This window comes from Bradyrhizobium lupini (genome assembly GCF_040939785.1).
Lineage (GTDB): Bacteria > Pseudomonadota > Alphaproteobacteria > Rhizobiales > Xanthobacteraceae > Bradyrhizobium > Bradyrhizobium canariense_D.
Genome location: NZ_CP162553.1, coordinates 1,353,480 through 1,411,150, shown reverse-complemented (window position 1 = coordinate 1,411,150; position 57,671 = coordinate 1,353,480). Strand labels below are relative to the sequence as shown.

At 64.9% G+C, this 57,671-nt stretch carries 45 protein-coding genes and 2 pseudogenes (2 of these 47 cut by a window edge); 28 read left to right on the top strand and 19 right to left on the bottom strand.

The window, feature by feature from the left end:
* Together AB3L03_RS06985 and AB3L03_RS06980 are read left to right on the top strand one after the other, a co-directional pair.
* Positions 1-2,155: the 3' portion of an efflux RND transporter permease subunit gene (locus tag AB3L03_RS06985; RefSeq protein WP_368508374.1), read on the top strand. Its footprint begins 1,025 nt before the window's first position; only the last 2,155 of its 3,180 coding nucleotides appear in the window; its start codon lies beyond the left edge, outside the window; its stop codon occupies positions 2,153-2,155.
* Entirely contained in the window at positions 2,142-3,344 is a 1,203-nt protein-coding gene (locus AB3L03_RS06980; RefSeq protein ID WP_204510634.1) for an efflux RND transporter periplasmic adaptor subunit, read from the top strand. The genes AB3L03_RS06985 and AB3L03_RS06980 overlap by 14 nt, the downstream gene beginning before the upstream one ends.
* A gap of 106 nt (positions 3,345-3,450) precedes the next feature.
* On the opposite strand, the gene AB3L03_RS06975 is transcribed toward AB3L03_RS06980, so the two are convergent.
* Both AB3L03_RS06975 and AB3L03_RS06970 read right to left on the bottom strand, forming a co-directional pair.
* Positions 3,451-4,968 (bottom strand): acetyl-CoA acetyltransferase, encoded by a 1,518-nt coding sequence (locus AB3L03_RS06975; RefSeq protein WP_368508373.1) that lies wholly within the window; start codon positions 4,966-4,968, stop codon positions 3,451-3,453.
* Between the two features lie 115 nt (positions 4,969-5,083).
* Positions 5,084-6,217, bottom strand: coding sequence for a nitronate monooxygenase (locus AB3L03_RS06970; RefSeq protein WP_204510636.1), 1,134 nt, complete (start codon positions 6,215-6,217; stop codon positions 5,084-5,086).
* Positions 6,218-6,523: 306 nt separating this feature from the next.
* Here AB3L03_RS06970 and yghU point away from each other — a divergent pair, with 306 nt between their 5' ends.
* The gene (gene yghU, locus AB3L03_RS06965; protein WP_204510637.1) at positions 6,524-7,405 is read left to right on the top strand and encodes a glutathione-dependent disulfide-bond oxidoreductase; all 882 of its coding nucleotides are present in this window, start codon (positions 6,524-6,526) and stop codon (positions 7,403-7,405) included.
* 49 nt (positions 7,406-7,454) lie between these two features.
* Here yghU and AB3L03_RS06960 read toward each other — a convergent pair whose 3' ends face one another.
* From AB3L03_RS06960 to AB3L03_RS06950, 3 genes are all read right to left on the bottom strand, one after another.
* Positions 7,455-8,732 carry an acyl-CoA dehydrogenase family protein gene (locus AB3L03_RS06960; RefSeq protein WP_027516797.1) on the bottom strand — a complete coding sequence of 426 codons (1,278 nt, stop codon included), beginning with the start codon at positions 8,730-8,732 and terminating at the stop codon, positions 7,455-7,457.
* Positions 8,733-9,005: 273 nt separating this feature from the next.
* On the bottom strand, positions 9,006-9,386 hold the full coding sequence (locus AB3L03_RS06955) for a VOC family protein (protein WP_204510638.1): 381 nt from the start codon (positions 9,384-9,386) through the stop codon (positions 9,006-9,008).
* Between the two features lie 111 nt (positions 9,387-9,497).
* Positions 9,498-10,277, bottom strand: coding sequence for an SDR family NAD(P)-dependent oxidoreductase (locus tag AB3L03_RS06950; RefSeq protein ID WP_204510639.1), 780 nt, complete (start codon positions 10,275-10,277; stop codon positions 9,498-9,500).
* Between the two features lie 165 nt (positions 10,278-10,442).
* On the opposite strand from AB3L03_RS06950, the gene AB3L03_RS06945 reads away from it, so the two are divergent.
* Genes AB3L03_RS06945 through AB3L03_RS06935 form a run of 3 tightly spaced genes read left to right on the top strand, consistent with a single transcriptional unit; the run spans position 10,443 to position 12,594 of the window.
* The gene (locus AB3L03_RS06945) at positions 10,443-11,231 is read left to right on the top strand and encodes an enoyl-CoA hydratase/isomerase (RefSeq protein WP_368508372.1); all 789 of its coding nucleotides are present in this window, start codon (positions 10,443-10,445) and stop codon (positions 11,229-11,231) included.
* Positions 11,228-12,214: a phosphotransferase family protein gene (locus tag AB3L03_RS06940; protein WP_204510640.1), complete on the top strand. Its 987-nt coding sequence runs from the start codon at positions 11,228-11,230 to the stop codon at positions 12,212-12,214. Before AB3L03_RS06945 ends, AB3L03_RS06940 begins: the two co-directional genes overlap by 4 nt.
* 2 nt (positions 12,215-12,216) lie before the next feature.
* The gene (locus AB3L03_RS06935; RefSeq protein ID WP_204510641.1) at positions 12,217-12,594 is read left to right on the top strand and encodes a DUF6285 domain-containing protein; all 378 of its coding nucleotides are present in this window, start codon (positions 12,217-12,219) and stop codon (positions 12,592-12,594) included.
* A 146-nt stretch (positions 12,595-12,740) separates the two neighbouring features.
* Here the strand turns inward: AB3L03_RS06935 and AB3L03_RS06930 are convergent, their stop codons facing one another.
* Positions 12,741-13,520 (bottom strand): enoyl-CoA hydratase-related protein, encoded by a 780-nt coding sequence (locus tag AB3L03_RS06930; protein ID WP_204510642.1) that lies wholly within the window; start codon positions 13,518-13,520, stop codon positions 12,741-12,743.
* A 210-nt stretch (positions 13,521-13,730) separates the two neighbouring features.
* Here AB3L03_RS06930 and AB3L03_RS06925 point away from each other — a divergent pair, with 210 nt between their 5' ends.
* Positions 13,731-15,005, top strand: a complete 1,275-nt coding sequence (locus AB3L03_RS06925; protein ID WP_204510643.1) for an acyl-CoA dehydrogenase family protein — start codon at positions 13,731-13,733, stop codon at positions 15,003-15,005.
* Positions 15,006-15,171: 166 nt separating this feature from the next.
* Here the strand turns inward: AB3L03_RS06925 and AB3L03_RS06920 are convergent, their stop codons facing one another.
* Together AB3L03_RS06920 and AB3L03_RS06915 are read right to left on the bottom strand one after the other, a co-directional pair.
* On the bottom strand, positions 15,172-16,749 hold the full coding sequence (locus tag AB3L03_RS06920; protein ID WP_204510644.1) for a fatty acid--CoA ligase: 1,578 nt from the start codon (positions 16,747-16,749) through the stop codon (positions 15,172-15,174).
* A gap of 134 nt (positions 16,750-16,883) precedes the next feature.
* Positions 16,884-17,756: an SDR family oxidoreductase gene (locus AB3L03_RS06915; protein ID WP_018456968.1), complete on the bottom strand. Its 873-nt coding sequence runs from the start codon at positions 17,754-17,756 to the stop codon at positions 16,884-16,886.
* Positions 17,757-17,872: 116 nt separating this feature from the next.
* Between AB3L03_RS06915 and AB3L03_RS06910 the strand changes: the two genes are divergently transcribed.
* The 5 genes from AB3L03_RS06910 (at position 17,873) to ppc (ending at position 24,963) form a co-directional block, all read left to right on the top strand.
* Positions 17,873-18,682 (top strand): crotonase/enoyl-CoA hydratase family protein, encoded by an 810-nt coding sequence (locus AB3L03_RS06910; protein WP_204510645.1) that lies wholly within the window; start codon positions 17,873-17,875, stop codon positions 18,680-18,682.
* Between the two features lie 127 nt (positions 18,683-18,809).
* A complete protein-coding gene (locus AB3L03_RS06905; protein WP_204510646.1) occupies positions 18,810-20,354 on the top strand; it encodes an acyl-CoA synthetase in 1,545 nt (514 codons plus the stop codon).
* 171 nt (positions 20,355-20,525) lie between these two features.
* Positions 20,526-20,930 carry a YccF domain-containing protein gene (locus AB3L03_RS06900; RefSeq protein WP_018456965.1) on the top strand — a complete coding sequence of 135 codons (405 nt, stop codon included), beginning with the start codon at positions 20,526-20,528 and terminating at the stop codon, positions 20,928-20,930.
* Between the two features lie 292 nt (positions 20,931-21,222).
* On the top strand, positions 21,223-21,447 hold the full coding sequence (locus AB3L03_RS06895) for a hypothetical protein (protein WP_204510647.1): 225 nt from the start codon (positions 21,223-21,225) through the stop codon (positions 21,445-21,447).
* A 726-nt stretch (positions 21,448-22,173) separates the two neighbouring features.
* Positions 22,174-24,963, top strand: coding sequence for a phosphoenolpyruvate carboxylase (gene ppc / locus AB3L03_RS06890; RefSeq protein ID WP_368508371.1), 2,790 nt, complete (start codon positions 22,174-22,176; stop codon positions 24,961-24,963).
* A gap of 52 nt (positions 24,964-25,015) precedes the next feature.
* On the opposite strand, the gene AB3L03_RS06885 is transcribed toward ppc, so the two are convergent.
* From AB3L03_RS06885 to AB3L03_RS06870, 4 genes are all read right to left on the bottom strand, one after another.
* A complete protein-coding gene (locus tag AB3L03_RS06885; protein ID WP_026233273.1) occupies positions 25,016-26,128 on the bottom strand; it encodes an SMP-30/gluconolactonase/LRE family protein in 1,113 nt (370 codons plus the stop codon).
* A gap of 128 nt (positions 26,129-26,256) precedes the next feature.
* Positions 26,257-27,171, bottom strand: coding sequence for an SDR family oxidoreductase (locus AB3L03_RS06880; RefSeq protein WP_007593675.1), 915 nt, complete (start codon positions 27,169-27,171; stop codon positions 26,257-26,259).
* 5 nt (positions 27,172-27,176) lie between these two features.
* The gene (locus tag AB3L03_RS06875) at positions 27,177-28,316 is read right to left on the bottom strand and encodes a thiolase (protein ID WP_247394128.1); all 1,140 of its coding nucleotides are present in this window, start codon (positions 28,314-28,316) and stop codon (positions 27,177-27,179) included.
* A gap of 3 nt (positions 28,317-28,319) precedes the next feature.
* Positions 28,320-28,733: a Zn-ribbon domain-containing OB-fold protein gene (locus tag AB3L03_RS06870; RefSeq protein ID WP_247394590.1), complete on the bottom strand. Its 414-nt coding sequence runs from the start codon at positions 28,731-28,733 to the stop codon at positions 28,320-28,322.
* Positions 28,734-28,906: 173 nt separating this feature from the next.
* On the opposite strand from AB3L03_RS06870, the pseudogene AB3L03_RS06865 reads away from it, so the two are divergent.
* The 4 genes and pseudogenes from AB3L03_RS06865 to alkB all read left to right on the top strand — a co-directional run bounded on the left by AB3L03_RS06865 (position 28,907) and on the right by alkB (position 32,502).
* A pseudogene (locus AB3L03_RS06865) lies at positions 28,907-30,255 on the top strand (amidase).
* A complete protein-coding gene (locus AB3L03_RS06860) occupies positions 30,248-30,934 on the top strand; it encodes a DUF2848 domain-containing protein (RefSeq protein ID WP_085352194.1) in 687 nt (228 codons plus the stop codon). The pseudogene AB3L03_RS06865 and the gene AB3L03_RS06860 overlap by 8 nt, the downstream one beginning before the upstream one ends.
* Before the next feature lie 158 nt (positions 30,935-31,092).
* Positions 31,093-31,839, top strand: a complete 747-nt coding sequence (locus AB3L03_RS06855) for a 2OG-Fe(II) oxygenase (protein WP_085352195.1) — start codon at positions 31,093-31,095, stop codon at positions 31,837-31,839.
* Between the two features lie 9 nt (positions 31,840-31,848).
* Complete coding sequence (gene alkB, locus AB3L03_RS06850) at positions 31,849-32,502, top strand: DNA oxidative demethylase AlkB (protein WP_204513909.1); 654 nt, start codon at positions 31,849-31,851, stop codon at positions 32,500-32,502.
* 168 nt (positions 32,503-32,670) lie between these two features.
* Here the strand turns inward: alkB and AB3L03_RS06845 are convergent, their stop codons facing one another.
* The 6 genes from AB3L03_RS06845 to hpaH form a co-directional block, all read right to left on the bottom strand.
* Positions 32,671-34,299, bottom strand: a complete 1,629-nt coding sequence (locus AB3L03_RS06845; protein WP_368508370.1) for a thiamine pyrophosphate-dependent enzyme — start codon at positions 34,297-34,299, stop codon at positions 32,671-32,673.
* Between the two features lie 25 nt (positions 34,300-34,324).
* Positions 34,325-35,194, bottom strand: coding sequence for a fumarylacetoacetate hydrolase family protein (locus tag AB3L03_RS06840; RefSeq protein WP_018456953.1), 870 nt, complete (start codon positions 35,192-35,194; stop codon positions 34,325-34,327).
* Positions 35,195-35,197: 3 nt separating this feature from the next.
* The gene (gene hpaD / locus AB3L03_RS06835; RefSeq protein WP_018456952.1) at positions 35,198-36,181 is read right to left on the bottom strand and encodes a 3,4-dihydroxyphenylacetate 2,3-dioxygenase; all 984 of its coding nucleotides are present in this window, start codon (positions 36,179-36,181) and stop codon (positions 35,198-35,200) included.
* Positions 36,182-36,247: 66 nt separating this feature from the next.
* Complete coding sequence (hpaE, locus tag AB3L03_RS06830) at positions 36,248-37,786, bottom strand: 5-carboxymethyl-2-hydroxymuconate semialdehyde dehydrogenase (protein WP_368508369.1); 1,539 nt, start codon at positions 37,784-37,786, stop codon at positions 36,248-36,250.
* Complete coding sequence (locus AB3L03_RS06825; RefSeq protein WP_018456950.1) at positions 37,779-38,177, bottom strand: 5-carboxymethyl-2-hydroxymuconate Delta-isomerase; 399 nt, start codon at positions 38,175-38,177, stop codon at positions 37,779-37,781. The genes hpaE and AB3L03_RS06825 overlap by 8 nt, the downstream gene beginning before the upstream one ends.
* Before the next feature lie 30 nt (positions 38,178-38,207).
* Positions 38,208-39,014: a 2-oxo-hept-4-ene-1,7-dioate hydratase gene (gene hpaH, locus AB3L03_RS06820; RefSeq protein WP_018456949.1), complete on the bottom strand. Its 807-nt coding sequence runs from the start codon at positions 39,012-39,014 to the stop codon at positions 38,208-38,210.
* A 110-nt stretch (positions 39,015-39,124) separates the two neighbouring features.
* On the opposite strand from hpaH, the gene hpaR reads away from it, so the two are divergent.
* The 12 genes and pseudogenes from hpaR to AB3L03_RS06760 all read left to right on the top strand — a co-directional run bounded on the left by hpaR (position 39,125) and on the right by AB3L03_RS06760 (position 56,257).
* Complete coding sequence (hpaR, locus tag AB3L03_RS06815; protein WP_018456948.1) at positions 39,125-39,643, top strand: homoprotocatechuate degradation operon regulator HpaR; 519 nt, start codon at positions 39,125-39,127, stop codon at positions 39,641-39,643.
* Positions 39,644-39,882: 239 nt separating this feature from the next.
* Positions 39,883-40,659, top strand: a complete 777-nt coding sequence (locus AB3L03_RS06810) for an HpcH/HpaI aldolase/citrate lyase family protein (protein WP_018456947.1) — start codon at positions 39,883-39,885, stop codon at positions 40,657-40,659.
* 93 nt (positions 40,660-40,752) lie between these two features.
* A pseudogene (locus AB3L03_RS06805) lies at positions 40,753-42,277 on the top strand (UxaA family hydrolase).
* Positions 42,278-42,481: 204 nt separating this feature from the next.
* On the top strand, positions 42,482-45,751 hold the full coding sequence (locus AB3L03_RS06800; RefSeq protein ID WP_247488103.1) for a DUF2126 domain-containing protein: 3,270 nt from the start codon (positions 42,482-42,484) through the stop codon (positions 45,749-45,751).
* 27 nt (positions 45,752-45,778) lie between these two features.
* Positions 45,779-48,316, top strand: coding sequence for a circularly permuted type 2 ATP-grasp protein (locus AB3L03_RS06795; protein WP_368508368.1), 2,538 nt, complete (start codon positions 45,779-45,781; stop codon positions 48,314-48,316).
* On the top strand, positions 48,313-49,191 hold the full coding sequence (locus tag AB3L03_RS06790) for a transglutaminase family protein (RefSeq protein WP_247488099.1): 879 nt from the start codon (positions 48,313-48,315) through the stop codon (positions 49,189-49,191). Before AB3L03_RS06795 ends, AB3L03_RS06790 begins: the two co-directional genes overlap by 4 nt.
* Positions 49,192-49,401: 210 nt before the next feature.
* Positions 49,402-50,229: a metal-dependent phosphohydrolase gene (locus tag AB3L03_RS06785; protein WP_026233269.1), complete on the top strand. Its 828-nt coding sequence runs from the start codon at positions 49,402-49,404 to the stop codon at positions 50,227-50,229.
* 12 nt (positions 50,230-50,241) lie between these two features.
* Complete coding sequence (locus tag AB3L03_RS06780; RefSeq protein WP_204510658.1) at positions 50,242-51,132, top strand: alpha/beta fold hydrolase; 891 nt, start codon at positions 50,242-50,244, stop codon at positions 51,130-51,132.
* Positions 51,133-51,267: 135 nt separating this feature from the next.
* Complete coding sequence (gene folE, locus AB3L03_RS06775; RefSeq protein ID WP_018456940.1) at positions 51,268-51,894, top strand: GTP cyclohydrolase I FolE; 627 nt, start codon at positions 51,268-51,270, stop codon at positions 51,892-51,894.
* 27 nt (positions 51,895-51,921) lie between these two features.
* Entirely contained in the window at positions 51,922-53,445 is a 1,524-nt protein-coding gene (locus AB3L03_RS06770; RefSeq protein WP_204510659.1) for an FAD-dependent oxidoreductase, read from the top strand.
* Between the two features lie 179 nt (positions 53,446-53,624).
* Positions 53,625-54,833 (top strand): ABC transporter substrate-binding protein, encoded by a 1,209-nt coding sequence (locus AB3L03_RS06765; protein ID WP_018456938.1) that lies wholly within the window; start codon positions 53,625-53,627, stop codon positions 54,831-54,833.
* A gap of 194 nt (positions 54,834-55,027) precedes the next feature.
* Positions 55,028-56,257 (top strand): acyl-CoA dehydrogenase family protein, encoded by a 1,230-nt coding sequence (locus tag AB3L03_RS06760; RefSeq protein ID WP_018456937.1) that lies wholly within the window; start codon positions 55,028-55,030, stop codon positions 56,255-56,257.
* An 87-nt stretch (positions 56,258-56,344) separates the two neighbouring features.
* Here AB3L03_RS06760 and AB3L03_RS06755 read toward each other — a convergent pair whose 3' ends face one another.
* Positions 56,345-57,671, bottom strand: the 3' portion of a protein-coding gene (locus tag AB3L03_RS06755; protein WP_247363440.1) for an epoxide hydrolase family protein. It continues 11 nt past the right edge of the window; the window shows 1,327 of its 1,338 coding nt (coding positions 12-1,338); its start codon lies off the right edge, out of view; the stop codon is at positions 56,345-56,347.

The window sequence follows — 57,671 nt, the reverse complement described above, 5'->3', positions numbered from 1 at the left end:
GGCGCTGCTCACCAGCGTCATGATCCTGCTGTTCCTCGGCAGCTGGCGCTCGACTGTGATCATTGCGGTCTCGATCCCGCTCTCGGTGCTCGGCGCCATCATTATGCTGTCGGCGATCGGGGAGACGCTGAACATCATGACGCTCGGCGGCCTGGCGCTCGCGGTCGGCATCCTCGTCGACGATGCCACGGTCACGATCGAGAACATCAACTACCATCTGGAGCAGGGCAAGCCGGTCGAGCAGTCGATCCTCGACGGCGCCAACCAGATCGTGACGCCGGCCTTCGTCTCGCTGCTCTGCATCTGCATCGTGTTCGTGCCAATGTTCTTCCTCACCGGCGTGGCGCGCTTCCTGTTCGTGCCGATGGCGGAAGCGGTAATGTTCGCGATGATCTGGTCGTTCCTGCTGTCGCGCACGCTGGTGCCGACCATGGCGAACTATTTATTGCAGGCGCATGTCCATCACGAGAACGGTCCGCCGAAGTCGCGCAATCCACTGGTCTGGTTCCAGCGCGGTTTCGAGGCTCGCTTCGAGCGCATTCGCGGCGGCTACCACAATTTCCTCGGGCTCGCGCTCGCGCACCGTCCGGTGTTCGTGATCGGCTTCCTCTGCGTGGTCGGCGCGTCCTTCGCGCTGGTCCCGTTCCTCGGACGCAACTTCTTCCCCGCGGTCGATGCCGGCAACATCCTGATGCACGTCCGCACCCAGGTCGGCACCCGCGTCGAGGAGACAGCGAACCAGCTCGCCGACGTGCAGAAGGCGATCCGCAAGCTGATCCCGGGTGAGATCGAAACGCTGACCGACAACATCGGCATGCCGATCTCCGGCATCAACATGACCTACGTCAACACCGGCGTGATCGGCCCGCAGGATGGCGACATCCAGATCAAGCTGAAGGAAGGCCACAAGCCGACCGAAGAGCATGTGCGCGTGCTGCGTGAGCAATTGCCGCGGCTGTTCCCCGGCGTCAGCTTTGCCTTCCTGCCGGCCGACATCGTCAGCCAGATCCTGAACTTCGGCGCGCCGGCGCCGATCGACCTGCAGATCCGCGGCGCCAATATCAGCGCCAACTTCGTTTATGCCAACAATCTGCTGGCCAAGGTTCGCAGGATTCCCGGCGTCGCCGATGCGCGCATCCAGCAGTCACCGAACAATCCGACCTTCAATATCGATGTCGACCGCACCCGCGCGCAGTATGTCGGGCTGACCGAGCGTGACGTCACCAACAGTCTCGTGGTCAACCTTGCCGGCTCCTCGCAGGTGGCGCCGACCTACTACCTCAATCCGGACAACGGCGTATCCTATTCGATCGTGATGCAGACGCCGCAATACCAGATGGATTCGCTCAGCGCGCTTCAGACGTTGCCGATCACGGCGGCCGGCAATTCGCAGTCGCCGATCCTCGGCGGCATCGCCGATATCAAGCGATCGACTTCGAGCGCGGTGGTCTCGCAATACGACATCCAGTCGATGGTGCAGATCTTCGCCACGACCTCGGGCCGCGATCTCGGTGCGGTCGCGACCGACATCCGCCAGGTGATCGCCGACACCGCCAAGGAGGTGCCGAAAGGCTCTTCCGTGGTGCTGCTCGGCCAGGTGCAGACCATGAACAGCGCCTTCACCGGCTTGTTGTTCGGCCTGCTCGGCGCGGTCGTCCTGATCTATTTCCTGATCGTCGTGAACTTCCAGTCCTGGTCCGATCCCTTCGTGATCATCACGGCGTTGCCCGCAGCACTCGCCGGCATCGTCTGGATGCTGTTCGCCACCGAGACGACGCTGTCGGTGCCGGCGCTGACCGGCGCGATCATGTGCATGGGCGTTGCCACCGCCAACAGCGTGCTCGTGATCTCGTTCGCCCGCGAGCGCTACGAAGAGCTCGGCGATCCCATCGCCGCGGCGCTCGAAGCCGGCTTCGTCCGGTTCCGCCCGGTGCTGATGACCGCGCTCGCCATGATCATCGGCATGGCGCCCATGGCGCTGGGGCTCGGCGAGGGCGGCGAGCAGAATGCGCCGCTCGGCCGTGCCGTGATCGGCGGCCTGATCTTTGCAACCTTCGCCACGCTGATGTTCGTTCCCGTGGTGTTCAGTATGGTACACAAGAAGCAAGGCGCCAAAGGCGCCGCCTCCCTGGAGCCCCCGCATGTCGCCCACTGAACCCCGCTCCCCGGTGTCGCACCGGAAACTGGGCATTTTCGGCGTGGTGGCGCTAATCGCGGCCGGCTTGGTCGTGGGCACCGGCATCCGCGCCCGCGAGGAGCAGGGCTCCAAATTGAAGGCATGGACCGATGACCAGGCTGTTCCCAGCGTCGCGGTGACGCTGCCTAATGCCAAGGCTCTCAATGCGACCATCGACTTGCCGGGCCGTCTCGAAGCCTATTATCGCGCGCCGATCTTTGCCCGTGTTCCCGGCTATCTCAAAAGCTGGAGCGCTGACATCGGTGCGCGGGTGAAGGCCGGTCAGGTGATCGCCGAGATCGAGGCGCCCGACCTCGACCAGCAACTGCTTCAGGCCCGCGCCGACCTCGCCAGCCAGCAGTCCAGCGCCAGGCTGTCGGAAGCCACCCTCAACCGCCGCAAGACGCTGGTCGCCTCCAACTTCGTCTCCGCGCAGGAGATCGACGAGCGTACCGCCGATCTCTCCAACAAGAACGCGGCGGTTCGCTCGGGCCAGGCCAACGTCGAGCGCCTCGAAGCGCTGGCCGGTTACAAGAAGATCACCGCTCCGTTTGACGGTGTGGTCACGGCGCGCGACACCGACGTCGGTGCGCTGATCAATTCAGGCGGCGGCTCGGGCCCGGCAATGTTCGTGGTCTCCGACATCACCAAGCTGCGCGTCTACATCAACGTGCCCCAGAACTACGTGCCCGCGATCAAGATCGGCGCCAAGGCCGCCATCGTGCTGCCGGAGTATCCGAACCGGACCTTCCAGGCGGCGGTGGAGGCCTCCTCGCAGGCGGTTGACGTCGCCTCCGGCACGACGCGCATGCAGCTCGGTCTCGACAATTCCTCAGGCGAGCTGATGCCCGGCGGCTATGCTAGCGTGAAGCTCAGCCTGCAGCGCGACGCCGCGCCGCTCAGCATTCCCGCCAGTGCGCTGATCTTCAACGGCAGCGGCCTGCGCGTCGCAACCGTCGGTCCGGACGACAAGGTCCTGTTCAAGCCCGTGACCATCGCCCGCGATCTTGGCAAGGAGATCGAGCTCGCCTCGGGAATTGCAGCGGATGACCGCGTCATCACGGCACCACCGGACGGCCTCTCCGACGGCGACCAGGTCCGCGTGACCGGCGCCGGCGCCAAGGGCAAGCCCGCGACGGCGTCGGAGAAGCAGGCGCCGAAGGGGTAGCCTCGGTTTCGTAGGGTGGGCAAAGCGAAGTGTGCCCACCATCTCTCTGCGATCCTAAAAGATTGGTGGGCACGGCGCAAGAGCGCCTTTGCCCACCCTACGAGAGCTACGCCACCCTCCATTCCGGCACGCCATCTACCGTCATCGTGATCTCGCCGAGCGAACCCACCGGCGTGCGATCCATGTCGAGCAGATGCGCCAGCGTTGCCGCATCGCTCGCGGGAATCCGCGCCAGCGTGCGCCTATCGTTTTCCGTCCGCAGCATCACCACGCCATGCTCGACCTCGCCGCCGCGGCCGTAGAGCACCGTAAAGCTCTCCACCTTGCCCTTGCCTGAGACATCCGTGACGAACTCCGGCACCGCGCGCTTGTTGCTGTCCGCCGCCGCCTGCACGCTCGTCTCCTGTGCCAATGCTTCACGCGGCGGCGCCTTCGACACCACCAGCGCATGATGCTTGGTGACGAAGCCGCCCTGGCCGTAGAGCAGGCCGAGCTTTGCGCCGTCGCGCACGCGCCGGACCATCGCGCAGGCCGCGTGCGTCATGTAGGTGTTGAGCGGCGCGCCGAAGAAGGTGAGGCCGCCAGTCACGGTCGGCTGCACGTCCGCGCCTAGGCCCAGCGTCCGCCGCGCCATCTTGGGCACGCACGGGAAACAGCTATAGAGCTCGATCGCGTCGAACTTCCTGCCGTCGCCGCCGGCGAGATCCATCACGGCCTTCAAAACGGCGTTCTGCGGATGGCTCTCGTAAAACTGGTCGCGCAAGAGATAGTCGCGCGGCTCCTCGGCCGAGGCGCCGCCGAGCGGATAGACCAGTCTGTCATCGGCGATGCCGGCCGCACGCGCTTTGGCGAGGCTGGTCAGCAGCAGCGCACCGCCCATGTTGACGCTCGGGTTGGCAACCATGAGCTTGTTGTAGGGCCAGGCGATCAGGCGGTTGTCCGCCGTCGGTGTCGTGATCTCCTCCGGCGCATAGCGCCGCTTCAGCCAGGCATTTGGGTTTTGCGCGGCAGCTTCCGAATAGCGCGACCACAGCACGCCTGACTCTGCCATAGCCTCGCGCGGCGTCTGTCCCCAATGGGCGGACGATGCCGCTTCGTAGAACGGATAGACGGTGACGGGGCGGAACACGCCGAGCTTCACGGCCAGCGGCTTCTGGAACGCCGCGCCGCGCTTCGGCTCCTCGACGTCGTGGGCGAACGGGGTCCATGGCAGCTTTGCCCCGGCGCGCTCCGCCTTGGTCGCCGTCGACTGTGCCTCCGCGCCGCAAACCGCAGCGACGCTGCATTCGCCGCGCGCAATGCGCTTTGCTGCCTCGTGGATGTAGCGGATCGGGCTCTCGCCGCCGACCGGGCCGTAATAGCAATGCGAAGGCGTGATGCCGAGCCGTTGCGCCAGCAGCTTCTCCGGATCGCGATAGCGCCAGCTCAGGAAGTTGACGATATCGAGCGATTGCACCTCGTCGAGCAGCTTTGCGCCGGCATCTGCTTCCGCGCGCCGCAGCGCCTGTTCGAGCAGGTCGAGCGGCTCGAGGCCATCGGTGACCTCCTTGGGACGGTCGACGATCTCGCCGACGCCGACGATGACGGGGATGCGGTCTTCGGGGGTATGCTTCTTATCTGTCATGCTTCAATTCACGATGTCAGTTTTTTGTCATTGCGCGCGTAGCGAAGCAATCAGGGTCTTTCCGCGATGGTAGTCTGGATTGCTTCGCTGCGCTCGCAATGACGGTGTGTGGCAATCACTCCGCCACCAGCGCATTCATGTGCTCGACGGCTTCGGCAAACTCTTCCTTGAACTCCTGCACCACCGCACCGGCCGACTTCACGCTGTCGATCAGCCCGACGCCCTGGCCGACGAAGTAACTCACGAGATCGCGCGCCTTGGCGTTGCCGCCCGCCGCGGCGCGGTCGATCGAGTTGAAGGCGTCGCGGCTGACGATACTTTGCAGCGGCATCGGCAATGCGCCGGGGCTCTCGGCTGCGCGCTCCCAGGCGTCGGTCCAGACCGAACGAAGTTGCCGTGCCGGCTTTCCAGTGCGGCCCTTCGAGCGCACCGCATCGCGCGACGATGCCGCGATCATCTTCTCGCGAAAGATCTCCGTGGTCTCGGACTCGACGGTCGCAAGCCACACCGAGCCGGTCCAGGCGCCCGCGGCACCCATCGCCATGCAGGCCGCCATCTGTCGTCCCGTCATGATGCCGCCGGCCGCCAGCACCGGCACGTCGCGGATATTCTTGATCGCCTTGATCACCTCGGGCACCAGCACCATGGTCGAGACCTCGCCGCAATGGCCGCCAGCTTCGGTGCCCTGGACCACGAGGATATCGACGCCGGCCGCGACCTGGCGCAGCGCGTGCTCCTTGGCGCCGACCAGGGCCGCGACCGGCACGCCGTGCTTCCTGCCCATCTCGATCATGGCCTTCGGCGGCACGCCGAGCGCATTGGCGATCAGGCGGATCGGGTGGTTGAACGAGACCTCCAGCAGCTCCAGCGCGGTCCTGCCATCGAACGGCTGCGGCTGGTTGTCGGCGACCTCGGTGGTCGTGAGTTCGATGTCGTATTTCTTCAGGAGATTGCGCGTGTAGTTGCGGTGCTCCTGTGGCACGCGCCCCTCAAGGCTCTTCCAGGTGACGTCCTTCTCGCCCGCAGTCGAGATGTTTTCGGGGATCAGCACGTCGATACCGTAGGGCTTGCCGTCAACGTGCTTGTCGATCCATCTCAGCTCGCGTTCGAGCGTATCCGGCGTGTGCACGGTAGCACCCAATACGCCAAACCCACCGGCGCGGCTGACAGCCGCGACGACATCGCGGCAATGGCTGAAGGCGAGCAGCGGGAAATCGATGCCCAGCATGTCGCAGATCGGCGATTTCATCGTTCTCTCCCGGCGGCCTCGCGTTGCTGTTGTCGCAATCTTGAGCGAAGGCTCGTCGACGCTAGACCATCGTCTTGCGCTATGCCAATCCGGATTTGGCAGCGCATCTTGCGTGCACACGCCGTGTTGCGCGAAGCCGTACGCCCGGCTCTGACAGATGCGGCTTCTCGTGATGGCCGTCCTCGGCTACGTCGGATGCATGACGCGGTCGCGAGGCCCGCGCCGGACGCAGGGCCGGCAGGGCTTGCCATCGGCCGTCCGTGGGCTAATTAATGCAGACGCATCTTTTTCGCCGGAGCCCTCCCCATGACCGACACCCCCGCCTACGTGCCGCCGAAAATCTGGACCTGGAACAAGGAGAACGGCGGGCAGTTCGCCAGCATCAACCGTCCCATCGCCGGTCCCACCCACGACAAGGAGCTGCCGGTCGGCAGGCATCCCTTCCAGCTCTATTCGCTGGCGACGCCGAACGGCGTCAAGGTCACCGTGATGCTGGAGGAGCTTCTGGCGCTCGGCCACAAGGGCGCGGAGTACGACGCCTGGCTGATCAGAATCGGCAACGGCGACCAGTTCGGCAGCGGCTTTGTCGACATCAATCCGAATTCCAAGATCCCGGCCCTGATGGACCGCTCCGGCCCGGAGCCGATCAGGGTGTTCGAGTCCGGCTCGATCCTGTTCTACCTCGCCGAAAAGTTCGGCGCCTTCCTGCCGAAGGACATCAAGAGCCGCACCGAGGCGATGTCGTGGCTGTTCTGGCAGATGGGCAGCGCGCCCTATCTCGGCGGCGGCTTCGGCCATTTCTATGCCTACGCGCCGACCAAGATCGAATATGCCATCGATCGTTTTGCGATGGAGACCAAGCGGCAGCTCGACGTGCTCGACCGCCGGCTCGCCGACAACGAATATCTCGCCGGCAGCGAATACACCATCGCCGACATGGCGGTGTGGCCCTGGTACGGCGCGCTCGCCAAGGGGCTGGTCTACGGCGCCGGCGAATTCCTGTCCGTGCAGGACTACAAGCACGTGCAGCGCTGGACCGACCAGATCGCCAAGCGCCCGGCCGTCAAGCGCGGCCGCATGGTCAACCGTGTCTCCGGAGATCCCGCCAGCCAGCTTCACGAGCGGCATGACGCTAGCGATTTCGAGACCAAGACGCAGGACAAGATCGGCGAGGTGGCCGCGTCGTAGCCCCTTCGCCTCTCCCCGCGTGCGGGGAGAGGGGAAGAGAGGCAGTTGTTCACGCCATGCTCAGCTCGTGGCGTCCCACCACCATCCAGTGCACCTCGTCCGGACCATCCGCGAAGCGGAGATGGCGCACGTCCTGATACATCTCCGCGAGCGGGGTCCAGTGCGAGATGCCCGTGGCGCCGTGCATCTGGATCGACTGGTCGATGATCTTGCAGGCTCGCTCCGGCACCATGGCCTTGACCATGGAGACCCAGACGCGGGCCTCCTTGTTGCCGAGCACGTCCATGGCCTTGGCGGCCTTCAGCACCATCAGCCGCATCGCCTCGATCTCGCAGCGCGCCTGCGCGATGATCTGCATGTTGCCGCCGAGATGGGCGATCTTCTTGCCGAAGGCTTCACGGGTGAGGCCACGCTGCACCATCAAATCGAGCGCCTTCTCGGCCTTGCCGATAGTGCGCATGCAGTGATGGATGCGGCCCGGGCCTAGCCGAAGCTGCGAGATCTCGAAGCCGCGGCCTTCGCCGAGCAGAATGTTCTCCTTGGGCACGCGCACGTTGTTGAAGCGCATGTGCATGTGGCCGCGCGGCGCGTGGTCCTGGCCGAACACGTACATGGGACCGAGCACCTCGACGCCGGGCGTGTCGCGCGGCACCAGAATCTGCGACTGCTGCTTGCTCGGCGCCGCATCCGGGTTGGTCTTCACCATCACGATGAGGATCTTGCAGCGGGGATCGCCTACACCGGAGATGTAATACTTCTCGCCGTTGATGACCCATTCGTCGCCAACGAGCTTTGCGCTCGTCGAGATGTTCTTGGCATCGGAGGAGGCGACGTTCGGCTCGGTCATGACATAGGCGGAGCGGATCTCGCCGTTCATCAGCGGCTTCAGCCACTTCTCCTTCTGCTCCTTGGTGCCGACGCGCTCCAGCACCTCCATGTTGCCGGTATCAGGCGCCGAGCAGTTCATGCTCTCCGATGCCAGTGGGCTCTTGCCGAGCTCGGATGCGATATAGGCGTAGTCGAGATTCTTCAGGCCCTGGCCGGTCTCGTCGTCGGGCAGGAAGAAGTTCCAGAGGCCTTCCTGCTTGGCCTTGTTCTTGGCCTTCTCCAGCACCTCGAGCTGCTTCGGCGTGAAGCTCCAGCGATCCTCTTTGCCTTCGCCGGCCTTGGCGAATTCGATCGACATCGGCTCGACGGTGTCGCGGATGAACTTCCTGACGTGATCGTAGAGCGGCCGGACCTGGTCCGACATCCTGAGGTCGTTGAGCTCGTCGCCGGGATTGAGGGTGTAGTTGGTGGTGCGGGGAATATAGGTGTGTTTTGTCATTGTTCCTCCCGGGGTCGCTGAGATCGCGTTGCGCCGGAGAATAGTCGCAGCGTCGCCAAAGTGCGAGCGCGCATTTTTTCCAACGCGAGCCATGCCATGCGATGGAATATCGCGGACGTTTGAAATGTTGTTTGAATGGGCGGCATTCTCGCTGTCATCGCCCGACTTGATCGGGCGATCCAGTACTCCGAGGCGTATGTGATCTATCGAGAAGCTGCGGCGTACTGGATGCCCCGGTCAAGCCGGGGCATGACAGCGGTGGTTGCGGCCGGCCTAGCTTGCCATCCGGTGCATCGCGCAGATCTTGTTGCCGTCGAGGTCACGCAAATAGGCAATATAGAGGTTGACGCCCGGGCCTTGACGGACACCAGGAGGATCTTCGCAAGGAACGCCGCCGGCGGCGATGCCGGCCGTATGCCATGCATTGACCTGTTCCGGCGAGTTGGCGGCAAAGCCGATGGTGCCGCCATTCGCAGGCGTCGCCGCTTCGCCGTTGATCGGCTTCGTCACCGAGAACACGCCCGTCTTGGTGATGTAGAAGATCCGACGGCCGTCGACGCGCGCCGGCCGCACTTCGAGCGTGGAGAGCAAATTGTCGTAGAACGTCTTGGCCTTGTCGAGGTCGTTGGTGCCGATCATCACGTGTGAAAACATTTGCCGTTCCCCTCATTATGATTTGTAGCCCGGATGGAGCGAAGCGTAATCCGGGTCTTGTTTGCTTTTGGCGGTCCCGGATTGCGCTGCGCGCCATCCGGGCTACGAGAATCAGAACGCCGTATAACCGCCGTCGATCACGAACGTATCCGCCGTGTGGTACGACGAGGCCTTGCTCATCAGATACACCGCGATGCCGCCGAAGTCGCTGGCCTCGCCGAAGCGCCGCACCGGAATTCGCGGCATCACGTTGGCGACGAATTTCTCGTTGGCCATCAGGCCCGAGGTCATGTCGCTCTTGATCCAGCCCGGCAGGATCGCGTTCGCGGTGACGCCGTGACGCGCCAGCTCGACGCCGAGCGCACGCACCAGCGCGTTGATCGCGGCCTTGGTCGCGGCATAGTGCTCGTTGCGCGCGGTGCCGAAGATCGAGGCGAGGCTCGAAGTCGCCACCAGCCGGCCGAAGCGATCGCCGGCCTCGGCGCGCGCGGTCATGTGTTTTGCGGCAGCCTGGAACGCGTGGAACACGCCGTCGAGATTGGTCGCAAACATCGTGCGCCATTCTTCCTCGGTGCGTTCGATAAAGGAGCGCCGGCCGCCGCCGCCGATGCCGGCATTGGCGAAGCAGCCGTCGACCCGGCCGAATGTGTCGAGCGTGGCCTTCATCGCGGCGTTGACCGAGGTCGGGTCGGTGACGTCGCAGACCCGCGTGTCGACCTTGCCTGATAGCCCGGCCAGGCTCGCGGCAGCGGCCTTGTTCTTGTCAGCATTCCGGCCCCAGATCGAGACGTTGCAGCCCTGGCCGGCGAGCGCCTGCGCGATGCCCAGCCCGATGCCGCCATTGCCGCCGGTGATCACGGCGACGCGTCCCGAAAGGTCGAAAAGGTTCATGGCGCGTTTCCTGTTTTTGCATCGTGCGCATCAGCCGCTGCGCGCAAGATTGCTTGCTATGCTCCGATCACCATGGACAAGACCGCGCCAAAAATCAAATATGCGCCCCGGCAAAAGCAATTCCGGTCTGCGAAACTGGTGCAGGCCGCAACTCACGAGGAAACCATGCAGTTCAAACACGTCACGCTCGATCTCGATGGTTCGGTCGCGATCCTCAAGCTCGACCATCAGGAGGTGATGAACGCGGTCTCCGTGGACATGCTGGGCGGTCTCTCAGAAGCGCTCGACACGATCGAGGAGAAGAAGGACGAGGTGCGCTGCGTGGTGCTGACGGGCGCAGGGCGGGCGTTCTGCACCGGGGCAGATCTCCAGGGCCGCAACAACCAGTCGAAGAAGACCAAGGCCGGCCTGACGCTCGAGACCGGCTTCCATCCCTTCCTGCGCCGCATCCGCAATCTGCATTGCCCGATCGTGACCGCGGTCAACGGCCCGGCGGCCGGCGCCGGCATGAGCTTCGCGCTGCTCGGCGACATGATCCTGTGCGCGCGCTCGTCCTATTTCCTGCAAGCGTTCCGCCGCATCGGTCTGGTGCCGGATTGCGGCTCGACCTGGCTCTTGCCGCGGCTGATCGGCAAGGCACGCTCGATCGAATTGTCGTTGATGGGCGAGCGGCTCCCGGCCGATAAGGCGCTGGAATGGGGCCTTGTGAATCGCGTCTATGATGACGGCGTGCTGATGGAGGAGGCGATGAAGCTTGCGCGCGACCTCGCCAGCGGCCCGACGGTCGCGCTGTCGCTGATCCGCAAGCTGTACTGGGACAGCCCGGAGAATTCCTTCGAGGATCAGCTCAATCTCGAATTTCAGTGCCAGCTCCATGCCGGCGACACGGATGATTTCCGCGAAGGTGTTGGCGCCTTCCTGGAGAAGCGTCCGGCGCAGTTCAAGGGCAAATGATCGAGGCTGAGCTTTCCCGCAGCGTTGCGCGCTGGTGCGAGGGGGCGACCGGCGTGACCGGCGCGGCCAAGCTGTCCGGCGGCGCCAGCCAGGAGACCTGGCGCTTCGACATCGTGCATCCCGACGAGCCGATCGGTGCGATCCTGCGCCGCTCGCCGAAGGGGTATGGCGCGGCGCCGACGCGCGCGGCAGGTCTCGGCGCGGAAGCGCAGCTGATGCAGCTTGCCTATGAGGCCGGCGTGCCGTCGCCGCGCGTGATGCATGTGCTCACGCCGGACGACGATCTCGGCACCGGCTTCATCATGCAGCGGGTCGAGGGCGAAACCATCGCGCGCAAGATTCTGCGCGACGACGAGTTTGCGGCGGCGCGGCCGCGTCTCGCACGGCAGATCGGCGGCGTGCTCGCGAAGCTGCACGGGCTGCCGCGGGACAAATTGCCCGAGCTGCGCAGCCGGTCCGCGACGGAGGAGATCTCTGAGTTCGAACGCGATTATCGCAGCCTGGACTGGCCCAAACCCGTCTTCGAGCTGGCGCTGCGCTGGCTCCGCGACCACGATCCGGGCCCTTCGGCCGAGACGACGCTGGTGCATGGCGATTTCCGCAACGGCAATCTCATCATTGGCGCCGACGGCCTGCGCGCGGTGCTGGACTGGGAGCTCGCCCATCTCGGCGATCCCATGGAGGATCTCGGCTGGGTCTGCGTCAACTCCTGGCGCTTTGGCGAGATCGACAAGCCGGTCGGCGGCTTTGGCTCGCGTCAGGAGCTGTTTGCCGGCTATGAGGCGGCTGGGCGCAAGGTCGATCCATCGCGTGTCAAATTCTGGGAAGTGATGGGCACGCTGCGCTGGGGCATCATGTGCGGCGGCATGATGCAGCGCTTTCGCGAGGGCCCGGACCATTCGATGGAACGCGCCATGATCGGCCGCCGCGCTTCCGAGACCGAGATCGATCTGTTGCGGCTGCTGGCGCCGCGGGGGAGTTGACCATGCAGGACGAGCCGACCCCGATCGAGCTGACGAAGTCGGTCGCCGATTTCCTCCGCAACGACATCGCGCCGCTGATCTACGGCCATCAGGCCTTCAAGCTGCGCGTCGCCATCAACATCCTCGACCTCGTGACGCGGCAGTTGACGCGGGAGGAGGGGAGCGACGCCGCTGAGGTGGAGCGGCTGCGTGCTCTGCTCGGCATGGACGGCTCGGTGACCGATCTCAACCGCACGCTGGCCGAGCGCATCGCCAAGGGCGAGGTCGATCTAGCGACGCCCGGCCTTGCCGAGCATCTGTGGCAGACGACCATGGACAAGCTTGCGGTGGACCAGCCGAATTACGCGTCGTACAAACGCGAACTCTCGCGAAGCGGGTAGGCGGTACTACACTCTCTGCTGTCATCCCCCGCGAAGGCGGGCGATCCAGTATTCCAGAGACGGCAGTGATTGAGCCGAGAAGCCGTGGCGTACTGGATGCCCCGGTCAAGCCGGGGCATGACGGCGGTGACGAGCCAAGCGACCCTTCACTTCCCCACCCATTTCGGCGGCCGCTTCTCCGCAAACGCCTTCGGGCCCTCGATGTAGTCCTGCGACGCCACCATCGCCTTCACGGCTGGATATTCGCGCTGTTCCTCGATCGCCTGCTCCAGCGACACGCCGAGGCCCTTCTGGATCGCCTGCTTTGAGGCGCGGATCGACATCGGCGAATTCTTGGTGATCATCTCAGCCCAGCGCAGCGCGGCCGTGAGCGCCTCGCCCTGCGGCACCACCTCGTTGACGAAGCCGAGTTCGAGACCCTCCTTAGCGCTGACATGACGCGCGGTGAGGATCATGCCCATGGCACGCTTCAGCCCGATCTGGCGCGGCAGCCGGTGCAGGCCTCCGGCGAGTGCGGCCAGCCCGACGCGCGGCTCGGGCAGCGCGAAGGTCGCGTTCTCCGAGGCAATGATCAGGTCGCAGGCCAGCGCAATCTCGAAACCGCCGCCCATCGCCACGCCATTGACCGCGGCGATGATCGGCTTGTCGCAGTCGAAGCGCGCGGTGAGGCCGGCGAAGCCGCCTTTGTCCCAGCCCCGCTTGCCGCCGGCGGCCTGCCATTTCAGATCGTTGCCGGCGCAGAACGCCTTGTCGCCGCTACCGGTGACGATCGCGATCCACTGCTCGGGATCGGCGGAGAAATCGTCAAACACCTTGTTGAGCTCGAAATGCGCGTCAGTGTGCAGCGCGTTGTAGACCTCGGGCCGCGACAGCGTGACTATCGTGATCGGCCCCTTGCGTTCCACTTTGGAAAAGTTCAGCTCCATCGCGCGCTCCCGCAGTTTCTCGTGAAGGAATATTGCCGGAATACTACCGCGCCTCCGCGCTAGAGCACCATCGAATTGCGCAATGCGCCTTGCGCATCCGGCACGCCTCCCATTGCTTGACTTGGCGGCGCTCTTCTCACCTTAATCGTGCGAAGCAAAGCTGCGCCCAGCGCCTTAACGCAAAACGAAAAAATCATCCGGGAGAGAGCCGTGGATTTCTCGCTGCCTGCCGATCTCGTCGCCTATCTCGCAGAGCTCGACCTTTTCATCGAACAAGAGATCAAGCCGCTGGAGGCGGCCGACGATAACATCCGCTTCTTCGATCACCGCCGCGAATGGGCGCGCACCGATTTCGAGAATGGCGGCCTGCCGCGCCACGAATGGGAGGCGCTGCTGCGCAAGGCCAAGGATCTCGCAGACGCCGCCGGCCATTTGCGTTTTGCGGTGCCGAAGCAATATGGCGGCAAGAATGGCTCCAACCTCTGGATGGCGGTCATCCGCGAGCACTTTGCCGCCAAGGGCCTCGGCCTGCACAACGACCTCCAGAACGAGCATTCCATCGTCGGCAACTTCCCCGTCGCCACCATGCTCGATCGCTACGGACGCGACGACCAGAAGGCGATGATCGACGGCTCGATCAAGGGCAAGTACCGCATCACCTTCGGCCTGACCGAGCCAAATCACGGCTCTGACGCCACCCATATGGAAGCGCGCGCGGTGCCCGCGACCCGTGACAACGTCAAGGGCTGGATCATCAACGGCGAGAAGATGTGGACGACCGGCATGCACGTCGCCACGCATTGCGCGCTGTTCGCGCGCACGTCAGGCAATGACGGCGATGCCCGCGGCATCACCTGCTTCCTGGTGCCGGCCACGAGCCATGGCGTGAAGATCGAAGAGTATATGTGGACCTTCAACATGCCGACCGATCATCCCCGCGTTAGCTTTACGGACGTGTTCGTGCCGGAGGATGCGCTGTTCGGCGAGGACGGTCGCGGCCTGTCGCTGGCGCAATGTTTTGTCCATCAAAACCGCATCCGGCAGGCAGCGAGTTCGTTGGGGGCAGCGGTCTACTGCATCAACGAGAGCGTGAAGTATGCGCGCGAGCGAAAACCGTTCGGCAAGGCGCTGGCCGAGAACCAGGCGATCCAATTCCCGCTGGTCGAGCTTGCGACGCAGGCCGAGATGTTGCGCCTGTTGATCCGCAAGACCGCCTGGGAAATGGACAAGCTCACCGAGGAGCAGATCGAGCGCACGCTCTCCGACCGCGTCTCGATGTGCAACTACTGGGCAAACCGCCTGTGTTGCGAGTCTGCCGACCGCGCCATGCAGGTTCACGGCGGCATGGGCTATTCACGCCACAAGCCGTTCGAGCACATTTACCGCCATCACCGCCGCTATCGCATCACCGAGGGCAGCGAGGAGATCCAGATCCGCAAGGTAGCGGGATTTTTGTTCGGCTATATGGGGCCGGGGAAGCATTGAGGGATTGTTGCGCGCAGTCTCTCCCCGGAGTCGTCCCGGCGAAGGCCGGGACCCATTACCCCACGGAGAAGTCGTAGCGCGAGACGGCAACTCCGAGTTTTCGCAAAACCCAATCCTGTGGCTATGGGTCCGCCTTCGCCGGGACGACGATGTGGCCGGAGTGGCGCTAATTCACCCTTCTATCCTTCCCGGCCCAATACGGCTCCCGCAACTGCCGTCGCAAAATCTTGCCTGACGGATTGCGCGGCAGGGCCGGCAGGAACTCCACGCTCTTCGGCGTCTTGAAGCCGGCGATGCGCTCGCGGGTGAAGTTGATGATGTCGGTGGCGGTCGCCTGCTTGCCCGGCTTCATCACTACGACGGCCTTCACCGCCTCACCCCATTTGTCGTCGGGTATGCCGATCACGGCAGCTTCCGCGACGTCGGGATGATCGCACAGCGCGCTCTCGACCTCTGCCGGGTAGATGTTCTCGCCGCCGGAGATGATCATGTCCTTGATGCGGTCGTGGATGTAGAGATAGCCGTCTTCGTCCATGTAGCCGGCATCACCCGTGCGCAGCCAGCCGTCGCCGCGCAACGTCGCGGCGGTGGCCTCCGGCAGGTTCCAGTAGCCGGCCATGTTGGAGCCCGAGCGCGTCGCGATCTCGCCGACCTCGCGCGGCGGCAGCGGCTTGCCGTCAACATCGAGGATCGCGATCTCGACGCCCGGTAGCGCCTTGCCGGCCGAGCGCATCCGCTCCAAGCCCTCGATATGATCCTCCGGCGGCAGCGCGACGATGGTGCCTGTCGTCTCGGTCATGCCGTACATCTGCACGAAGCCGCATTTGAAGATTTCGATGCATTCCTTCAGCAGCGCCGCCGGTATCGGCGAGGCGCCGTACAGCATGTATTTCAATCGCGAGAAATCGACAGTCCTCGCGCGCGGCTGCCGCACCACGAACTGCATCGCCGCCGGCACCATGAACAGCTTTGTGATGCCGGACTGCTCGAAGAAATCCAGCACCTTGGTCGGATCGAACTCGCGCGCGATCACGCCGCGGGCGCCGTGGTAGAGCCCCATCACGCCCCAGCCGGAGCCGCCGATATGGAAAATCGGCATCGCGACCAGCGACACGTCGTCGGTCGACCACCGGTTCCACTCGGGCTTGTCCTCGGCATTACCTGTTTGCACCAGGTTGAGGAAGTTCGCATGCGACAGCATCGCGCCCTTCGGCTTGCCTGTCGTACCCGACGTATAGAGCTGGATCGCGATGTCCTTCGTGTCGATCGGCACCTTGGGATCGTCGCCACTCTGTGCATCGCGCCAGGCTGTAAAATCCTGCCATTCCGGCGCGCCGCCTTCGGTGGTGATGACGCTGCGCACGTCCGGCAACTGGTCCTTGATCTGGCGGACCTGGGTGATGAACTCGGGTCCCACGAACAGCACCGGCGCTTTGCAATCGCTCACGATGAAGGCGACCTCGGGGCCCGCGAGCCGCCAGTTCACCGGCGCCATCACCACGCCGGCCTTCATCGCGCCCATCAGCAGCTCGAAATAGATATCGCTGTTTTTGCCGAGATAGGCGATGCGCTGGCCCTTGTTCACACCCATCGCGATCAGCGCATTGGCCACTTTATTCGTCTTGACGTCGAATTCGGCAAAGCTGGTGGCGCGCCCCTCGAACTCGAAGGCGATCGCGTTGCCGCGGCTCGTCGCGCGCTCGCGCACCATGTCGGCGAGATTGGCCAATGGCTGTGTGGTCATGTTTCTCCCATATCGTCTTGTTCTTATGTCGCGGAGTGTGGCGTCATCCGCGGGCGATGACAAGATGGGAGAGGGTACGCCATGGCTTCAGCGTAGTCGTCCTGGCTTTCGCCAGGACGACTACGGAGAGAGCCTCAGCCCCGCTTCGCACGGTCCTTTTCATTCTGCGCCATGATGCTCTCGCGTGCGGTTTTCCAGTCGTCGTCGCTCCAGTCGCGGAGCTGGTAGAAATTGCCGCCCATCGCGAGCGCCTGCGCGCCGTCCATGGCGATGGTCTCGCCGCTGATCCAGTCGCAACCGCCGGAGATCAGGAACACGGCGACGTTCTGCAATTCCTCCATGGTGCCGACGCGGCCCATCGGGTTCATCGCCTTGGTGCGCGCGCCGGCTTCGTCACCGGGCTTGATGCGCTTGCTCATGCCCTCGGTCGGGATCTCACCCGGCGCGATCGTGTTCAGCCGGATGCCGTAGCGGCCCCATTCGGTGGCGAGCGACATCGTCATGGCATGGATCGCCGACTTGCTCATCGCCGACGGCACCACGTAAGGCGATCCGTTGCGTACCCAGGTCGTGGTGATCGAGACGACGTTGCCGGGCTGCTTCAACGCGATCCAGCGCTTGCCGACCGCCTGCGTCACGTAGAACGTGCCGTGCATGACGATGTTGGCGACGGCGTCAAAGCCGCGCGGCGACAGCTCCTCGCTGCGCGAGATGAAATTGCCGGCGGCGTTGTTGATGAGGTCGGTGAGGGGGCCGTCGCGAAAGATGGTCTCGATCATCTCCTCGACCGCGAGCGCGTTGCGGATGTCGACGCCGTGGCTGGTGACGCGGCCGCCATGCTCAGCCATCAGCTCGGTCGCGGTCTCGTCGCAGACGATCTTGCGCCGGCCGCAGATGTGCACTTCCGCGCCGAGCTGGAGAAAGCGCGCCGCCATCGACTTGCCGAGCCCGGTGCCGCCGCCGGTCACGAGGATGCGCCGCCCCGCCAGAAGATTTTCCTTGAACATGGCTGTTTCCCCCGTCGCGATTGTCGGTTAATTGATCGATTGACTAAATCCGGCCGCCGGCTTCCTGTAAAGCGGCACCGAACAAGAACAGCCGGGAATCAGGGGAGAATTCATCCATGGAAGAGCGCGTCTCGATCTCGATCTCGGAAGGCGTCGCCGACGTGCGGCTGGTGCGCGCGGACAAGATGAATGCGCTGGATCAGGCCATGTTCGAGGCCCTTGTGGCCGCAACGGATCGGCTTTCGAAGGAAAAAGGCGTGCGCGTCGTGGTGCTGTCCGGCGAGGGCCGCGCCTTCTGCGCCGGTCTCGACATGGGGCGTTTTGCCGCCATGAAGGAAAAGGGCGGCAACGGAATTCCGGGTGGCGAAAATCGCGACCTCACCAAACGCACGCACGGCCAGGCGAATTTTGCGCAGCAGGCGGTGTGGGGCTGGCGCCAGCTTCCGGTGCCGGTGATCGCGGCGATCCAGGGCGTCGCCTTCGGCGGCGGCTTCCAGCTCGCACTCGGCGCCGACATGCGCTTCCTCACCCCCGATGCGCGGATGTCGGTGATGGAAATCAAATGGGGCCTGGTGCCAGACATGGCGGGCACGCCGATCCTGGCTTCGCTCGTGCGCGACGACATCCTGCGGGATCTCACCTACACCGGCCGCATCTTCTCCGCGCAGGAGGCGATGGCTTACGGTCTCGCCACGCGCATCTGCGACGATCCGCGCGCGAGCGCCCTCGAAGTCGCGCGCGAGATCGCGGGAAAAAGCCCTGATGCGATCCGCGCCGCGAAACGCCTGCTCAACAATCTTTCGGTCGATCCAGGCCCCGCGCTGCTTGCCGAGTCCGTCGAGCAGCAGAAGCTGATCGGCAGTGCGAACCAGACCGAGGCGGTGCGTGCCAATCTGGAGAAGCGCGCGCCGAAGTTTGCGGATTAGCGCAGACCTCATCCCGAGGAGCCGCGAAGCGGCGTCTCGAGGGATGGGCCACGGGCTCCATGGTTCGAGACGGCGCCTTGCGCCTCCTCACCATGAGGGGCAACTTCAACAACAAAGAAAAACAACAATGAGCGAAACCTCAAATTTCCTCGGGATCGTCTCCGGCGAGCGCAGCCGCTCCCATGCCGAGGTCGCTGATCGTGCCGATCGCATCGCCGCGGGCCTCAGCCAAATCGGCGTTAGGCAGGGCGATTGCGTCTGCATGCTGATGCGCAACGACATCGCCTTCATCGAAGCCGCCTATGCCGCCATGCGGCTGGGCGCCTACGGCGTGCCGATCAACTGGCACTTCAAGCCGGAGGAGATCAACTACATCCTGAACGACACCGGCACCTCCGTGCTGATCGGCCATGCCGACATGCTGCATGCCTTGCGCGATGCGATTCCCCAAGGCGTCACCGTGCTCAGCGTGCCGACGCCCCCGGAGATCCTGTCCAGCTACAAGATCGATCCCGATCATCTGAAGACGCCGGACTTCGCGATCGATTTCGAATCCTGGCTCGCAGAGCACCAGCCCTATGACGGCCCGGTCGTGCCGCAGCCCATGAACATGATCTACACCTCGGGCACGACAGGCCACCCCAAGGGCGTACGGCGCAACGCGCCGACGCCGGAGCAGGCGGCTGCCGGCGAGCGCATGCGCGCGATGATCTACGGGCTCAAGCCCGGCGCCCGCACGATCCTGCCGGGCCCGCTCTATCACTCCGCGCCGAACTCGTTCGGCATTCGCGCGGGAAAACTCGGCGGCGCACTGGTGCTGATGCCCCGCTTCGAGCCCGAGGAATTTCTCGAGCTGATCGAGCGCTACAAGATCGACACCATCTTCATGGTGCCGACCATGTTCATCCGCCTGATGAAGCTGCCGGAGGAGGTGCGCAAGCAATACGACGTCTCCTCGCTCCGCCACATCATTCACGCCGCAGCACCCTGTCCGGCGGACGTCAAGCGCGCCATGATCGAATGGTGGGGGCCGGTGATCTATGAATTCTACGGCTCGACCGAATCCAGCGCCGTCACCTTCGCGACCTCCGAGGACGCGCTGAGGAAGCCCGGCACCGTCGGCAGGATTTCGCCCGGCGCCGAGCTGCGCTTCATCGGTGAGGACGGACGCGTGCTGGGTGTAGGCGAGATCGGCGAGATCTACTCGCGCATGGCCGGGATGGCCGATTTCACCTACCACAACAAGCCGGAGAAGCGCGCCGAAATCGATCGCGACGGCTTCATCACCTCCGGCGACGTCGGCTATATCGACGAAGAGGGCTACGTCTTCATCTGCGACCGCAAGCGCGACATGGTGATCTCGGGCGGCGTCAACATCTATCCGGCCGAGATCGAGTCCGTGCTGCACGCGGTGCCCGGCGTGCATGATTGCGCGGTGTTCGGCATCCCCGATGCCGAGTTCGGCGAAGCGCTGATGGCGGTGGTCGAGCCGCAAGCCGGCGTTACGCTGGATGCCGCCGAAATCCGCACCCGCCTGAAGGCCTCGCTTGCCGACTACAAGGTCCCAAAGCACATCGAGATCCGCACCGGGCTGCCGCGCGAAGACTCCGGCAAGATCTTCAAGCGGCGCCTGCGCGATCCCTATTGGGAGCAGGCGGGGCGGAAGATCTAGCGGTGCGTAGCCCGGGTGAGCGAAGCGATACCCGGGATAACAACCAGTAAGACCCGGATGTCGCTTCGCTCATCCGGGCTACACGAGCACGCGAATACGTGAGCGGCTTTATCGATCGCAACCTCGCGCATCGTGCTATACTCACGGGATCATCGACCTTCGGATCATCCCATGGCTCCCGTTTCCATCCTGCTCAACCTGCTCTGGATTCTCATTGGCGGCGCCTGGATGGCGCTCGGCTGGCTGGTCGCCGCGGTCATCATGGCGGTCACCATCATCGGCCTGCCCTGGGCGCGGGCGGCGTTCAATATCGCCGTCTACACGCTGATGCCGTTCGGCTCGCGGGCGGTCAGCCGCTATGAGGTCACCGGTGTCGAGGATGTCGGCACCGGCCCGCTCGGGGTGATCGGCAACATCATCTGGTTCGTGCTCGCCGGCTGGTGGTTGGCGCTCGGCCACCTCTTCACCGCCGTGGCCCTCGCGATCACCATCATCGGCATTCCCTTCGCCTGGGCCCACCTCAAGCTCGCCGGCATCGCGCTCTGGCCGATCGGCAAGGTGATCGTGCCGGCTTAAGGCAAACTCGTAGGATATCCTACGCCTCCGCAATGCGTCACATTTTATTGCAACTTTTTCCCGGCTTCATTGTTGACGAGCGGGAGCGAACGCGGCCGCAATGTGCCGCGGCTGGCCCTTGGTTCATTCTTATCGGGAGGCGATTGCATGAAGTGGCTTTGCTTGGTGGGCTTTGTGGCGGGGGCCGTTGCTTTGACACCCACACCTTCTGCTTCGGCGATGCCCGTTGCCAAGCCGGACACACTGGGCGCGTCTCAGACTGACACCATCGAGGTCAAGGGCGGCCACGGACATGGCGGTGGCCACGGGTGGGGTCATCGCGGCGGCCGTGGTCATCATTACGGCTGGGGCAGAGGCCGAGGCCATCACTATGGTTGGCGGCACCATCGCCACTGGTAAGCGTCACTATTTGGAGTTGGGTGGGCCGCTCAATGCTTCCGACCCACAATCCCTCGCGTTGCCCGACGGGCAAAACCTGCCACATGCAGGTCAATCGATCGGTTCTCCAATATTCTGATTGACCGAATTCGCTTCTTCGGGTAAACCGCAAACTATTCCGGCCCGCTAAAAAGGGCGTTTCGCGATCGTCACGATACGTGAGCCGAGATGCGATGGACGCGGCAGCGCCGGCGCGTGACGAGGTGGCAGGGCGGGCTACGCCTGTGAGCCATCGCGATCCGCGCGAACGACCCGGCGCGGTCACAGCGTTTCTATTCGACTTCGGGGGCGAGCACGCGCGAGCTTCCGGATGTCCGGGGAGGGACGTCCGCGGACGGCAAAAGCGTGTGGTCCTGACGCCCGGGGTCTGTGCGTCAAGACTTGCGGTGATGTGCGGCCCGACCGGGTGCGCGCATCGATCATCTGCGAGGCGACGGGGGCAATAGTGCGTCGCTCCCCGGGGAGAGCGCGCCATAAGCCGTAAACCATTGCGCAGGGAAGGCCGGGATGTTCCGGCATCACCTGTGGTCACCCCCGCGTGCGTTTTTCGCGTGCGGACCCTGGGTGCCAGCCGGCGCCCGGCCTTCCCTGCGCCCTTTCTTATCGATGAGGGCGAAACGACAGCAAAACTCGGGCCCCGCGCGGCGAGACCGCGGACGTGTGCGCGCGTCCGTCGCAAGGCGCATTTCTCCCATGATAGGTGATGTTGCCGCGCCGCCCCCAACTTCATCTTGCGCTGCGGCAAAAAACTTGCACACTCGGCTGAGCCGGGCAGCCAAGCGAGCTCGAACAGCGGAGCGAGCCAATGTCCCTCCAGAGCATATCATCCGACACCGCCGATCAGCGCCCCAACCGCCCCGAGGACGTCCAGGCGATGGAGGCGGACGCGCGGCTGCGGGACGACATCCGCCTGCTCGGGCGCATTCTCGGCGACACGGTGCGCGACCAGGAGGGGCCGGAATTGTTCGATCTGGTCGAGCGCATCCGCCAGACCTCGATCCGATTCCACCGCGACGAGGACCGGCTCGCCCGCCACGAGCTCGAGCAGATCCTCGACAGCATGTCGACCTCCGAGACGGTGCGGATCGTCCGCGCCTTCAGCTATTTCTCCCACCTCGCCAACATCGCCGAGGACCAGAACAACATCCGCCAGATGCGCGCCAACAAGGGCGGCGGCTCCGGCGTGCTGGCCGAGACGCTCGCCCATGCGAGGGCTGCGGGCATCGGTGCCGATGCCCTGCGCAACTTCTTTAAGAGCGCGCTGGTCAGCCCGGTTTTGACGGCGCATCCGACCGAGGTCCGCCGCAAGAGCACCATGGACCGCGAGATGGAGGTAGCTAGCCTGCTCGATCGTCGCGAGCGCGTCGCGCTGACGGCGGAGGAGGCCGCCGCCAGCGACGAGCAGCTCCGCCGCGAGGTGCTGACGCTGTGGCAGACCAATCTGCTGCGCCGGACCAAGCTCACCGTGCTCGACGAGGTCGCCAACGGCCTGTCGTTCTATGATTACACGTTTCTCCGCGAGGTGCCGCGGCTGGTCAACGCGCTGGAGGACCGGCTGGAGGAGGGCGGCGAGCAGGCGGCCGGCGAGCTCGCCTCGTTCCTGCGCATGGGCAGCTGGATCGGCGGCGACCGCGACGGCAATCCCTTCGTCACCGCCGACGTGATGCGCGGCACGCTGCGGCTGCAGTCGAGCCGGGTGATGCAGTTCTATCTGAACGAGCTGCACGTGCTCGGCTCGGAATTGTCGATCGCGGCCCATCTCGCCGACGTCTCCGAGGAGCTGCGCACGCTGGCGGAGCGCTCGCCCGATACCTCGCCGCACCGGAGCGGCGAGCCGTATCGTCTTGCGGTCTCTGGCATCTATGCGCGCCTGACTGCAACGGCCGAAATGCTTCAGGTCGAGATCACGCGCCGGCCGGTCGGCAAGGGCGCGCCGTATGACAGCGTCGGGGAGCTCAAGGCCGATCTCGACGTGCTGCACCGCTCTCTGATCTCCAACAACGCCGGCGTCATCGCCCGCGGCCGGCTGCGGCTGCTGCGCCGTGCGGTGGACTGCTTCGGCTTCCATCTGGCCCGGCTCGACATCCGCCAGAACTCGGCAGTGCACGAGCGCACCATCGCCGAGCTGATGGACGCCGCCAATCCCGGCATGTCCTATCTCGCGCTCGGCGAGGACGCCCGCATCTCTGTGCTCACCAACGAGTTGCGCTCGACGCGCTCGCTGGTGTCGCCGTTCGTCAAATACAGCGATGAGACCATGGGCGAGCTCAACGTCTTCCATGCCGCAGCAGAAGCGCATGCGAAGTTCGGCTCGGACGCCATTCCCCAATGCATCATCTCGATGTGCAAGGGCATGTCCGACATGCTTGAGGTCGCGGTGCTCCTGAAGGAGGTCGGTCTCGTCCATCCCTCCGGGCGCAGCGCGATCAACATCGTGCCGCTGTTCGAAACCATCGAGGATCTGCAGGCGTCTTCCACCATCATGGACCGCATGCTCTCGCTGCATGATTACCGCCGGCTGGTCGACAGCCGCGGCAGCGTGCAGGAGGTCATGCTGGGCTATTCCGACTCGAACAAGGATGGCGGCTTCGTCACCTCGGGCTGGGAGCTCTACAAGGCCGAGATCGGCCTCGTCGACGTGTTCGAGCGCCACGGCGTGCGCCTGCGTCTGTTCCATGGCCGCGGCGGTTCGGTCGGCCGCGGCGGCGGCCCGAGCTACGATGCCATCATCGCCCAGCCCGGCGGCGCGGTGAACGGCCAGATCCGCATCACCGAGCAGGGCGAGATCATCTCGTCGAAATATTCCAACGCCGAAGTCGGCCGCAACAATCTGGAGATCCTGGCAGCCGCGACGCTGGAAGCGAGCCTGTTGCATCCGCGCCAGAGCGCGCCGCGCCGCGAATATCTGACCGCGATGGACGAGCTTTCAAGCCTGGCCTTCAAGGCCTATCGCGGCCTCGTCTACGAGACCGACGGCTTCGTCGATTATTTCTGGGCGTCCACCGTCATCAACGAGATCGCGACGCTCAACATCGGCAGCCGCCCGGCCTCGCGCAAGAAGACCCGCGCGATCGAGGATTTGCGGGCGATCCCCTGGGTGTTCTCCTGGGCGCAATGCCGCCTGATGCTGCCCGGTTGGTACGGCTTTGGCAGCGCCGTCGAGCAATGGATCGCGGAGCATCCCGACAAGGGCATGCCGTTCCTCAAGGAGCTCTACAAGGAATGGCCGTTCTTCCGCATGCTGCTGTCGAACATGGACATGGTGCTGGCGAAAAGCTCGATCGCGATCGCGTCGCGCTATGCCGAGCTCGTGCCCGACGAGGCGCTCCGGGAAAAGATATTCGGCCGCATCCGCCGCGAATGGCATTCCTGCATCGAGACGCTCTTGGACATCATGGGCCAGGACCGCCTGCTGCAAGGCAACCCGCTGCTGGAGCGCTCGGTGCGCCACCGCTTCCCCTATCTCGACCCGCTCAACCATGTGCAGGTCGAGCTGCTGAAAGAGCATCGCGCGCAGAACCCGGATGAGCAGGTGCTGCGCGGGATTCAGCTGACGATCAACGGGATCTCGGCGGGATTGAGGAATACGGGGTAGAGACATGGTGAGTGGCGAGTGGAATCCATTCGCCACTCACCATTCGCTGCACTCAACAGAAATGCGCGCCCTGCGTCTCCACATACACCGCATAGAGCGACTGGCTCGCGGTCATGAACAGGCGGTTGCGCTTCTTGCCGCCGAAGCAGACGTTGGCGCAGGTCTCGGGCAACAGGATCTGCCCGATGCGCGCGCCGTCGTTTGGCGCGAACACCTGCACGCCGTCATAGCCGGGGCCGACCCAGCCGGCGCCGACCCAGATGTTGCCTTCGGTGTCGACGCGCAGGCCGTCGGGGAAGCCTGATTTGCCGTCGAGCGTCATGTCGATCAGCTTCTTCGGGTTCGAAAGCTTCGCCCCATCGATGTCGTACGACCACACCACGTTCTTGGCTTCAGGATAATGCGTGATGCCGGTGTCGCAGACATAGAGCTTCTTGTAGTCCTGACTAAAAGCGATGCCGTTCGGCTTGAACGGCTCGTCGGCCACCTTCGCGACCTGGCCGCTCTGCGGATCAATGCGATAAACCGCTTCCTTCTGATGGGGCTGCAGCGAGCCGGTATTGGCAAGCTTGCCCTCGTAGATACTGATCGCGCCGTAGCCGGGATCGGTGAACCAGATCGCCTTGTCGTTGGGATGCACCACCATGTCGTTGGGGCCGTTGAGCGGCTTGCCGCCGGCCTGCTCGGCCAGGGTCGTCACCGAACCGTCGTGCTCGTAGCGGACGAGCCGGGTGCGCTCGGCACTGAGCTGGCGCCCCTCGGTGTCGAACGAGTTGCCGTTGGCCTCGTTCGACGGCTTGTGGAACTGCTCGGAGATGTGGCCGTCGTCATCGAGGTAGCGCAGCTGCCGGTTGGCGGGGATGTCACTCCAGACCAGATATTGCCCTTGCGCATTCCACGCTGGCCCTTCCGCCCACAGGCAGCCGGTATAGAGCCGCTTGATTGCGGTGTTGCCGACCTTCGCTTTGAAGCGCTTGGGATCGATGGCAATGATGTCAGGATCGGGATAGCGCTGCGGCTCGGCATTGGCGCCGAAGTCGCGGGCGTCCGCGCGTGAGGCGAGCAGGGCGGATGCGGCAACGGTCGCGGCGCCCTTGAGGAGCGTGCGGCGGGCGAGGCCGCTGCCTGCAGTCGTGTCGTCGGAGTCGGTCAGCATTCTTGTCATGGTTTCCTCCCAAAGTTGTGTTGGGAGGAAATGATCCGCCAGCAATCGGGCGTAAAGCGGAGCGATCTCCGGACTAGGCAGCCGGAGATCGCAGAGCAGGAATGCCGAAGTGCGGCTCGACGGGATCCTTACACGGGATCCCACGGGAAGATGTCGGCGGAGCGGTCGAGCTTGTAGAATGATCCCTTCAGCGCCGGCATGCCGTGTTCCGCGATCGATTGCGGCGTCCAGCCCTCGCTCCGGTGCACCGAGCGCAGCGGACGGTTCTGGCTGAACAGGAACAGCTCGTTCATGCGCGCGCCGAAGATCTGCCCGGACACGTCCTTGGCGGCATCGGAGAGCAGATAGGCGCAGACCGGCGCGATCTTCTCCGGGCCCATCTGCTTGATCTTCTCGACGCGCGCCTTCTCGGCTTCGGTCTCGGTCGGGATGGTCCCGATCATGCGGGTCCAGGCGAACGGCGAGACGCAGTTGGAGCGAACGTTGAAGCGGCCCATGTCGAGCGCAATAGACTTCGACAGGCCGACGATGCCGAGCTTGGCGGCGGCGTAATTGGCTTGTCCAAAGTTGCCGATCAGGCCGGAGGTCGAGGTGAAGTGCACGAACGAGCCGGACTCCTGCTCGCGGAAGATCCGCGCCGCGGCGTGGCTGACGTAGAACGAGCCCATCAAATGCACCTTGATGACGGCCTCGAAGGCTTCCACGCTCATCTTGTGGAAGATCATGTCGCGCAGGATGCCGGCATTGTTGACCACGCCGTCGAGCCGGCCGAAATGATCGGTCGCGGTCTTCACGATCTTGCTGGCGGGGATGGCTTCGGCCACCGACTCGAAATTGGCGACGGCGGTGCCGCCGCGCTTCTTGATCTCCTCGACCACTTCCTCGGCGGGCGCGGCGCTGGTGCCAGCGCCGTCCGCGGCGACGCCGGGATCGTTGACGACGACCTTGGCGCCCTCGCCGGCGCAGAGCAGCGCGATTTCGCGCCCGATGCCGCGGCCTGCGCCGGTGACGATGATGACCTTGTCTTGCAGTGATTTCGTCATGTGGATTACCTCTCGTTCGTAAACACGATCGTGCCCGACGCGGCGAACATGCCGCCGACGCCGTGACACACCGAAATCTTCGCGTTGGCGACCTGCGCCGGCGCGATACCGCGCATCTGCCGCACGCTCTCCTGGAGCGCGTACATGCCGTACATGCCCGAATGCATGTAGCTCAGGCCGCCGCCATTGGTGTTGAGCGGCAGCTTGCCGCCGGGCCGCGTGTTGCCGTCGGCGATGAACTTTCCGGTCTCCTCGTGCGGCATGAAGCCGAGGTCGCCGAGGCCGAACAGCGGCAGATGCGCAAAGGCGTCGTAGATCATGAGATGGTCGACATCCTTATGCGCGATGCCGGCCTCCTTGAAGGCGAGGGGCCCCGCGGTCTTGAACGCGCGCGAGGAGTTGAACGTCTCCATCTGGCTGACCATCGGCGTCTCCACGCTCTCGCCGGTGCCCATGATGTAGACGGGCTTGCGCGGAAAATCCCTGGCACGGTCCGCCGAGGTCAGGATCAGCGCGCCGCCGCCGTCGGTGACGAGGCAGCATTGCAGCAGGCGGAACGGATAGGCGATCATGCGCGAGTTGAGGACGTCCGCGACCGTGATGGGATCCTTCATCATCGCGCGCGGATTCTTCGCCGCCCACTCCCGCTGCACCACTGCGACCGAGGCGAGCTGCTCGTGCGTGATGCCATAGGTCTTCATGAAGCGAAGCACGGGGATCGGGAACATGCTGGGCGGGCCGTAGACACCGAACGGCGCCTCGAACTGGCCTTGCAGGCTGTCGGCAGGAATCGAGCGCGGCGCCTTGCCGATCATCGACTTGCCGCTCTCGGCATGGGTGATCAGCACCGTCTTGCATAGGCCGGCCTCGATCGCTGCGGCGGCATGGCGGACGTGCAGCATGAAGGAGCAGCCGCCGACCGAGGTGCCGTCCACCCAGGTCGGCTTGATGCCGAGATAGTGGCAGACCTGCTGCGGCGTTTCGACGGCGGTGGCGAAACCATCGATGTCGGACAGCTTCAGCCCGGCATCGGCAATGGCATTGAGCGCCGCATCCGCGTGAAGCTGGAGCTGCGAGACGTTGGGGATGACACCGAGTTCGGTGGTCTCGGCCGCGCCGACGACGGCAACCTGATTGCTGCGCATGCTCTATCCCTTCGCCGGACGGAATACGGGGAGGGTGATCTTGTCGTCGAGCGCCTCGAAGGCGACCTCGAGCTTCATGTCGAGTTCGAGCGCCTCCGGCGTCTGCGGGCAGTCGATGATGTTGCTCATCATCCGCGGTCCCTCTTCGAGCTCGACTACCGCAATCGCGTAAGGCGGCGTGAAGCCGGGCGCGGCGGGACGGTGGTTGATCACGTAGCTGTAGAGAAAGCCGTTGCCGCTCGCCTTGAAGATGCTGACCTTGCGCGAGGCGCAGGACGGGCAGAACGGGCGCGGCGGGAAATAGACATGCGCACAGGCGTCGCAGCGCTGCAGGCGCAACTCGCCCGCCTTGGTGCCGTCCCAGAAATGCTGGGTCTCCGGCGTCGGTTTCGGTCGCGCGCGATGCGGTTCGGCCATCTCGGCAGGTCCTCCCAAGGCCAAGCGAAGCCCGGCTGTTGCGATCTTGATGCGACAATCGACCATGGCGCGTCAACGGTCCAGCAATGCGCATGCATGCCATCATGCGCACAATGCTTGTGTCGAAGTGAGGCAGCGCTATACATTGCGCGCAAATATTCCGTGAGACAGACATGCCCGATTTTTCGACACTGAAGAAGCTCGCCGAAGACCTCGAAAGCGGCCGCACCAGCTCCCGCAAGCTGGTCGAGGCTTGCATCGCCAAAATCGCCGATCCGGCCGGCGAGGGGCAGCGTACCTTCATCCATGTGGACAGGGACGCCGCGCTTGTGGCGGCGGATGCGATGGACGGTTTGCGCAAGGTGAAGGCGGCGCCGTCGCGCTACGCCGGTATCCCGGTCTCGATCAAGGATCTCTTCGACATCAAGGGCCAGGTGACGCGCGCCGGCTCCCGCGCGCTCGATGATTCCTCGCCGGCCGAGCAGGATGCCCCCACGGTAGCGCGGCTGCGCAAGGCCGGCTTCGTCGTGATCGGGCGCACCAACATGACCGAGTTCGCCTATTCCGGCATCGGCATCAATCCGCATTACGGCACGCCAAAGGGCGCCTGGAACCGGGCCGAGGGCCACGTGCCCGGCGGTTCGTCCTCGGGTGCCGCGGTGTCCGTGCTCGACGGCATGGCGCATGGCGCGCTCGGCACCGACACCGGCGGCTCCTGCCGGATTCCGGCGGCCTATAACGGCATCGTCGGCTACAAGCCGACGCAGCGGCGCGTGCCGCTCGACGGGGCTGTGCCGCTGTCGTTCTCGCTCGACAGCATCGGGCCGCTGGCACGATCGGTCAGTTGCTGTGCCATTCTCGATGCCGTGCTCGCCAACGAGCTGATCGGCCCGCTGAAGCCGCGACCTGTCAAGGGCATGCGGCTGGCGGTGCCGACCACGATCGCGCTCGATGACCTCGACGCGGCTGTGGCCGGGACATTCGAGCGTGCGCTCAAGAGCCTTGCCGATCACGGCGCGATCATCGAGCGCATGGAGATGGCCGAATTCCACGACATCGGACCGATGAACGCCAAGGGCGGCTTTGCGGCTTCCGAAAGCTACGCCTGGCACCGCTACCTCCTCACATCCAAGGGTGACGTCTACGATCCCCGAGTCTCCGTGCGCATCATGCGCGGCGAGGCGCAGAGCGCGGCGGACTACATCGATCTTCTCCACGAGCGCCGCTCGCTGATCGCCCGCGTCAATGCGCGGATCGCGCCCTATGACGCGCTGGTGCTGCCGACCACCGCCAACACGCCGCCGAAAATCGCCGATCTCGCCGACGACAAGGAGTTCACCAGGAAAACCTGCGGGCGCTCCGCAATTGCACCCTGATCAACATGATCGACGGTTGCGCCATCTCGCTGCCGGCGCATCGCGAGGGCGAAATTCCCGTCGGCCTGATGCTGGCGGGCGCGGGCGGATCGGACCGCCGTATCTTCGAGCTTGCTGCCGGCATGGAGGCCGTAATTCGTGTTTGACCTGACCTTCACCGTTGACGCCCAGGACACCACCACGCCGCTGACGCTGGCGATCGACCAGATGGTCATCGCCGGCTGGACCGGCCGCGATCCGGTCGCGCGCGACAAGCACATTGCCGAGCTGCAGGAGATGGGTATCGCGCCGCCGGCCTCGACGCCGATCTACTACCGTGCCTCGGCGCGGCGGCTGACGCAGGAGGACAGCATCGAATGCACCGGCGGCGATTCCTCCGGCGAGGTCGAGTTCGTGCTGATCGGCTGGCAGGGTCGCATTTTCGTCGGCTGCGGTTCCGACCACACCGACCGCAAGGTCGAAGCCTACAACGTCACGGTGTCCAAGCAGATGTGCGACAAGCCGATCGCATCCACCGTGTGGGAGCTCGAGGACGTCATCGGCCATTGGGACAGGATGATCCTGCGCTCCTGGGCCACGATCAAGGGCGAGCGCGTGCTCTACCAGGAGGGCACGCTCGACGCGATGCTGCCGGTCGTCGACCTCATCGCGCGTGGCTTCGACGGTGGGAAATTCCCCGACGGCTGCGCCATGTTCGGCGGTACGTTTGCGGCGAAGGGCGGCATCCGTCCCGCCGATCGCTTCGATTTCGAGCTGGAGGACCCCGTGCTGAAGCGCACGATCAAGCACGGCTATGACGTGGTGACGCTGCCGGTGCGGGGCTAAAGTCTCTCCTTCGTCATTGCGAGGAGCTCTTGCGACAAAGCAATCCAGACTGGTTCCGCGGAGGAATTCTGGATTGCTTTGCTCCGCTCGCAATGACGGGGAGAGAGACGGAAATCGGGTGGTAGAGGACGGGGCGGTCCTGCGAAGGTCAGAGAGCCATGACAGCAACAGCACGCAAATCGCCTCAATCCCCGTCAGCGGATACTGCCGCCCATGTCGATGCCCTCGACTGGCCGCAAATCACCGGCGAGCTCGACACCCACGGCTCCGCCGTCCTGAAGGGCCTGCTCACGCCGGAGCAGTGCCGCGCCGTCGCCGCGCTCTATCCCGACGACACCAACTTCCGCAGCCGTATCGTCATGGGCCGCCACGGCTTTGGCCGCGGCGAATACAAATATTTCTCCTATCCGCTGCCCGATCTGATCGCGCAGTTGCGCCCGGCGCTCTACGCGCATCTCCAGGGCGTCGCCAATCGCTGGAACGAGGCGATGGGGATCGACATTCGCTATCCCGCCACTCACGCCGCGTTCCTGAAACGATGCCACGAGGCAGGCCAAACGCGGCCGACGCCGCTGCTGTTGCAATATGAGGCCGGCGATTTCAACTGCCTGCATCAGGATCTCTATGGCGAGCACGTGTTCCCGCTCCAGGTCGCGATCCTCTTGTCCGAGCCGGGACGCGATTTCACCGGCGGCGAGTTCGTGCTGACCGAGCAACGCCCGCGCATGCAGTCCCGCGCCGAAGTGGTTCCGCTCGCGCAGGGCGACGCCGTTGCCTTCGCTGTGCATCATCGTCCAGTGCAGGGGACACGCGGCACCTACCGCGTTAATCTCCGCCATGGCGTCAGCCGGATTCGCTCTGGCCAGCGCTACACGCTGGGTGTGATCTTTCACGATGCGAAATAAACGCTGCCGCTGATGGGGGATTTGTTCGATAATGTCGCCGAAGCTCAGCCGTCGCGCGAGAAGATCGCCGACGGCGCCGTGCTGCTGCGCGGCTTCGTCAAGCCGATCGAAAGCGAGTTGATCGATGCGGTGCGCGCCATCGTGGCGCAGTCGCCGTTCCGGCGCATGACCACGCCCGGCGGGCATCTGATGTCGGTCGCCATGACCAATTGCGGCGAGCGCGGCTGGATCACCGATCATACCGGCTATCGCTATGATCCCATCGACCCGCGGACCGGGGCGCCGTGGCCGGCGATGCCACCCGTGCTCCGCGATCTCGCCCGCCGCGCGGCGGAGCAGGGCGGCTTTACTGGCTTTGCGCCCGATGCCTGCCTCGTCAACCGCTATGAGCCTGGCACGCGGCTGTCGCTGCATCAGGACAAGGACGAGCTGGATTATTCGGCGCCGATCGTCTCGGTCTCGCTTGGGCTACCTGCGACCTTCCTGTTCGGCGGCCTGGCACGCAACGACAAGCCGCGCCGGTTCCGGCTCGTCCATGGCGATGTCGTGGTCTGGGGCGGGGCTAGCAGGCTCGCCTATCATGGCGTCGCGCCGCTCGCCGATGGTGAACATGCGTTGCTCGGGCCTAAGCGGATCAATCTGACGTTTCGCAGGACGCGCTGATCTTCCTTCTCCCCTTTTGGGAGAAGGTGCCTTCCCGAAAGGGAAGGCGGATGAGGGGTCTCCATCCGCGGAGACAGCCCCTCATCCGTCTCGCCGCCGCTGCGCGTCAGCGATCCACCTTCTCCCGCAAGGGGAGAAGGAAAGAGTTCCGGAACGACGATGCTTCGTTTACGGCTTCGGCGGGTGGATGAATGCCCACGGGCTCACTTCCGAATCCCGCGTCACTTCCACCGAGATCAGATACGGCCCGCCATGGGCGAGCGCCTTCTCCATCGCCGCCTTGAACTGATCCGGCGCGGTGACGCGCGCAGCGGCGACGCCAAAGGACTCCGCGAGTTTGACGAAATCCGGATTGACCAGATCCGAGGCCACCACGCGGCCGTCGAAGCGCTCGCGCTGGTCGCGGCGGACATTGCCGTAGGCGTTGTTGTTGAACACCAGCGTCACCACGCCGATGTTGAACTGGACGGCGGTGGCCAGCTCCTGCACGCCGAACATGAAGCCGCCGTCGCCGGTGATCGCCACCACCGGCTTGTCGGGATTTGCGACCTTGGCGCCGAGGGCGGTCGGGAAGCCCGAGCCGAGCGTGCCCTGATAGCCTGATGTGATGAAGGTGCGCGGCTCGTAGATCGGAAAGCCGTACCAGGAGGCGAAACCGAACTGGGACAATTCATCGGTCACGATCGCGTTCGCCGGCAGCACCTCGCGCAGGATGTTGAGATACGCCATTTGCGGCTGGATGCGTTGGATCTCGGCGTGCGCTGTCGCAGTGGCCTCGCGGATCGCTCCCCGCCGGCCGCTGGTCCTGGCATAGCCGGCCTTCTTCACGGCTGCGACCAGATCGGCGGTGCCGGCTTTGGCATCGGCGACGATAGCGACATCGGAGGCGAGCCGGCGCATCTCGGCCGGATCGATATCGACACGAATGGATTTCAGTCCCTTCGGCTGATACGGCCAGCGGAAGCCCGATGCCGGCAGTTCGGCGCGCGTGCCGATCGCGATCATCAAATCGGTCGTCGGCCACACCTTGTAGGCCGCCGCCATGGTCAGGCCGAGCTCATGCGCATTGGAGACGATGCCGCGGCCGCTGCGGAAGGCGACGACGGGCGCGTCGATCATCTCGGCGAGTTCGAGAATCTCCTCGCGCGCTTCGATTGCGCCGCTACCGACGAAGATCATCGGCGCCTTGCTGTTCTTGATCAGCGCGGCCGACTGCTTGATCATATCAGGGTCGGGCTGCGGCGCCGGCAAAGGTTCCAGCACCTGTGCTGCAGCCGTGTCCGCGCGTTGGGTGAAGACGTCCCAGGGCATTTCGACCGAGGCGGGGCCACGCCGTCCGGATGTCATCTCCTGGAAGGCGCGCGCGACGGTGGTCGGCGCGTTGCCGGGATATTCGATCCGGTCCGCCCATTTCACATAGGTGCGTAAGGTCGCGAGCTGGTCCAGCATCTCATGCAGATGGCCGCGGCCCTTGCCGAGAAATTGCGTCGGCACCTGGCCGGTGACGCACAGCACCGGCTCGTTGCAGCCGAAGGCGGTGAGCAGCGCGGCGCTGGCGTTGAGCACGCCGGGGCCGGGCACCACGCTGAACACGCCGGGCCTGCCGCTGGAACGGGCATAGCCGAACGCCATGTAGCCGCAGGCCTGCTCGTGCCGCGCGCCGATCACCTTGAGCTGGGCCTGGTGGAAGGCGTCGAACAGGCCGTAGACCTGCGCGCCGGGCAGGCCGAACACGGTGTCGACGCCGTGGGCGACGAGGCCGCTTACGATTGCTTCGCCGCCGGTGAGGGTGGTCATGGCACTATTCCATTTCAATCGGTGTTCAGGCTTCGTCGACGACGCCGTTGCGTAAGGTTCCGATGCCCTCGGCTTCGACCTCGACGACATCGCCAGGCTTCAAGTAGCGCGGCGGATCGAACCGTGCCCCGGCGCCGGTCGGCGTGCCCGTGACGATGATATCGCCGGGAACGAGCGTCGCGAAGGTCGAGATATAGCTGATGAGATAGCGGAACGGGAACATCAATCGGCTGGTGCGGTCGTCCTGGCGCAGCTCGCCATTGACATGCGTGGTGAGGCGGATGTCGGCAATCTGCGATTCCTGCGTGTAGGGCACCAGCCACGGGCCAAGGCTGCCGCTGGAATCGAAGTTCTTGCCCTGCGTGACGTTGAACTTGGCATGGCGCAGCCAGTCGCGCACCGAGCCTTCGTTGCAGAGCGTCAGCGCGGCGATGTGATCGAGCGCAGAACTTTCCGGAATGTGTCGGCCTTGCTTGCCGATCACCAGCACGATCTCGCCTTCATAGTCGAGCTGCGCGGAGGCGCGCGGGCGCACCAGCGGCGTGTCGTGGCCGACGAAGGAGCGCGGCGAGCGCATGAACATGCTCGGATATTTCGGCGCGTCCTGGCCGTCCTTGTACTCGGCATTGCGGTCGGGGTAGTTGACGCCGATGCAGATGATCTTTTCCGGCGCGGGCACCGGCGGCAGCCAGATGATGTCGCCGAGTGTATGATCGGGCGTGCGGCCGGCAGCCTCTTCGGCGAGGCTCGCGAGCTGTCCTGCCGCGATCACCTCGCGCAGCGTCGGATAATCCTTGGCGTGGCGCGCGGAGAGATCGACAATGCCGCCGTCGACGACGGCGCCGTAGCTGACGGCGCCGTTGACGGAATAGGTGGCGAGGCGAGGGAGATTCATTGCTTAATCCGCCACCAGCACGTCGGCCACGAACTTCGGCTCGCGCACGGCTTGCCCGGCGAACGGCGAGCCCTGCTCGAACCACGAGCGCGGGGCCGGCGCGCCCCACAATGTCTGGCGGCGCGGATCGCGCAGCGACCAGCGCAGCGGCTCGTGGTCGTGATCGCCGGTGAAATAGTCGCTGGTGTAGAGCTCCAGCCGGTGGCCATCGGGGTCGCGAACATAAAGGAAGAACGCATTCGAGATGCCGTGGCGGCCGGGGCCCCGCTCGATGTTCTTCACGAAGCCCTGCGAGGCCATGACATCGCAGAGATGGATGATGTTCATCGCCGTCGGCGTCCAGTACGCGAAGTGGTGCAGCCGCGGGCCCTTGCCGTTGGTGATGGCAAAGTCGTGGACATTGCCCTTGCGATGCATCCAGGCGGCGGCGATGCGCCCGTTCGGTCCGTCCTCCTCCGCGTATTCGGTGAGGCGAAAGCCGAGCCGGGCGTAGAATTCGACGGTGTCCTGCACCTCGGCGGCGAACACGTTGAAATGGTCGAGCCGCTGCGGATGGCAGCCCCTGTAGAGATCGTAGCGGCGCAGCAGATGCGGCCGCCGGTCCATCGACGCATATAGCTCGATCTGGAAGCCGAACGGATCGGTGAACTGCAGCGTGCGGCCCTGGAACGGCTGATCGACGAAGGCGTAGCCAAGGCCGTTCTCGGACAGGAACTTCGCAGCCTTGTCCAGATCCCCGTCGTTGCCGACCTTGAAGCCGAGGCGGTTGCAGGCAGGCGCGGCCGCCTTGCGCAACACCAGCGAGTGATGCTGATGCTCCTCGGCGGCGCGCAAGTAGACGACCTTGTCGTCGGCGTCCTCGACATGCAGGCCGACAACGCTTTCATAGAACTCGCGGCTGAGCTTCAGGTCGGTGACGTCCAGCACGGCGTGGCTGGAGCGGATGATGTTGAACGGCGGCTCGAAGATATGTTGCGGTACGGGCATTGCGTTTCCCCTCTCTAGACCCAGCCATTCCTCGTTGGCGCTCCGCGCGCCGAGGAACCGCGGGCGTTAGATTCCCAGCTTCTGAATCTTATGCGTGCCCCGCGCCAGCGAGACGTGCTTGGTTTCCATGTAGAAATCGAACGAGTAATCGCCGCCGTCGCGGCCGATGCCGGAGGCCTTCATGCCGCCGAACGGCGTCGGCAGATGGCGGACGTTTTCCGAGTTCAGCCAGATCATGCCGGCTTCCAGCGCATCCGCGACACGCAACGCGCGGCCGACATCGTTGGTCCAGACATAGCCGGTCAGGCCGTAGCGGATGTCGTTGGCGATCTCGATCGCGTCTGCTTCGTCCTTGAAGGGCAGCACGGTGAGGAAGGGGCCGAACACCTCTTCCTGCGCCACGCGCATCTTGCCGTGTGCGCCGGTCACCAGGGTCGGCTCGACATAATATCCGCCGCCCGGGCCATCATAGGCCTTGCCGCCGACGGCAATCGTCGCGCCGTCCTGGCGTGCGACGTCGAAATAGGAGCAGACCTTCGCGAGATGACCTTCGTGGATCAGCGGCCCGATCTCGGTGGCGGGATCGAGGGGATGGCCGACCTTCAGCGCTTTCACCCGTGCGGTCAGCTTTTCGACGAATTTTTCGGCGATGCCGGCCTGGATCAGCAAGCGGCTCGACGACGTGCAGCGCTCGCCGTTGAGCGAGTAGATCATGAACACGACCGCATCGAGCGCGCGGTCGAGATCGGCGTCGTCGAACACGATCACCGGGTTCTTGCCGCCGAGTTCGAAATGCACGCGCTTCAAGGTCGGCGCGCCCTGAACCATGATCGCCGAGCCCGTCGAACTTTCGCCGACGAAGCCGATCGCCTTGATGGCGGGATGCTCGGTCAATGCCTTGCCGGCCTCTTCGCCAAAGCCATGTACGGTATTGAGCACGCCGTCGGGCACGCCGGCTTCCTTGACGAGCTTCGCAAGAATGGCCGCCGTGACCGGCGACCACTCCGCCGGCTTGTGCACGACGGTGCAGCCGGCCGCGAGGGCAGGGGCGATCTTCCAGGTCGAGAGCATGAACGGCGTATTCCACGGCGTGATCACGCCGACCGGGCCGATCGGCACGCGCGTCGAGACGTTCCAATGCTCGTCGCTCGGTGTGTTCTGGCCGTCGCGCGCCTCGCCGCATCGATCGGCAAAGAAGCGGAAATTCTCGGCGGCGCGGATCGCGGCCTTGGCCATGAAGCGATAGGCCTGGCCGGTGTCGATGCATTCGAGCACCGCGATGTCCTCGGCATTGTCCTCGATGGCGTCGGCGACCCGATGCAGCAGCTTCTTCCGCATCGCCGGTCCCATGTCGCGCCAGGACTTGAAGGCCAGCGCGGCAGCGGTGGCGGCGCGATCGACATCCTCGGCATTGCCGCGGGCGACGCTCGCCAGCGTCGCGCCGTCGACCGGCGATTTCGTCTCGAACGTCTCGCCGGAGATCGACGGCACGATCTTGCCGTCGATCATGTGGCCGATACCGTCGGCACGCAGCGTCTTCAGCAGCGGTGCGATGCGGTCGCGATTGGCCTGGAATACGTCGGTTTTCGGCGTGGGCTTATCCATGGGCGGCCTCCGCTTTCAGGGCGTCGTGGATGTTGTTGCGCTTCCAGCTCGTATCCTTGTCGTTGATCTGCATGTCGAACGAGAGCGCGAATTTCGAGCTTGCGAAGACGGGATCAAGATGGCGGGAGAGCGCATGGAAGATTTGTTCGCCGGCTTTCTTGCGGGTTGGCAGATCGCGGCCTTCGCCGATGCGCAGCACCATGTCGAGAAAGCCGTAGTCCTGCCGCGCGTCCGCAATCGCATAATGCTCGCATTTGACAGCGCGGACGCGGATGCCGCCGAGCGGGAAGATGCCGGTCTCGACCGCAGCCTTGCGCACCACCTCGCACGCCGCGCCGATGTCGAGGCGGTCGTCGAGATTGGCCGAATATTCGATCGTGAAATGCGGCATCGCGGTTTCACTCCCTGTCTTTTTGGTCGTCTAAGCGAAGTAGCAGCTCACCGAGCCGTAGGCGCCATAATCGGCTTGAATTGTGTCGCCCTTGCGGGTCTCGATCGGACGGATGAAAGAGCCGGCGAGCACGATTTGCCCGGGCTCAAGCGCAAGGCCGAGCGGTGCGATCTTGTTGGCGAGCCAGGCGACTGCAGTCGCGGGATGATTGAGCACGCCGGCGGCAAGGCCGGTCTCTTCCAGCTGGCCGTTCTTGAAACAGAGCGCGCCGATCCAGCGCAGGTCCGCGTCCAGCGGGCGGATCGGCCGTCCGCCGAGCACGATGCCGGCATTGGCCGCGTTGTCGGCAATGGTGTCGAAGATCTTTCGGGTCGCCTTGGTCTGGGGATCGACGCGCTCGATCCGCGTGTCCAGAATCTCCAGCGCCGGCACCACGAAGTCGGTGGCGTTGAGCACGTCGAACAGTGTGCAGTCGGGGCCCGCGAGGCGCTTGCTCATGACGAAGGCGAGCTCGGCTTCCACGCGCGTCGCGATGAAGCGCTCCGTCGGGACGAGGCCACCATCGGCGAAGAACATGTCGTCGAGCAATACGCCGGAATCCGGCTCGTTGATGCCAAGCGCGCTCTGCATCGCCTTCGAGGTCAGGCCGATCTTGTGTCCCCGGACGATGCGCCCCTCGGCGACCTTGACGTCGACCCAGGCCTTCTGAATCGCGTAGGCGTCAGCGATGCTGATGTCGGGAAAGTCCTGCGAGAGCTGCCGGATCTGCGTACGGGTCTTTTCCGCGTGGTGCAGACGGTTCGCGCAAGCTCGGATATCGTCGTTTGAAAGCGCCATGTGTAATCTTACAAATCGTCGTGCCGGAAGATACTTAACATGTTAAGTGAATGCGTCAATCGCAAATTGGCTTGCTGCACTGCAAACGTTTCGCGGCTTGAAAGGGCGTCATGACGAAGAGACCGGCTGATCCTGCGAACGGAAGTGAGCCCGCCGTGCGGCAGGTGCCGATGCGCGACTTCTCGCGTTCGCTGCCGATGTCGTTGCTGCGGGCACGCGAGGCGGTGATGCGGCAATTCCGTCCCTCGCTGCGCACGCATGGCCTGACCGAGCAGCAATGGCGCATCCTGCGCGCGCTCGCGGCGATCGACACGGTCGAGGTCACGGAACTCGCGCGCACCGCGTTCCTGCTCGGCCCGAGCCTGTCGCGCATCCTGCGTGATCTCGAGGCGCGCAATCTGATCGAGCGCAAGACCGCCAAGGCGGACCAGCGCCGCAGCATGGTCTCGATCTCGGAAAAGGGCGTGAAGCTGATGGCTTCCGTCGCGCCGTCCTCCGAAGCGATTTATGCCGAGATCACGCGCCGCTTTGGCGCACGCAAGCTCGTCGAATTGCAGGAGATGCTCAGCGAGCTCGAACAAAGTCTCGCAGGGCTCGGCGCGGGCGAGGAGGCAAGTGCCGAGGAGTGAAAGCAGATATGCGCGAGCGCGCGGCAACAATCATGGACATCGCCGCATTTTTTCGCTCAAAGTGCCCCGCAGCCGATGCGCAAAAATCGGCGCGCCGGGACGGATTGCGCCGCCTTTGCCAGTGACAGCTTGCGTCATCGCGAGCGTAGCGCGGCGGTCGGGTTCGCGCTAATAACGGCATCGTGCTGTCGCGGCGCTCGTCATGGTGACGAAGGTCCAAAACAAAGAAGGAAGGCAACGTGGCGAACAAGGTCAAGGAAATCTGGAAGTCGGGCAAGGCCGTGGTCAACGCGTGGCTCGCGATTCCCTCCGGCTTCTCGGCCGAGATGATCGCGCAATGCGGCTTCGACAGCGTCACAGTCGACATGCAGCACGGCGTGCAGGATTATCTGTCGATGGTGCAGTGCTTCCAGGCGATGGACAAGCATCCGATCACGCCGATGGTCCGCGTGCCCTGGAACGAGCCCGGCATCATCGGCAAGGTGCTCGATGGCGGCGCCTATGGCGTGATCTGCCCGATGGTCAACACGCCGCAGGAAGCCAGGAACCTCGTCTCCTATGCCAAGTACCCGCCGAAGGGCGTCCGCTCCAACGGCCCGATCCGCGCCGGCATGTACGGCACCGCGGGCTCCTACCAGAAGACGGCCAACGACGACATCGTGCTGCTGCCGATGATGGAGACCAAAACCGCGGTCGAGAACATGGAAGCGATCTTCGACGTCGAAGGCATCGACGGCGTCTATATCGGCCCGTCCGACCTCGGCTTCTCCTACGGCCTCGAACCGAAGCTCGATCGCACCGAGCCCGAGATCCTTGCGATCTACGAGAAGATCATCAAGGAGTGCGGCAAGCGCGGCCTCAATCCGGGCATCCATTGCAGCGGCGCCGAAGGTGCCGCGCGCGCCATCAACATGGGCTTCAAGCTGGTGACGCTCTCGAACGAGGTCGGCCTGATGACGACCTACGCCAAGATGCAGGTCAACGCCACCCGGAAGGATTCCGGTGGCAAGGCCTGAGAACTCGCGAATGGCGATGGGGAGTAGCGAATGAGCTGCTCCCCTTTTCCATTCGCCACTCGCTACTCACTATTCGTCTGAAGGAGACCTCCCATGACCATCAGCCCCGTCATTCGCCTGCATCCCGATGATGGCGTGCTGATCGCGCGCGCGAGCTTGCCGCCGGGAACATTGGTGGCCGACGGCGTGACGACGGTCGAGCGCATTCCTTCCGGCCACAAGGTCGCGATCAAGCCGATCGCATTGGGCGAGCCGGTGATACGCTACGGCCAGATCATCGGCTTTGCGACGGTGCCGATCGCGCCGGGCCAGCACGTGCACGTGCAGAACTGCGGCATGGGCGATTTCGCCAAGGACTATGCCTATTGCGTCGACGTCAAGCCGACGCCGAATTTCGATCTGCCGGCGAGTTTCGAAGGCATCCGCCGTCCGGACGGCCGCGTCGCCACGCGCAACTACATCGGCATCCTCACCTCGGTGAATTGCAGCGCGCATGTCGCAAGCCTCGTCGCCGACGTCTTCAAGAAGAATCCGTTCACCGGCGACAATCCGCTGGCCGACTTCCCCAATGTCGACGGCGTGGTCGCGCTGACCCACAAGACCGGCTGCGGCATGACGCAGAACGAGCCCTTAGCGCTGCTCCGCCGCACGCTCGGTGGTTATGCACGGCACGTGAACTTCTCTCATGTGATCGTGCTCGGCCTCGGCTGCGAGGTGAACCAGATCGGCGGCCTGATGGAGGAGCAGAAGCTCGCGGGACGTCTGCGTGCGATGGACATCCAGGAGGTCGGCGGCACCCGCAAGACGGTGGAAGCCGGAATTGCCTTCGTGCGCGAGGCACTCGCGGAGTCCAACAAGGTCAAGCGCGAGTCCGTTCCGGTGAGCGAATTGACCGTGGCGCTGCAATGCGGCGGTTCGGACGGCTATTCCGGTGTTTCCGCCAATCCGGCGCTGGGTGCGGCCAGCGATCTCATCGTACGTCACGGCGGCACCGTGATCCTGTCGGAGACGCCGGAGACCTATGGCGCCGAACATTTGCTCACGCGCCGCGCCGTCAGCCGCGAGGTCGGCGAGAAGCTGGTCGATCTCATGCGCTGGTGGGACGAATACACGACGCGCGAAGGCGCCGAGATGAACGCCAATCCCAGCCCGGGCAACAAGGCCGGCGGCCTCACCACCATTCTGGAGAAGTCGCTCGGCGCGATGGCGAAGGCCGGCACAACCAACCTCGTCGAGGTGCTGCGCTACGCCGAACCCATCACCAAGAAGGGTTTCGTGTTCATGGACACCCCCCGGCTACGATCCGGTCGCCGCGACCGGGCAGGTCGCCGGCGGCGCCAATCTGGTCTGCTTCACCACGGGCCGTGGCAGCGTGTTCGGCTGCAAGCCGGCGCCCTCGATCAAGCTCGCCACCAACACGCCCATGTACAAGCGCATGGAAGAGGACATGGACGTCAATTGCGGCACCATCCTCGAAGGCGAGGAGAGCGTCCAGCAATGCGGCCAGCGCATTTTCGATCTCATCCTCAAGACCGCGTCGGGCCAGCCCACCAAGAGCGAGAGTTTTGATTTCGGCGGCGCCGAGTTCGCGCCCTGGGTGCTGGGCGCGACGATGTAAGGGGACTTCGTAGCCCGGATGGAGCGAAGCGCAATCCGGGACAAGTCAGTCTGCGGGTGAAGAACCCCGGATTACGCTTCGCTCCATCCAGGCTACGGGTGGGCTATGGCGGATACTTCCTAGGCACCCTCTGCCCGTTGTTAATGCTTGATCGAGGTCACCAGCGGTGTTCTGCTCAAAAAAGCTGCTGGAGTACCGCACCCCGTGTCGATCTACGTCGCACTACACCACGTCACGCACTACAAATACGACCGTCCGATCGATCTCGGCCCGCAGACCATCCGTCTGCGGCCGGCGCCGCATACCCGCACGCCGATCCTGAGTTATTCGCTCAAGGTCACTCCGGCCAATCATTTCGTGAACTGGCAGCAGGATCCGCTGGGCAATTGGATCGCGCGTTACGTCTTCCCGGAGAAGACGACCGAGCTCAAGATCGAGGTCGATTTCACGGCGCAGATGACCACGGTCAATCCGTTCGACTTCTTCGTCGAGCCCTATGCCGACAGCTTTCCGTTCGAATATACGCAAGATCTCAAGACCGAACTCGCGCCTTATCTCGAGACCGTCAAGCCCGATCGGCTGTTCGCGAAATATCTCGACACGATCCCGCACGAAGCCCCGAACACCGTCAACTTCCTGGTCGATCTCAACAGGGAGCTGCAGAAAAGGATCGGCTACGTCATCCGCATGGAAGCGGGCGTGCAGACGCCGGAGGAGACGCTCTCCTCCGCGGCCGGCTCGTGCCGCGACTCCGCCTGGCTCCTGATCCAGACCTTCCGGCACCTCGGTCTCGCCGCCCGTTTCGTCTCCGGCTATCTGATCCAGGTCCGTCCCGACATCGATCCGATCGAGGGGCCGCCGGAGGTCGAGAACGATTTCACCGATTTGCACGCCTGGGCCGAGGTCTACCTGCCGGGCGCGGGCTGGATCGGCTTCGACGCGACCTCGGGCATGCTCGCGGGCGAAGGCCACATCCCGGTCGCCGCGACACCGCACTACCGCTCGGCCGCGCCGATCTCCGGCGGCGCGGGCTTTGCCGAGGTCGAATTCGCCTTCGACATGAGCGTCAAGCGCATTCGCGAGGCGCCGCGCATCACAAAACCGTTCTCGGACGAATCCTGGATACGGCTCAACGATCTCGGCGAGCAGGTCGACGGCGATCTTGCGGCGCAGGACGTGCGTCTGACCATGGGCGGCGAGCCGACCTTCGTCTCCGTCGATGATCTCGAAGGCGCCGAGTGGAACACGGACGCCGTCGGCCCGACCAAGCGCGGGCTCGCCGACGATCTGATCCGTCGCCTGCGCGCGCGTTTCGGACCCGGCGGCCTGCTGCACTTCGGGCAAGGCAAATGGTATCCCGGCGAAAGCCTGCCGCGTTGGGCGTTTGGCCTGTACTGGCGCAAGGACGGCGTGCCGATCTGGAAGAATGCCGACCTCATCGCCAGCATCGAAAATCCGCGGTCGGCGCAGGCCAAGGACGTCCAGGCGTTCGTGGAGGGCACGGCGCTGCGGCTCGGGCTCGATCCCGGCTACATCATGCCAGCCTATGAGGACACCGCGTACTGGCTGCAGAAGGAATCCGAGCTTCCCGTCAACGTCGATCCTTCCGATTCCAAATTGTCCGATCCGGAGGCCCGCGCGCGGATGGCGCGGGTGTTCGAACAGGGGCTCAACAACCCTCGCGGCTTCGTGCTGCCGGTGCAGCGCTGGAATGCGGCGCCACGCTGGCGCAGCGAGCGCTGGCAGCTCCGGCGCAGTCATCTGTTCCTGATGCCGGGCGATTCGCCGCTCGGCCTGCGCTTGCCGCTGGACTCGCTCGGCTATGTCCCGCCCGATCAGTATCCCTACATCGTCGAGCGGGATCCGATGGAGGCCCGCGGCAAGCTGCCGGTGTTCAGCCTTCCGGCGCGTCCGGACGCGCCGGAGCGGCTCGAGCCCGAACAGCTCAACACCTCGGTCCCCGTCCGCACCGCGATGTCGGTCGAGGTCCGCGACGGCGTGCTCTGCGCCTTCATGCCGCCGGTCGAGCAGATCGAGGATTATCTCGAGATGATCGCGGCGCTCGAAGCGACTGCCGAGGAGATGCAGCTCCAGGTCCATGTCGAGGGTTATCCGCCGCCATTCGATCCGCGTGTCGACGTCATCAAGGTGACGCCCGATCCCGGCGTGATCGAGGTCAACGTCCAGCCGGCAAAGAACTGGCGCGAGGCGGTCGACATCACCGTCGGGCTCTATGAGGATGCCGGCAAGACACGCCTCGGTGCCAATCGCTTCCTGGTCGATGGTCGCCACACCGGCACCGGCGGCGGCAATCACGTCGTGGTCGGCGGCTCGAGCCCGCAGGACTCGCCGTTCCTGCGCCGGCCTGATCTGTTGAAGAGCCTGGTGCTGCACTGGCAGCGGCATCCGTCGCTGTCCTATTTCTTCTCCGGCCTGTTCATCGGCCCGACCAGCCAGGCGCCGCGCATCGACGAAGCCCGCCACGACAGCATTTACGAGCTCGAGGTCGCGCTCACGCACGTGCCGCCGCCGGGCACTCAGGCGCCGCTGTGGCTGGTAGATCGCTTGTTCCGGCATCTCCTCGTCGACATCACCGGCAACACCCATCGCGCCGAGATCTGCATCGACAAGCTCTATTCACCGGACGGCACGACCGGCCGCCTCGGTCTCGTTGAATTCCGCGCGCTCGAAATGCCGCCGGATCCACGCATGTCGCTGGCGCAGCAGCTGCTGATCCGCGCGCTGATCGCAAAATTCTGGCGCGAGCCGCAACAAGGCAAGTTCGTGCGATGGGGCACCGCGCTGCACGACCGCTTCATGCTGCCGCACTTCATCTGGGAGGATTTCCTCGAAGTGCTCACCGAGTTGAAGCAGTCCGGGTATCCGTTCGAGCCTGAATGGTATCTGGCCCAGCTCGAATTCCGCTTCCCCGCGTTCGGCCGCATCCATCATGGCGGCGTGACGCTGGAGCTGCGGCAGGCGCTGGAGCCTTGGCACGTCCTCGGCGAGGAGGGCTCGGCCGGCGGCACCGTGCGCTATGTCGACTCGTCGGTCGAGCGGCTTCAGGTCAAGGCGGAAGGCTTCGTCGCGGGCCGCCATATCGTCGCCTGCAACGGCCGCCGCCTGCCGATGACCGCCACCGGCCGCTCTGGTGAAGCCGTGGCCGGCGTCCGCTTCAAGGCCTGGCAGCCGGCCTCAGGCCTGCACCCGACCATTCCCGTTCATGCGCCCCTGACCTTTGACCTCATCGACACCTGGAACGGCCGCTCGCTCGGCGGCTGCGTCTATCATGTCGCCCATCCGGGCGGCCGCAGCTACGACACCAAGCCCGTCAACACCTACGAGGCCGAGGCGCGGCGGCTGGCGCGCTTCCAGGACCATGGCCATACGCCGGGTCCGATGCAGCCGCCGCCCGAGGAACGCACAAATGAGTTTCCGCTGACCCTCGACTTGCGGACCCCGCTCCTGCAATGAGTATGATGCCGGGGCAGGGAGTGGCGCATGGCCGAGGGCGCAGCCGAAGAGGACGACAAGGCGGGTCAGGCGCAAGGTCAACGTGATGGCCAGCGCGAAGGCCAGCGCCGCTTCGCGCAATGGGTCCGCGACTACAGGCGCCTGCCCGACATCCCCGACGAGTTTCTCGGCCCGGACGGCAAGCCCCGCGCGGTCTGGAGCCGCTTCTTCGATGCCTTCGGTGCGCTCGCGCCCGATGAGGTTGAGCGGCGGTTTGGCATGGCCGACCGTCATCTCCGCGAGGCCGGCGTCACCTATCGCGCGCCCGGCGAGAGCGCCGACCGGCCCTGGTCGATCAGCCATCTGCCGCTGCTGATTGACGAGGCCGACTGGAAGCAGCTGTCCGACGGCATCACCCAGCGCGCCGAGTTGCTCGAGCTCGTGCTGCGTGACATCTATGGCGAGGGCCGCCTCGTCGCCGAAGGCGCGCTGCCGGCGGCCGCGATCGCGGGGAGCCCCGAATATCTCCGTCCCGCCTGCGGCGTGCCGCCGCCGGGCGGGCGCTATCTCTCGCTCTATGCCGCCGATGTCGGCCGCGGGCCCGACGGACGCTGGTGGGTGCTCGGCGATCGCACGCAGGCGCCGTCGGGTGCGGGCTATGCGCTGGAGAACCGCCTGGTGCTCTCGCGCGCCTTCTCGGACCTCTACAAGTCGATGAACGTGCCGCGCGTCGCGCCGTTCTTCGAGGCGTTTCGCGACAGTCTTCGGGCGCGCGCCGACCGCGACGAGCCGCGGATTGGCGTGCTCACGCCGGGCAGCTTCAGCGAGACCTATTTCGAGCACGCGACGTTGGCGCGCTATCTCGGCTTCCTGCTGGTCGAGGGCGACGATCTCGCCGTCAGCGACAATCATATCCACATCCGCACGGTTGCAGGCCTCAAGCGCCTCGACGTGCTGCTGCGCCGTGTCGATTCCAATTCGCTCGATCCGCTCGAGCTCGATGCCTCGTCACGGCTGGGCGTCCCCGGCCTGATCGACGTGCTGCGCAAGGACGGCGTCGTCGTCGCCAACATGCCGGGCTCGGGTGTCCTCGAGGCGCGCGCGATGCTCGGCTTCCTGCCGGCGCTCAGCCGCCGGCTGCTCGGCGAAGAGCTGAAGATGCCGCACATCGCGACCTGGTGGTGCGGCCAGCGCTCGGCGCGCGACGAAGTGTTGTCGCGGCTCGACGAGGTCGCGATCGAAGGCGCGTATCGGCGCGGCGTTCCCGGTTTCGACAGCAACGGTCCGGTGCTCGCGAGCGAACTCGACGCCGCCGGGCGCCGGCGCCTGAGCGACGCCATCGCTGCGCGCGGCATGGACTATGTCGGCCAGGAGGTGGTGCGGCTCTCGACCATGCCGGTGTGGGAACAGGGGCAAATCACGCCGCGTCCCTTCGTGCTGCGCGTGTTCGCAGCCGCGACGCCGGACGGCTGGGCCATCATGCCCGGCGGCTTCTGCCGGATCGCCGAGCAGCCGGATGCGCGCGCGGTGTCGATGGGCGACGGCGCGCGCTCCGCCGACGTCTGGGTGGTCTCGGACAAGCAGGTCTCGACCGCGACGCTGCTGCCTGCGGTCGACAAGGTGCGCATCCGCCGGATCGCCGGCGTGCTGCCGAGTCGCGCCGCCGACAATCTGTTCTGGCTCGGCCGCTATCTCGAACGCGCCGAGGCGACGCTGCGGCTGGTGCGGGCGCTGGGCTCGCCGAGCGGGCCCAACAAGGGCACCGCGGCCTCGCTGCAATCGGCGGAGCGTATCCAGCGCCTGCTGGTGACCTGGGGCGCGATCTCGCAGACCTCGCGCGCGGCGCCCGGCCGCATCGTTGCCGAAGCGCTGCAGAGCCCGGAGCGTTTCGGCTCGGCACTGTCGCTGGTCCGCGCGGCCCAGCGCACGGCGACCTCCTTGCGCGAGCGGCTGTCGCCCGATGCCTGGCAAGTCATCACCGAGATGGTCGAGCGGCTGGCCGTCGAGGTCGAGGACGACGACAGCGTGCTGAGCGCGGCCGAGTTGACCTTGCAGGAGCTCGCGAGCTTTGCCGGCCTTGCGCATGAGAACATGAACCGCGCCGCCGGCTGGCGCTTCCTCGATATCGGTCGGCGCACCGAGCGCGCCATCAACACCACGCGCTTTGCCCGGCAGTTTGCCTATGACGAGGCCGGCGACGAGGATCTCGATATCCTGCTGACGCTGGTGGATTGCCAAATCACCTACCGCTCGCGCTATCTGCTGGCGCCGATCCTGGCGCCGGTGCGAGACCTCGCCGTGCTCGACAATTACAATCCGCGTTCCGTGGCGTTCCAGGTGACGACGCTGAACGAACACATCGCCGCACTGCCGAGCCTGAAGGAGCACGGCCTGATCGAGAAGCCGCAGCGGCTTGCGGTCGCGCTGCAGGCGATGCTTGCGACCGCGGAGGCCGAGAAGCTCGAGGTCAAGACGCTGTTCGCCCTGGAGCAGGATCTGCTCAGCCTCGCCGAGGCGGTCGGGCAGCACTACTTCCCGCACGGTCCCAATGCGAGCCGGCCGGAAAAGCTGACGGGGCTGGCGTGATCTACGATATCCGTCACGTCACCACCTACGAATACGAGAGCCCGGTTAGCTTCGCGCGCTGCACGCTGCGGCTGGAGCCGAGGAGCGGCAATGGCCAGGAGCTGATTTCGCATAAGGTCGAGATCCGTCCGCGCCCTGCGGAGCGTAGCGTCCGGCGCGATTTCTTCGGCACCTTGACCGAGAGTGTCGTGATCGAGGCCGCGCATCGCACCCTGCGCATCGATTCCCGCTCTCGCGTGAAGGTGTCGCGCCAGCCGCCGGCGCGCGCCGCTGTCAGCCCGGCCTGGGAGAACATTCGCGACATCGCCTTCGAGGCGACGAGCCTCGGGCCGTCCTCGCCGGTCGGCTATGTCTTTGCGAGCCCGCTAGTGCCGGTGCTGGGACCGGTCAGCGCCTATGCGGCGGAAAGCTTTGCGCCCGGCGCGGGCATCCTTGCCGGGGCGGTCGATCTGATGCATCGCATCCGCACCGAATTTCGCTACGACCCCAAGGCGACGGTGATCTCGACGCCGCTCAACGAGGTCTTCGTCAAGCGCCATGGCGTCTGTCAGGATTTTGCCCATGTGATGATCGCGGGCTTGCGCGGGCTGGGCCTGCCCGCGGCCTATGTCAGCGGATATTTGCGCACCATTCCGCCGGCGGGCCAGCCGCGCCTGCAGGGCGCCGACGCCACCCATGCCTGGGTGTCGCTGTGGTGCGGGGACGAGCTTGGCTGGGTCGATTTCGACCCGACCAACGATCTTATGGTTGCTGGCGACCATATCGTGCTCGCGGTCGGCCGCGACTTCTCCGACGTTTCGCCGGTCGACGGCATCATCGTCGGCTCGCCGAAGCAGAAGCTCGACGTCGCCGTCGACGTGCTGTTGGTGGAATGATTGCGGGTCCTGCCCGCGACACCCATCCCGGGTGTGGCGGGTCTGCACCGCAACCGCGATATCGCGGGGCACAAACCGCAACATATTTCCGAGTTTGCGCCCCCGGGTTTGGCCAGTCGGCCAAGATGGGCTATGCTGGCGCCTGCTCGAGGACGAGAATGAGACGTCGGGAATTGGCGTGGAAAACCACCGACAGACGGGGCTGCATCCATGATGACGTTACCGAAACTGGCGGCGGACTCCCTTGAAAAATTGCTGGGCTCGTTCATGCGTCGCCGGTTCGACGAGCCCTCTGCGCGCATCGTCGAGAGCGCAACCCGCACGGCGATGGAATGCATCGGCAATAGCGACGCGCTTTATCACAATATCGAGCATACGATGCTGGTGACGCTGGCGGGTCACTCCATCCTCAGCGGCCGATATCTTCACGCCCATCTGTCGGCGGAAGACTATGTCCATGTCCTGATCGCCTGCCTGGCCCATGACATCGGCTATGTGCGCGGCCTGTTCGAGGAGGATGACACCGATGGCTTCGTCATCGATGCAGCCGGCACCAAGGTGTCACTGCCGCGCGGCGCCTCGGATGCAAGCCTGATGATGTATCATGTCGACCGTTCCAAGCTTTATGTTTCGCGGCGGCTGCGACACATTCCGGGGCTCGATCCGGAGCGCATCGCCCGCGCCATCGAGGGCACCCGGTTTCCGGCCCGGGAAGGCCAGGACTATGACGACGAGGCCTCGATCCTGCGCGCCGCCGACTTCATCGGCCAGCTCGGCGACCCCAATTATCTGCGCAAGGCCAATGCGCTCTACTACGAGTTCGAGGAAGTCGGCATCAACCGCCAGCTCGGCTACGATTCGCCGGCCGACATCGTGAACCGCTATCCGCAGTTCTATTGGAATAGCGTCGCGCCGCACATCCAGACCGAGATCGGTTACCTCAACAAGACCGAGATCGGTCGGCAGTGGATCGCCAACCTCTACAGCAACGTGTTCCGCGCCGAGCGTGACATCACGTTATCCGGGCCGCAAAAATAGCTCCGCTTTCTAATGCAACAAAAAACGGTCACCACCGATATCCTCGACATCGCCTATCGCGAATACGGCGCGCCGGACGGCTGGCCCTGCATCATGGGTCACGGCTTTCCCTACGACGTGAACGCCTATGCCGAGACCGCGCCGATCATGGCGCAAGCGGGCGCCCGGGTGCTGGTGCCCTGGCTGCGCGGCTACGGGCCGACGCGATTCCGCTCCGCTGCGACGTTGCGCTCCGGCGAGCAGGCGGCGCTGGGCGCCGATCTGCTGGCCTTCATGGATGCGCTTGGAATTGCGCGCGCGGTCGTCGGCGGTTACGACTGGGGCGGGCGCGCAGCCTGCGTGGTCTCGGTGCTGCATCCGGAGCGCGTGATCGCGCTCGTCTCGGGCAATTCCTACAACATCCAGAACATCGCGCGCTCGATGGAGCCGGCTTCGCCACCGGAGGAGGCGGCGCTCTGGTATCAATATCTCTTCCACAACGAACGCGGCCGCCGTGCGCTGGAGCGCAACCGGCGCGGTTTTGCGCGCCAGCTCTGGTTGATGTGGTCGCCGAGATGGGCCTTCGACGACGCGACGTTCGAGACCAGCGCCATCTCGTTCGACAATCCTGATTTCGTCGATGTCGTGATCCACTCCTACCGTCATCGTTACGCGCTGGTCGCGGGCGACCCCGCCTATGCCGCGATCGAGGCGAAGCTCGCCGCCCAGCCGCCGGTTCAGGTGTCGACCATCGCGATCGACGGCGACAGCGACGGCGTCAATTCCGGCACCGCGCACCATGCACGCAAATTCGAGGGCTTTTTCGAGCGGCGCGTCTTTGCAGGGGCCGGCCACAATTTGCCGCAGGAGCGGCCGGCCGAATGGGCCCAGGCCGTGCTCGACGTGCGGAAAGCGGCCTCATAGCGCCGGATTTCTCGTCCCGCTGTCTTGCCGCTCTCACAGCTTCCAATTTTTCCTGATTCCGGGAACCTTTTCCGATCGCAGCCGTCCAAGCTGTGGGCCGCCTTCTGTATGCGGTTCGTTGCAGGGGAGTTTTCGATGAAGACGCAAACGCGCAGGCTGGAACGTGTCGCGGTCGCGCAGGCGCCGAGCGAGCGGCCTGAGAGGGCGGAGGTCGAGCAGGCGATCCGGACCATGATCCGCTGGGCCGGCGACGATCCCGCGCGCGACGGTCTGCGCGATACGCCGGACCGGGTCGCGCGCGCCTTCGAGGAGTATTTCTCCGGCTATGCGCAGGATCCGACCGAAATCCTGCAAAAGACCTTTGAGGAGATCGAAGGCTATGACGAGATGATCGTCCTGCGCGGCGTTCGCTTCGAAAGCCATTGCGAGCACCACATGGCACCGATCGTCGGCCGCGCCTGGGTCGCTTATATCCCGCAAGGGCGCGTCGTCGGCATCTCCAAGCTCGCGCGTCTCGTCGACATCTACGCCAAGCGGCTTCAGATCCAGGAGAAGATGACCGCGCAGATCGCCAACACGATCAACGACGTGCTGAGGCCCGAAGGCGTCGGGGTCATCATCAAGGCGACGCATCACTGCATGACCACGCGTGGCGCACATAAGCCCGGGACAGATCTCGTCACCAGCCGCATGCTCGGCGTGTTCCGCGACAATGCGTTGACACGCCAGGAACTGCTGGGGTTGGCCAATTCGGACGATTGATCCGCGACGGCTCAAGGAGGCAACGCCATGACCGAAGACAAGAAGCCAAGCGGGCCCGACCTGAGCCGAGGCGTGACGCTCGCCGCGTTCAAGGACGGCAAATTGCTCGGCCATGTCGGCGAGGAAGACGTCCTGCTGGTGCAGGCCGGCAGCGAGATCTTCGCGATCGAGCCGACCTGCAGCCACTATCACGGTCCGCTCGCGGAAGGACTGGTAGTGGGCGACACCATCCGCTGCCCCTGGCATCATGCCTGCTTCTCCTTGCGGTCAGGCGAGGCGACCCGTCCGCCGGCGCTGAATGCGCTGGCGTTGTGGGAGGTCTCGCGCGATCAGGACAAGATCGTCGTCCAGCGCAAGCGCGAGATGCCGAAGCCTCCGGCGTGTCACCGGACGGCGCCAACGCCGGAAAAATTCGTCATCATCGGTGGCGGCGCGGCGGGTTTCGCGGCGGCGGAGACGCTCCGTCGCGAGGGCTTTGCCGGCGCCATCACCATGCTCAGCAATGACAGCGCGATGCCGGTCGACCGGCCCAATCTTTCCAAGGATTACCTCGCGGGCAACGCGCCGGAGGATTGGCTGCCGCTGCGAGGCGAGGACTATTATCAGGACGCCGGCATCGATCTCAGGCTCAACACGAATGTTGCCGCGATCGAGGCGAAGACGCGCAGCGTGACGCTGGGCAACGGCGACAGGCTGCCGTTCGACCGGCTGCTACTCGCGACCGGCGCCGAGCCGGTCCGATTGCAGATTCCGGGTGCCGACCAGCCCCATGTCTACACCCTGCGCTCGGTCGCCGACAGCCGCGCCATCATCAAGGCGGCGGGCAGCGCCAAGCGGGCGCTGGTGATTGGCGCCAGCTTCATCGGCCTCGAAGTCGCGGCCTCCTTGCGGGCACGCAAGATCGAGGTGCACGTGGTCGCGCCGGACGAACGGCCGATGCAGAAGGTGCTCGGTCCCGAGATGGGCGACTTCGTGCGCGCGCTGCATGAGGAGAACGGCGTCAACTTCCATCTCGAGGACACCGTGGAAAAGCTGGACGGCACGCGCGCCACGTTGAAGAGCGGCGGCGTGATCGAGGCCGACCTGGTCGTGGTCGGCATCGGCGTCAAGCCGCGCCTTGCGCTTGCCGAGCAGGCGGGGCTTGCGGCCGATCGGGGCGTCAGCGTGAGCGAATATCTGGAGACCAGCGTATCCGGCATTTTCGCGGCCGGCGACATCGCGCGCTGGCCCGATCCGCATTCGCGGCAAACCATCCGCGTCGAGCATTGGGTGGTGGCGGAGCGGCAGGGCCAGACCGCGGCGCGCAACATGCTCGGCAAGCGCGAGCGCTTCGAGGCCGTGCCGTTCTTCTGGTCGCAGCACTATGACGTGCCGATCAACTATGTCGGCCACGCCGAGAGCTTCGACGACATCGCGATCGACGGTAGCATTTCCGGCAAGGACTGCCTGCTGAAGTATAGCAAGGGCGACCGCGTTCTTGCGGTTGCTTCAATTTATAGGGATCTCGACAATCTCAAGGCCGAGCTGGAGATGGAGCGGACACGCGGCTGAGGCGCGCATCCGGTCTCGATTTGCGTCAATGGTGCTGCCCGCGAGGGCGGCTGTGCACCGGCTGATCAGCAACTCGACGCAAGACCGCCTTGCGGAACTCCGCTGATCTGACGTGCTGGCAAGAAGCAGCACGCCGCGCGCCTTCCGAGTCGCGCGGCGATCATCACCGGGGAGAAACCATGAAAGCCGCTTTGGTCCTGGCTGCAGCCTTGGCTGCCTGCCTGTCCACGCCTGTCTCCGCGCAGAAATCCTACGGTCCCGGCATCAGCGACACCGAGATCAAGATCGGCAACACCATGCCCTATAGCGGCCCCGCTTCGCCCCTCGGTATCACCGGCAGGGTGATCTCGGCCTATTTCGACGAGGTCAATGAGAAGGGCGGGATCAACGGCCGCAAGCTCAATCTCCTGTCGCTCGACGACGCCTTCTCGCCGCCGAAGACCATGGAAGCGGCGCGGCGGCTGGTCGAGGGTGACGGCGTCGCCTTCATCTTCGCGACCATGGGCACGGCGCCAAGCTCGGCGATCGCGAAATATCTCAACAGCAACAAGGTGCCGCAGCTGTTTCTGATCAGCTCGGCCTCGAAGTGGAACGATCCCGCCAACATGCCCTGGTCGATGGCGCTGCCATGGGCACCGAACTACACCAGCGAGGCCGCGATCGACGTCGCCTATGCCCGCGCCAAGAACCCGAATGCGCGCTTCGCGGTGCTCTATCAGAACGACGACGCCGGCAAGGAATATCTGCGCGGCGTCAAGGAAGCGCTTGGTGCCGACGCCGACAAGGCGATCGCGATGGCGTCGAGCTTCGAGGTCGCCGACCCCACCGTCGATTCCCAGGTGCTGACGCTCGCCAACACCAAGGCCGACGTGTTCATGATCTATTCGGTGACGCCGCGCGCCTGCGCCCAGGCGATTCGGAAAGCGCATGAGGTCGGCTGGCAGGCGACGCGCTTCCTCGCCTCGGGCTGTGCCAACAAGGCGACCGTGATGGTCCCGGCCGGCCTCGATGCCGGCAAGGGCGTGCTCTCGCTCGGCTCGCTCAAGCCGTTCGTCGAGGCGCCGAAGGACGATCCGGCGATGACGGCCTATATCGATTTCATGAAGAAGCGCCTGCCCAATGCCGACGTCAACAACGTCGCGGGTCTCTACGGCTACACCGTCGCCGAGGCATTGGTGGTCTTGCTGAAGCAGTGCAAGGACAATCTGACGCGCGAGAACATCATGGCGCAGGCGGCCAATTTGAAGAACGTGCCGCTATCGCTACTGATGCCCGGCATCACCCTCAACACCACGCCGCAGGATTTCCGCCCGATCAAGGACGGCTATATGCTCCAGTTCAATGGCAACGACTGGATCGTCGCCAGCGAGCTGCTGCGCGGCACGTGAGGGGCACGCGAGCGGCAGCATAGACAGTGCACCCTCTCCCCTTGCGGGAGAGGGTGGATCGCCGCGAAGCGGCGAGCCGGGTGAGGGGTATCTCTCCGCGAGTCGTCTCTACATTTGAACTCGCGGATACAACCCCTCATCCGGCGCTTCGCGCCACCTTCTGCCACAAGGGGAGAAGGGAACAGGAGGACCCCATGGATTTTCAACACTCCGAACGTTCGCTGGAGCTGCAGGAGCGGGTCCGCCGGTTCATGCGGACGCATGTCGAGCCGGTCGAGGAGCTCTACTACGAGCAGGTGAAGCCGGAAGCGACACGCTACAGGACGCCGCAGATCCTTCAGGACCTGAAGCGGCTGGCGCGCGAGCAGGGGCTTTGGAACCTGTTCCTCTCCGGCGAGCACGGCCAGGATCCCAACAACACTGGCTTGACCAATCTCGAATACGCGCCGGTGAAGGAGATCATGGGCCGCATCCTCTGGGCGCCGGAGGTGTTCAATTGCTCGGCGCCCGATGTCGGCAACATGGAGGTGCTGGCCAATTACGGTACGCCGGCGCAGCAGGAGCGCTGGCTGAAGCCACTGCTGGAAGGGCGCATCCGCTCCGGCTTCTCGATGACGGAGCCGCAGGTTGCCTCCAGCGATGCCACCAACATCCAGTGCGAGATCAGGCGCGACGGCGGCGACTACGTCATCAACGGCCGCAAATGGTTCACCTCGGGCGCGATGAACGAGGATTGCGAGATCCTGATCGTGATGGGCAAGACCGCGCCCGACGATCCCGATCGCCACCGCCAGCAATCCATGATCCTGGTGCCGAGAGCGACGCCTGGCGTGCGCATCGTCCGCGACATGCTGACCTACGGCTATGACGACGCGCCGGTCGGCCATCCCGAGATCGTCTACGAGAACGTTCGCGTGCCCGCGGAGAACATCCTGCTCGGCGAGGGCCGCGGCTTCGAGATCGCGCAAGGCAGGCTCGGCCCCGGCCGTATCCACCATTGTATGCGGCTGATCGGCTGCGCCCAGCGCGCGCTCGAATTGATGTGTCAGCGCGCGGTCTCCCGCACGGCCTTCGGCAAGCCGCTCGCAGAACAGGGCTCGGTGCGTGAGGACATCGCGCACTCATTCTGCGAGATCGCGCAGGCGCGGCTCTTGACGCTGCAAGCCGCCGACAGGATGGACCGCGAGGGCAACAAGATCGCGCGCGACCTGATTGCGGCCGCCAAGATCGTGGTGCCCAGCATGGCCGCCCGCGTTATCGACCGCGCCATCCAGATCCACGGCGCTGCCGGCGTCTCGCAGGACACGTTCCTGGCGCGTGCTTACGTCTACGCCCGCTTCATCCGCATCGGCGACGGACCGGATCAGGTGCATCTGGCCGCGGTGGGGAAGGAGCTGATCAAGCGTGGCGGGGTGATGGGCTAGCAAACGCCATCACTGACGGCCCCATTTCTTCTTTCCCGCGCAAAGCAAGGCGGCATGAACACCTTGCCGGCGGCGCCTTGACCACCGTCACTGGACCAGATGTGCGGGCCGAAGGGGCCTGAATGCGGCGCGCAGCTCGGCGGAGAAAAGCGCCGGCTGCTCCCAGGCAGCAAAATGACCGCCTTTGTCGACCTCGTGGAAGTAGGTCAGGTTGCGATAGGCGCGCCGGGCCCACGTCTCCGGGGCTTGATAGCTCTCGCCCGGGAAGACCGTGATGGCCACCGGCAGTGAGATCTCCGCAGTCTTCTCCGGACCTGCAAGGGCGGGACTGCGCCCGCTATATTCCCAGTAAAGTCGCGCCGAGGAGGTGGCGCTGTTCGTCAACCAGTACAGCGTGATGTCGTCCAGCACCTCGTCGCGGGATTTTTCGGAGTCGGTGTCGTCGAACTTCCAATGCGAGAAGCCGGGATGTCCGAGCATCCAGGCTGCCAGGCCCGCGGGAGAATCCGTCAAGCCGTAGCCGATCGTTTGCGGCCTCGTTCCCATCATCAGCGCGTAGGACCGGTTGCCCATCTTGCCGGCCGCACTGAATGCATCGAACGCCGCGCGTTCCTTGGCGGAGAGGTCTGCCGGAGCAGGCCCGCCGGCCGCGAGGATCGCGGCGATATCGGGCGGGACGATCGCCGGCAAGTTGATATGGATGCCGAGCAAGCCTGCCGGCGCCAGCCGTGCCATCGCACTCGAGACCGGCGAGCCCCAGTCGCCGCCCTGCGCGACATAGTGGGTGTAGCCCAGGCGCTTCATCAGTTCCGCCCAGATGCGCGCTGTGTGGTCGGGACCCCAACCGGTATCGACCGGCTTGCCGGAGAAGCCATAGCCGGGCATCGAGGGGATCACGACGTCGAACGCGTCCTCGGGCCGGCCCGCATGGGCCGTTGGATCGGTGAGTGGATCGATCAGCTTGAGCTGCTCGAATACCGATCCCGGCCAGCCATGGGTTATGACGACAGGCAGGGCATTGGGATGTTTGGAGCGGACATGAATGAAGTGGATGTCGATGCCGTCGATGTTGGTCATGAACTGCGGAAGTCGATTCATCTTCGCTTCGATCTTTCGCCAGTCGTAGGCCGTCCCCCAATAGTTGAGGAGGGACTGGAGCTTCGCCAGCGGGATACCTTGGGAGTGATCGGAAACAGTCTCGCGATCGGGCCATCGCGTCGCCAACACGCGCCGCCGAAGCTCGACCAAGTCCTCCTCCGGCACGGCAATGTGGAAGGGGCGAATTGTGCTTTCGCCCGCGGCCGCCGCTCCACGCAGCGGAAACACGCTCGTGGAAATCACCGCTGCAATTCCAACCGCTGCCGTGCTCAAAAGCGCGCGCCGGCTTCTGTCGATGGTGTTCTCGGAATTGTAT

Coding starts and splice junctions, on each gene's coding strand:
- AB3L03_RS06780 (WP_204510658.1), top strand. CDS start 50,242: ATGCAACAAAAAACGGTCACCACCGATATCCTCGACATCGCCTATCGC.
- AB3L03_RS06885 (WP_026233273.1), bottom strand. CDS start 26,128: ATGACAAGAATGCTGACCGACTCCGACGACACGACTGCAGGCAGCGGC.
- AB3L03_RS06770 (WP_204510659.1), top strand. CDS start 51,922: ATGACCGAAGACAAGAAGCCAAGCGGGCCCGACCTGAGCCGAGGCGTG.
- AB3L03_RS06975 (WP_368508373.1), bottom strand. CDS start 4,968: ATGACAGATAAGAAGCATACCCCCGAAGACCGCATCCCCGTCATCGTC.
- AB3L03_RS06880 (WP_007593675.1), bottom strand. CDS start 27,171: ATGACGAAATCACTGCAAGACAAGGTCATCATCGTCACCGGCGCAGGC.
- AB3L03_RS06945 (WP_368508372.1), top strand. CDS start 10,443: ATGCAGTTCAAACACGTCACGCTCGATCTCGATGGTTCGGTCGCGATC.
- AB3L03_RS06930 (WP_204510642.1), bottom strand. CDS start 13,520: ATGGAGCTGAACTTTTCCAAAGTGGAACGCAAGGGGCCGATCACGATA.
- AB3L03_RS06950 (WP_204510639.1), bottom strand. CDS start 10,277: ATGAACCTTTTCGACCTTTCGGGACGCGTCGCCGTGATCACCGGCGGC.
- AB3L03_RS06825 (WP_018456950.1), bottom strand. CDS start 38,177: ATGCCGCATTTCACGATCGAATATTCGGCCAATCTCGACGACCGCCTC.
- AB3L03_RS06935 (WP_204510641.1), top strand. CDS start 12,217: ATGCAGGACGAGCCGACCCCGATCGAGCTGACGAAGTCGGTCGCCGAT.
- folE (WP_018456940.1), top strand. CDS start 51,268: ATGAAGACGCAAACGCGCAGGCTGGAACGTGTCGCGGTCGCGCAGGCG.
- AB3L03_RS06970 (WP_204510636.1), bottom strand. CDS start 6,217: ATGAAATCGCCGATCTGCGACATGCTGGGCATCGATTTCCCGCTGCTC.
- AB3L03_RS06875 (WP_247394128.1), bottom strand. CDS start 28,316: ATGCGCAGCAATCAGGTTGCCGTCGTCGGCGCGGCCGAGACCACCGAA.
- AB3L03_RS06910 (WP_204510645.1), top strand. CDS start 17,873: ATGGAAGAGCGCGTCTCGATCTCGATCTCGGAAGGCGTCGCCGACGTG.
- hpaH (WP_018456949.1), bottom strand. CDS start 39,014: ATGGCGCTTTCAAACGACGATATCCGAGCTTGCGCGAACCGTCTGCAC.
- AB3L03_RS06980 (WP_204510634.1), top strand. CDS start 2,142: ATGTCGCCCACTGAACCCCGCTCCCCGGTGTCGCACCGGAAACTGGGC.
- yghU (WP_204510637.1), top strand. CDS start 6,524: ATGACCGACACCCCCGCCTACGTGCCGCCGAAAATCTGGACCTGGAAC.
- AB3L03_RS06960 (WP_027516797.1), bottom strand. CDS start 8,732: ATGACAAAACACACCTATATTCCCCGCACCACCAACTACACCCTCAAT.
- AB3L03_RS06870 (WP_247394590.1), bottom strand. CDS start 28,733: ATGGCCGAACCGCATCGCGCGCGACCGAAACCGACGCCGGAGACCCAG.
- hpaE (WP_368508369.1), bottom strand. CDS start 37,786: ATGGATAAGCCCACGCCGAAAACCGACGTATTCCAGGCCAATCGCGAC.
- AB3L03_RS06840 (WP_018456953.1), bottom strand. CDS start 35,194: ATGAATCTCCCTCGCCTCGCCACCTATTCCGTCAACGGCGCCGTCAGC.
- AB3L03_RS06920 (WP_204510644.1), bottom strand. CDS start 16,749: ATGACCACACAGCCATTGGCCAATCTCGCCGACATGGTGCGCGAGCGC.
- AB3L03_RS06955 (WP_204510638.1), bottom strand. CDS start 9,386: ATGTTTTCACACGTGATGATCGGCACCAACGACCTCGACAAGGCCAAG.
- AB3L03_RS06900 (WP_018456965.1), top strand. CDS start 20,526: ATGGCTCCCGTTTCCATCCTGCTCAACCTGCTCTGGATTCTCATTGGC.
- AB3L03_RS06895 (WP_204510647.1), top strand. CDS start 21,223: ATGGCGGTGGCCACGGGTGGGGTCATCGCGGCGGCCGTGGTCATCATT.
- ppc (WP_368508371.1), top strand. CDS start 22,174: ATGTCCCTCCAGAGCATATCATCCGACACCGCCGATCAGCGCCCCAAC.
- AB3L03_RS06845 (WP_368508370.1), bottom strand. CDS start 34,299: ATGACCACCCTCACCGGCGGCGAAGCAATCGTAAGCGGCCTCGTCGCC.
- AB3L03_RS06915 (WP_018456968.1), bottom strand. CDS start 17,756: ATGTTCAAGGAAAATCTTCTGGCGGGGCGGCGCATCCTCGTGACCGGC.
- hpaR (WP_018456948.1), top strand. CDS start 39,125: ATGACGAAGAGACCGGCTGATCCTGCGAACGGAAGTGAGCCCGCCGTG.
- AB3L03_RS06785 (WP_026233269.1), top strand. CDS start 49,402: ATGATGACGTTACCGAAACTGGCGGCGGACTCCCTTGAAAAATTGCTG.
- AB3L03_RS06855 (WP_085352195.1), top strand. CDS start 31,093: ATGACAGCAACAGCACGCAAATCGCCTCAATCCCCGTCAGCGGATACT.
- AB3L03_RS06795 (WP_368508368.1), top strand. CDS start 45,779: ATGGCCGAGGGCGCAGCCGAAGAGGACGACAAGGCGGGTCAGGCGCAA.
- AB3L03_RS06905 (WP_204510646.1), top strand. CDS start 18,810: ATGAGCGAAACCTCAAATTTCCTCGGGATCGTCTCCGGCGAGCGCAGC.
- AB3L03_RS06760 (WP_018456937.1), top strand. CDS start 55,028: ATGGATTTTCAACACTCCGAACGTTCGCTGGAGCTGCAGGAGCGGGTC.
- AB3L03_RS06940 (WP_204510640.1), top strand. CDS start 11,228: ATGATCGAGGCTGAGCTTTCCCGCAGCGTTGCGCGCTGGTGCGAGGGG.
- hpaD (WP_018456952.1), bottom strand. CDS start 36,181: ATGCCCGTACCGCAACATATCTTCGAGCCGCCGTTCAACATCATCCGC.
- AB3L03_RS06765 (WP_018456938.1), top strand. CDS start 53,625: ATGAAAGCCGCTTTGGTCCTGGCTGCAGCCTTGGCTGCCTGCCTGTCC.